At 68.8% G+C, this 42,229-nt stretch carries 35 protein-coding genes; 18 read left to right on the top strand and 17 right to left on the bottom strand.

What is annotated here, in order from left to right; all coding sequences use genetic code 11:
• Positions 1-152: 152 nt before the first annotated feature.
• From ABFX45_RS42180 to ABFX45_RS42170, 3 genes are read right to left on the bottom strand one after another with little or no spacing between them, the layout of a single operon-like run.
• Complete coding sequence (locus ABFX45_RS42180; RefSeq protein WP_109633303.1) at positions 153-482, bottom strand: hypothetical protein; 330 nt, start codon at positions 480-482, stop codon at positions 153-155.
• Positions 483-542: 60 nt separating this feature from the next.
• Entirely contained in the window at positions 543-1,169 is a 627-nt protein-coding gene (locus ABFX45_RS42175; RefSeq protein WP_112230335.1) for a response regulator, read from the bottom strand.
• Positions 1,166-2,239 carry a sensor histidine kinase gene (locus tag ABFX45_RS42170; RefSeq protein WP_346136613.1) on the bottom strand — a complete coding sequence of 358 codons (1,074 nt, stop codon included), beginning with the start codon at positions 2,237-2,239 and terminating at the stop codon, positions 1,166-1,168. Before ABFX45_RS42170 ends, ABFX45_RS42175 begins: the two co-directional genes overlap by 4 nt.
• A 108-nt stretch (positions 2,240-2,347) precedes the next feature.
• On the opposite strand from ABFX45_RS42170, the gene ABFX45_RS42165 reads away from it, so the two are divergent.
• The 5 genes from ABFX45_RS42165 to ABFX45_RS42145 all read left to right on the top strand — a co-directional run bounded on the left by ABFX45_RS42165 (position 2,348) and on the right by ABFX45_RS42145 (position 8,795).
• The gene (locus tag ABFX45_RS42165; RefSeq protein WP_346136611.1) at positions 2,348-3,031 is read left to right on the top strand and encodes an ABC transporter ATP-binding protein; all 684 of its coding nucleotides are present in this window, start codon (positions 2,348-2,350) and stop codon (positions 3,029-3,031) included.
• Entirely contained in the window at positions 3,028-4,803 is a 1,776-nt protein-coding gene (locus tag ABFX45_RS42160; protein ID WP_346136609.1) for an FtsX-like permease family protein, read from the top strand. Before ABFX45_RS42165 ends, ABFX45_RS42160 begins: the two co-directional genes overlap by 4 nt.
• Before the next feature lie 54 nt (positions 4,804-4,857).
• The gene (locus ABFX45_RS42155) at positions 4,858-5,049 is read left to right on the top strand and encodes an antitoxin (protein WP_346136607.1); all 192 of its coding nucleotides are present in this window, start codon (positions 4,858-4,860) and stop codon (positions 5,047-5,049) included.
• Positions 5,050-5,210: 161 nt separating this feature from the next.
• Entirely contained in the window at positions 5,211-6,704 is a 1,494-nt protein-coding gene (locus ABFX45_RS42150; RefSeq protein ID WP_346136605.1) for a galactose-binding domain-containing protein, read from the top strand.
• A gap of 75 nt (positions 6,705-6,779) precedes the next feature.
• Entirely contained in the window at positions 6,780-8,795 is a 2,016-nt protein-coding gene (locus ABFX45_RS42145; RefSeq protein WP_346136603.1) for an NACHT domain-containing protein, read from the top strand.
• Positions 8,796-9,662: 867 nt separating this feature from the next.
• Here ABFX45_RS42145 and recQ read toward each other — a convergent pair.
• Positions 9,663-11,669: a DNA helicase RecQ gene (recQ, locus tag ABFX45_RS42140; RefSeq protein ID WP_346136601.1), complete on the bottom strand. Its 2,007-nt coding sequence runs from the start codon at positions 11,667-11,669 to the stop codon at positions 9,663-9,665.
• 39 nt (positions 11,670-11,708) lie between these two features.
• Positions 11,709-13,559, bottom strand: a complete 1,851-nt coding sequence (locus tag ABFX45_RS42135) for a Xaa-Pro dipeptidyl-peptidase (RefSeq protein WP_112230347.1) — start codon at positions 13,557-13,559, stop codon at positions 11,709-11,711.
• A gap of 101 nt (positions 13,560-13,660) precedes the next feature.
• Between ABFX45_RS42135 and ABFX45_RS42130 the strand changes: the two genes are divergently transcribed.
• The 4 genes from ABFX45_RS42130 to ABFX45_RS42115 all read left to right on the top strand — a co-directional run bounded on the left by ABFX45_RS42130 (position 13,661) and on the right by ABFX45_RS42115 (position 20,644).
• A complete protein-coding gene (locus tag ABFX45_RS42130) occupies positions 13,661-14,599 on the top strand; it encodes a maleylacetate reductase (protein WP_346136599.1) in 939 nt (312 codons plus the stop codon).
• A 90-nt stretch (positions 14,600-14,689) separates the two neighbouring features.
• Positions 14,690-15,985 carry an alpha/beta hydrolase gene (locus ABFX45_RS42125; protein WP_346136597.1) on the top strand — a complete coding sequence of 432 codons (1,296 nt, stop codon included), beginning with the start codon at positions 14,690-14,692 and terminating at the stop codon, positions 15,983-15,985.
• Positions 15,982-18,435: a phosphatidylglycerol lysyltransferase domain-containing protein gene (locus ABFX45_RS42120; protein WP_346136595.1), complete on the top strand. Its 2,454-nt coding sequence runs from the start codon at positions 15,982-15,984 to the stop codon at positions 18,433-18,435. Before ABFX45_RS42125 ends, ABFX45_RS42120 begins: the two co-directional genes overlap by 4 nt.
• A gap of 64 nt (positions 18,436-18,499) precedes the next feature.
• The gene (locus ABFX45_RS42115; protein ID WP_346136593.1) at positions 18,500-20,644 is read left to right on the top strand and encodes an ATP-binding protein; all 2,145 of its coding nucleotides are present in this window, start codon (positions 18,500-18,502) and stop codon (positions 20,642-20,644) included.
• Positions 20,645-20,782: 138 nt separating this feature from the next.
• Here ABFX45_RS42115 and ABFX45_RS42110 read toward each other — a convergent pair whose 3' ends face one another.
• The 3 genes from ABFX45_RS42110 to ABFX45_RS42100 form a co-directional block, all read right to left on the bottom strand.
• Complete coding sequence (locus ABFX45_RS42110) at positions 20,783-21,391, bottom strand: LysE family translocator (RefSeq protein ID WP_109633329.1); 609 nt, start codon at positions 21,389-21,391, stop codon at positions 20,783-20,785.
• 52 nt (positions 21,392-21,443) lie between these two features.
• Positions 21,444-21,845: a GNAT family N-acetyltransferase gene (locus tag ABFX45_RS42105; RefSeq protein WP_346136591.1), complete on the bottom strand. Its 402-nt coding sequence runs from the start codon at positions 21,843-21,845 to the stop codon at positions 21,444-21,446.
• 88 nt (positions 21,846-21,933) lie between these two features.
• Positions 21,934-22,518: a DUF4232 domain-containing protein gene (locus tag ABFX45_RS42100; RefSeq protein ID WP_346136589.1), complete on the bottom strand. Its 585-nt coding sequence runs from the start codon at positions 22,516-22,518 to the stop codon at positions 21,934-21,936.
• A gap of 118 nt (positions 22,519-22,636) precedes the next feature.
• Between ABFX45_RS42100 and ABFX45_RS42095 the strand changes: the two genes are divergently transcribed.
• Positions 22,637-23,239, top strand: coding sequence for a DUF6506 family protein (locus ABFX45_RS42095; protein WP_112230363.1), 603 nt, complete (start codon positions 22,637-22,639; stop codon positions 23,237-23,239).
• A gap of 131 nt (positions 23,240-23,370) precedes the next feature.
• On the opposite strand, the gene ABFX45_RS42090 is transcribed toward ABFX45_RS42095, so the two are convergent.
• Both ABFX45_RS42090 and ABFX45_RS42085 read right to left on the bottom strand, forming a co-directional pair.
• Positions 23,371-24,042 (bottom strand): response regulator, encoded by a 672-nt coding sequence (locus tag ABFX45_RS42090; protein WP_109633338.1) that lies wholly within the window; start codon positions 24,040-24,042, stop codon positions 23,371-23,373.
• Positions 24,039-25,598 carry an ATP-binding protein gene (locus ABFX45_RS42085; RefSeq protein ID WP_346136586.1) on the bottom strand — a complete coding sequence of 520 codons (1,560 nt, stop codon included), beginning with the start codon at positions 25,596-25,598 and terminating at the stop codon, positions 24,039-24,041. Before ABFX45_RS42085 ends, ABFX45_RS42090 begins: the two co-directional genes overlap by 4 nt.
• Before the next feature lie 145 nt (positions 25,599-25,743).
• Between ABFX45_RS42085 and ABFX45_RS42080 the strand changes: the two genes are divergently transcribed.
• Genes ABFX45_RS42080 through ABFX45_RS42065 form a run of 4 tightly spaced genes read left to right on the top strand, consistent with a single transcriptional unit; the run spans position 25,744 to position 31,723 of the window.
• Positions 25,744-26,718, top strand: a complete 975-nt coding sequence (locus tag ABFX45_RS42080; RefSeq protein ID WP_109635056.1) for a Bug family tripartite tricarboxylate transporter substrate binding protein — start codon at positions 25,744-25,746, stop codon at positions 26,716-26,718.
• A complete protein-coding gene (locus ABFX45_RS42075; protein WP_346136583.1) occupies positions 26,715-27,218 on the top strand; it encodes a tripartite tricarboxylate transporter TctB family protein in 504 nt (167 codons plus the stop codon). The genes ABFX45_RS42080 and ABFX45_RS42075 overlap by 4 nt, the downstream gene beginning before the upstream one ends.
• Positions 27,211-28,707, top strand: a complete 1,497-nt coding sequence (locus tag ABFX45_RS42070) for a tripartite tricarboxylate transporter permease (protein WP_346136581.1) — start codon at positions 27,211-27,213, stop codon at positions 28,705-28,707. The genes ABFX45_RS42075 and ABFX45_RS42070 overlap by 8 nt, the downstream gene beginning before the upstream one ends.
• Before the next feature lie 43 nt (positions 28,708-28,750).
• The gene (locus ABFX45_RS42065) at positions 28,751-31,723 is read left to right on the top strand and encodes an AfsR/SARP family transcriptional regulator (RefSeq protein ID WP_346136579.1); all 2,973 of its coding nucleotides are present in this window, start codon (positions 28,751-28,753) and stop codon (positions 31,721-31,723) included.
• Here ABFX45_RS42065 and ABFX45_RS42060 read toward each other — a convergent pair.
• Entirely contained in the window at positions 31,695-32,438 is a 744-nt protein-coding gene (locus tag ABFX45_RS42060) for a hypothetical protein (RefSeq protein ID WP_109633348.1), read from the bottom strand. The two genes, ABFX45_RS42065 and ABFX45_RS42060, sit on opposite strands and share 29 nt — an antisense overlap.
• A 90-nt stretch (positions 32,439-32,528) precedes the next feature.
• Entirely contained in the window at positions 32,529-33,332 is an 804-nt protein-coding gene (locus ABFX45_RS42055; RefSeq protein ID WP_146231431.1) for a calcium-binding protein, read from the bottom strand.
• Between the two features lie 147 nt (positions 33,333-33,479).
• Between ABFX45_RS42055 and ABFX45_RS42050 the strand changes: the two genes are divergently transcribed.
• The gene (locus ABFX45_RS42050) at positions 33,480-33,836 is read left to right on the top strand and encodes a helix-turn-helix domain-containing protein (protein WP_109633352.1); all 357 of its coding nucleotides are present in this window, start codon (positions 33,480-33,482) and stop codon (positions 33,834-33,836) included.
• Here ABFX45_RS42050 and ABFX45_RS42045 read toward each other — a convergent pair.
• From ABFX45_RS42045 to ABFX45_RS42030, 4 genes are all read right to left on the bottom strand, one after another.
• Complete coding sequence (locus ABFX45_RS42045) at positions 33,833-34,420, bottom strand: ClpP family protease (protein ID WP_109633354.1); 588 nt, start codon at positions 34,418-34,420, stop codon at positions 33,833-33,835. The two genes, ABFX45_RS42050 and ABFX45_RS42045, sit on opposite strands and share 4 nt — an antisense overlap.
• Positions 34,417-35,031 carry a ClpP family protease gene (locus ABFX45_RS42040; RefSeq protein WP_109633355.1) on the bottom strand — a complete coding sequence of 205 codons (615 nt, stop codon included), beginning with the start codon at positions 35,029-35,031 and terminating at the stop codon, positions 34,417-34,419. The genes ABFX45_RS42045 and ABFX45_RS42040 overlap by 4 nt, the downstream gene beginning before the upstream one ends.
• 57 nt (positions 35,032-35,088) lie before the next feature.
• The gene (locus ABFX45_RS42035; protein WP_346136575.1) at positions 35,089-35,730 is read right to left on the bottom strand and encodes a hypothetical protein; all 642 of its coding nucleotides are present in this window, start codon (positions 35,728-35,730) and stop codon (positions 35,089-35,091) included.
• 130 nt (positions 35,731-35,860) lie between these two features.
• Positions 35,861-36,802, bottom strand: coding sequence for a cellulose-binding domain-containing protein (locus ABFX45_RS42030; RefSeq protein WP_346136573.1), 942 nt, complete (start codon positions 36,800-36,802; stop codon positions 35,861-35,863).
• A gap of 99 nt (positions 36,803-36,901) precedes the next feature.
• Here ABFX45_RS42030 and ABFX45_RS42025 point away from each other — a divergent pair, with 99 nt between their 5' ends.
• The gene (locus ABFX45_RS42025) at positions 36,902-37,156 is read left to right on the top strand and encodes a hypothetical protein (protein ID WP_346136571.1); all 255 of its coding nucleotides are present in this window, start codon (positions 36,902-36,904) and stop codon (positions 37,154-37,156) included.
• On the opposite strand, the gene ABFX45_RS42020 is transcribed toward ABFX45_RS42025, so the two are convergent.
• On the bottom strand, positions 37,134-38,417 hold the full coding sequence (locus tag ABFX45_RS42020; RefSeq protein WP_346136569.1) for a tetratricopeptide repeat protein: 1,284 nt from the start codon (positions 38,415-38,417) through the stop codon (positions 37,134-37,136). The two genes, ABFX45_RS42025 and ABFX45_RS42020, sit on opposite strands and share 23 nt — an antisense overlap.
• Before the next feature lie 216 nt (positions 38,418-38,633).
• On the opposite strand from ABFX45_RS42020, the gene ABFX45_RS42015 reads away from it, so the two are divergent.
• Together ABFX45_RS42015 and ABFX45_RS42010 are read left to right on the top strand one after the other, a co-directional pair.
• Positions 38,634-39,935: a SigE family RNA polymerase sigma factor gene (locus tag ABFX45_RS42015; protein ID WP_346136567.1), complete on the top strand. Its 1,302-nt coding sequence runs from the start codon at positions 38,634-38,636 to the stop codon at positions 39,933-39,935.
• A gap of 1,007 nt (positions 39,936-40,942) precedes the next feature.
• Positions 40,943-41,674, top strand: coding sequence for a DUF2637 domain-containing protein (locus tag ABFX45_RS42010; protein ID WP_346136565.1), 732 nt, complete (start codon positions 40,943-40,945; stop codon positions 41,672-41,674).
• The last annotated feature ends 555 nt before the right edge of the window (positions 41,675-42,229 follow it).

Below are 42,229 nucleotides of genomic sequence, written 5' to 3'. Positions count from 1 at the left end.
AACGCGGCTTCGCCCTGCTGACCGGGCGTTGGCGCGCCCTGCGGCACTTCACCACCAGCCCACGCAAGATCGGCCACATCGTCAAAGCCGCACTCGTACTCACCCATTTCGAACACGGCCGACTCACGTGAAACTCGTTGAGATCACGTCACTCAGTTGTCGGTGTCCTCGGTGATCTCGTACTCGCAGGTCGTCTCCTTGCCGGCGGTTGAAATTTCTTTTTCCTTCTCGACGCGGAGCCTGCAGGTCACCTGGTTGTCCGACGTCACCCTCAGCGTGATCTTGCCGAGTGCGTTGGCCAGCGTCGCGCGGTTCTTCACCGGCAGGTCAACGGTTTCGGTGTAGGAGTGGCCGCCGGGGACACTGAGCGAGATCTCGGCCTTGCCGGTGCCTTCGACGTCGTAGAACGCCTCGTAGGTGTAGCTCTTCTGGCCACACGCCGTGAGCGCCAGCGCGGGAATCAGCAGGAGGAGTTTCTTCATGGCTCGAATTCTGGTGATCGGCTCGCGCTGACACTTCTGTCCGCGGACGGGTTGTGGGTCCTACTTTTGGCCGACCAGGCGGGATTCCCACGCCCAGGCGGCGATCTCGACGCGGTTGCGGGCGTCCAGTTTGGCCTGAACGCTCGCCAGGTGCGTCTTGACCGTGCCTATCGAGATGAACAGCTCCTGGGCGATCTCGGCGTTCGTCCTGCCCACGGCCGCGAGCTTCACGACGTCGAGCTCGCGCGCGGACAGGTTGTGCTGCTGATGGGGTGTCGGCGAGTTCATGTGCTGCAACAGCCGAACGGTGACTGACGGGCTGATGAGCGCATCGCCCGTGACGGCCGCACGAACCGCTTCGATGAGCAGGTTGGGGCCGGCGTCCTTCAGGAGGAACCCGCACGCACCGTTCTTCAGCGCTGTGTGCACGTACTCGTCGTGGTCGAACGTCGTGCACACCACGACGTGGACCTCGTTCGCGATCTGTTTGAGCGCTTCGAGTCCGTCCATGCGGGGCATGCGGATGTCCATCAGCGCGACGTCCGGCTTGGTGCGGCGTGCCTCGGCGACGGCCTCGACGCCGTCCCGTGCCTCCGCGACGACCTCGATGTCGGGCTCGGCTCCGAGAATCATGCCGAACCCGGTGCGCACCATCGCCTGGTCGTCCGCGACGAGAACCCTGATCACGCGGTCGCCTTTCCGGTCGGGAGTGCGGCGTCGACGACCCAGCCGCCGTCGATGCCGGGCCCCGCCTTGATCCTGCCACCGAGCGCCTGGACGCGTTCGGTGAGTCCGATGAGGCCGAAGCCGTTGCCCTGCCTCGCGGGCTTGCCGTCGTCGGCGATCCTGACGGTGACCCAGTCCGGTGTGGCCTGGATCCGGACGTCCACTCTGGTCGCTTCCCGGGCGTGTTTCCTGATGTTGGTCAACGACTCCATGACCACCCGGTGGACGGAGCTGGCGACCTCGATCGGCAAGCCGCCGGTGTCGCCGTGAACTTCGAGGGTTGCTCGCGGTTCGACCTCGACGAGAGGCTCGATGTCGACGATGCCCGCGACCGGCGCCACGGGGACGTCGTCGCGGAGCATGCCGACCATGCCGCGCATGGCTGTCATCGCCTCACCGCCGGCCTCTTCGATGCGTTCGAGTGCCTGTTTCGCCTGCGCCGGGTTGCGTTCGACGATCCGGCTCGCCCCCTGGGCCAGCACGACCATGCCGGTGATGTGGTGCCCCACGAAGTCGTGCAGGTCCCTGGCGAACTCGGTCTTCTGCTCGGCTTTGACGGCCGCGACCTGTTTCTCCCGCACGTTGTCGAGCAGGCGGACGTAGCCGACGACCGCGAGCACGCCGGTGGCGACCACCAGCAGGCCCATCGCCAGGGTCAGCTCGGTGCTGCCGAGCGGGAACCGCAGGGGCTGGGTGACCAGCGCGACGCCGATCAGGCCGACCAGCGGCGCGTCCCACCACGACCTGGCCCGATGGGTGGTGACGGCCAGGACACCGGTCAGCGCCAGACCCTCGGCCAGACCGAACTCCTTTTCGAGCGGGTTGACCACGGTGAACGTGAGGCACGCGGTCGCGGCGAGAGCGGCCAGCGTCCGGTGGGGACGCAGCCAGGCGAGCGAAGCCAGCACGATGCAGCCGAACGCGGCCCAACCGGTCCACGGATAGAGGCCGGGTGCGTTGAACAGGCCGTAGTAGGCGTCCACGAACGCGGTGACGACCAGTGCGGCGATCGCGCCGGACCTCCAGAGCATGGCCATGACCTTAGGCACGGGGGCACGGTCCGCAGATCGGCCGAAAGGCAGAGGCAGACCCCGCTCGGGACGGAGGTTTCCGGCTGCGTGCCGGACTTTGCTGGTCATGTGAACAACTTCGCTTCCGCCGCGGTCGACCTCGTGAAGGTGTACGGCTCCGGCGACACCGCGGTTCGAGCACTCGACGGGGTGACCGCCGGGTTCCCGCCCGCCGCGTTCAGCGCGATCATGGGGCCGTCCGGGTCAGGGAAGTCGACCCTGATGCACTGCCTGGCCGGGCTCGACACGGCCACGTCCGGTGCGGCGTTGCTGGGTGGGAAGGATCTGACACGGCTTTCGGACAACACGCTGACCAGGGTGCGCCGGGACCGGATCGGGTTCGTCTTCCAGGCGTTCAACCTGCTGCCGACGCTGACGGCCGAGGAGAACATCCTGCTGCCGTTGAACCTGGCCGGTCGGCGCGCCGACCGCGCCTGGTTCCGGCAGCTCGTGCAGGCGCTGGGGCTGTCTCCACGGCTCGCGCATCGCCCGCCGGAGATGTCCGGCGGGCAGCAGCAGCGCGTGGCGTTGGCGCGTGCTCTGGTCACGCGGCCTGAGGTGATCTTCGCGGACGAGCCGACCGGGAACCTGGACTCCACGTCGTCCACGGACGTGCTGAACCTGCTGCGGCAGGCGGTCCGGGAGTTCGGGCAGACGATCGTGATGGTGACGCACGACGACCGTGCCGCCTCGTACGCCGACCACGTCGTGCGGATGGCTGACGGACGGGTAGTGCAGGCGGTCGCGGCATGAGGAGGTTCCTGCCGGTCCTGTCGATCACGATCGCGGCGTTCTTCGCTTACTCGACGGTGCTCGCGAAGGAGATCACCGAACGCGCGCTCGCGGTCAAGGCCGCCCAGTTGGTCGAAGTGTTCGCGTTGCTCGGTGCGTTCGTCACGGTCGCGATGATCGTGGCGGCGCTGGTGTCCACTTCGACGTTCCGGATCGTGTTCGCGCAGCGGATGCGTGAACTGGCTTTGTTGCGGGCGATCGGCGCCACTCGGGCCCGGTTGGCGCGCGGGCTGGTCGTCGAGGGAGCTGTGGTCGGGTTGCTCGCGTCGATCGCGGGGGTCGCGCTGGCGGCCGGAGCCGGGCAGCTCGTGCCACTGGCCGGTCTCCCGGCGCCCGGCTTTCCGCTGATGCCGGCACTGATCGTGGTCGCGGGCTCGTTCGTGCTGACGACATTGGCCGTGCTGGCTCCCGCGTGGTCGGCGGCCAAGGTCTCGCCGTTGGAGGCACTGCGCACCTCGGCCGTTCAGGACACGAAGAGCCGGATCGGCGGGCTGCGCTGGGTGCTCGGGATTCTGATGGCCTCGGGTGCGGGCGTGCTGCTGGTCAGCGTCGTGGCGGACGGCCTCGCCACCAAGAAGCGGCCGGCTGGGATGACCGACGAACTGTTGCTGCGCACCACGTTCAGCGGCGCGTTGGCGTTCGGCGCGTTGATCGCGCTCGGGCCGGCGTTGATCGCGCCGGTGCTGCGGATGATCAGCGTTCCGTTGCGGCGCAGCACGATCGTGTCGCTGGCGGTGCACGGGGTGGGCGGTGCGCCACGCCGGGCCGCATCCGTCACCGCGGTGGTGGCGCTGGGGGTCAGCCTGATCATCGCGACGCTGACGGGCGCGAACACGTTGCAAGGCCTCGGGAAGGCCGAGATGGCGAGCGCGTACCCGGCGGAGCTGGAGATCATCGGACCGGTCGACGCGGCGGCGCTGTGGGCGGCCGGGCTCACCGACGTGTTGCCGTACCGGCGCACCGAGATCACGGTGAACGGGCGGCTCACCATGCGCGGCACCGATCTCGACCTGACCAAGCTCCGTGACCTCGAGGACTTCCGCGTCGACACCGGCGCGCTGGCCGACATGGGCCCGCGCAAGATCGTCCTCTCCACCCACACCGCGAGCAGCCTCGGAGTGGCGGCGGGATCGCACGTCGACGTCAACGGCGTGCAGATGACGGTGGCGGCCACCGTGTTCGGCGGTGTTCCGCTCGGCAGCGCGCTGCTCCACGCGTCCGATGTGGACGGTGATCCGGTAGGCGCACTCGCCAACGGCCCGAAGGAACGCGTGCCGGCGGGTTTCGAGGTCGAGGAGCTGAGCGAACGCCGCCTGGTCCAGGAGAACCGGTTCACCACATTGGTGGCAATCGCGGTCGGTTTGCTGTTCCTGACCATGTTGATCGCGGTCGTGGGAGTAGGCTCGACCACGGCGTTGTCGGTGCTCGAACGGACCCGTGAGTCCGGACTGCTGCGCGCGATCGGCTTGACCCGCAAGGAACTCGGCCGTCTGATCACGACCGAGGCCGGGCTGTACGGGATCGTCGGCGCGCTGATCGGACTCGCCCTCGGGATTCCCTACGCGTGGCTCGCGGTCATCTCGCTCGGCGTCGAATGGCCGTTGCAGGTGCCCGTGGTCGCCGTCGGCGTGGTGGTGCTCGTCCTCACCGCACTCACAGCAGGTGCGGGGCTGCTGCCTGCCCGTCGTGCGGCGCGAGTGAGCCCCGTGGCAGCACTTCACTCGATCCAGTGAGGTGTGCCGGGTACCAGACCGGGTATCCACATTGCATCGGGAGGTGATGCAGTCATGGGCTTCGATGAACTGAAGGACAAGGCGAAGGACCTGATCGGCCAGCACGGGGACAAGGTCGACCAGGGTGTCGAGCATGCCGGGCAGTTCGCCGACGAGAAGACCGGCGGCAAGCACGGCGACCACATCGACAAGGGCGAGGACAAGCTCAAGGAAGGTCTCCGGAATTTCGGCGATCGGCAGCAGTGATCGCACGAAACCGGTACCGCGGAAAGTGATGCCTCCTCACCGTTGACAGGCCTGCCACCATCATCCGTGGGAGCGCTCTCACGCGCTCGTTCGGAGGGTTGGCAATGAGGCTCACTCGACAACGAACATCCATCGCTCTGGCAGCGGCCAGCGTGCTCACCGTGAGTGCGCTGGCCGCTGTCGCTCAGCAGACCAGTGCCGCGCTTCCACCTCCCCCTGCCGGGTGGACGCAGGTGTTCGGCGACGACTTCACCGGACCCGCGAACTCGTTGCCCAACACGGGAAACTGGCGGTTCTCCCTCGGCCACGGCTATCCGGGCGGACCACCGAACTGGGGCACCGGCGAGATCGCCGCACACACGAACAACCCCGCCAACGTGTCGCTCGACGGCGGCGGAAACCTGCGCATCACGCCGCGACGTGACGGAGCGGGCAACTGGACGTCCGCACGCATCGAGACCAACGCGCAGAACTTCAAAGCACCCGCCGGTGGTGTGCTGCGGATGGAAGCGCGGATCCAGATGCCGAACGTCTCCGGTGCCGCGGCGCTGGGGTACTGGCCCGCGTTCTGGGCGCTGGGTTCGCCGTATCGCGGGAACTGGTGGAACTGGCCCGGTGTCGGCGAGTTCGACATCATGGAGAACGTCAACGGCGTCAACCGCGTGTGGGGCGTGCTGCACTGCGGTGTCTCGCCCGGCGGGCCGTGCAACGAGAAGAACGGCATCGCGAACAGCCGTCCGTGTCCCGGCGTCTCGTGTCAGGGCGGCTTCCACGCGTACCGGTTCGAGTGGGACGCCTCCACGTCGCCGCAGCAGCTGCGGTGGTACGTGGACGGCGAGTTGTTCCACCAGGTCAACCAGAACCAGCTGCCCGCGGACACGTGGAACGCGATGACCGGGCACGCCGGGTACTTCATCATCCTGAACGTCGCGATCGGCGGCGAGTTCCCCGACAACTACTCCGGCACGCGGACACCGGGTCCGGGCATCGTGCCGGGTATTCCGATGGTCGTGGACTATGTGGGTGTGTGGACACGGGGTTCCGGCGGCGGACCGACCACGACCACAACTCCTCCGCCAACGTGCGGGCCGTTGCTGTCGCGGAACCGGCCGACATCGGCGTCCAGTGTGGAGAGCGGGAACCAGGCGGCGGCGTTCGCGGTCGACGGGTCGGCGTCGACGCGCTGGTCCTCCGCGCACAGCGAACCGCACTGGTGGCAGGTCGACCTCGGGGCCTCGCGCGCACTGTCCCGCGTGCGGATCAACTGGGAGGTCGCGTACGGACGGGCGTACTCGATTCAGCTGTCCGACAACGGCAGTACGTGGCGCGAGGCCCATTCCACGTTCACCGGCTCAGGTGGAATGGAGGACATCGCGATTTCCGGTACCGCGCGCTACGTCAGGTTCAACGGCACTCAGCGGGCGACCGTGTACGGGTTCTCGTTCTGGGAGTTCGAAGTGTTCGGCGCCTGCGGAACCACCACATCGACGGAACCGCCCGGTGGCGGCGCCTACCCAGCGTGGGCATCTGGGACTGCTTATGCGGTTGGTTCGCGTGTGAGTTACGCCGGATTGGACTATCAGTGCCTGCAGGCACACACGTCGATCCCCAGTTGGGAACCACCGAACGCGGCCTCGCTCTGGCAGCGCCTCTGAGTCACTTCCGCGATCCCGGCGACCCGGTTACCGTCGTTCGCCGGGATCGCGGAGGTGAAGGTGGATCCGAGCGGGGTGACAAGAGCTGCACGACTGACCGCGTTGGTGGCGTTGTGCCTGGTCACCGTCGTTTTACTGCTCCCCGCGGCCATCAGCGTGAGCACCGGCGGGGCCGTGCCGGGGTTGCTCGGCGAGTTCGCCCGGTGGCTGTGGCCCGCCGTCGGGGCAATGGTGCTCGTCGCGATCGGTCTCGCGATCTGGGAACGTGTGCGCGGCCACGAGACGAGCAACCGCGCCGCCGCCCTTGGCCGCGTCGAGGCGCACGTGAAGGCGTTGCTGGCATCCTCCCTGGCCGCCCAGACACAGATCAAACTCGGCGTGCTGCGCCAGCCGCGGCTCTCGGTGCGCGTGGACGGCGAGGCAGTCTCCTCTTCGGACTTGGAAGCCGTCTACGACCGTCTCGGCCACACCATGGTCCTCGTCGGACCGGTCGGCAGCGGGCGGTCGACGTTGTTGCGCGAACTCTGCCTGGTGCTGGTCGAACGAGCGCGCAACGACCCGGAAGCGCCCATTCCAGTTGTCGTGGACTTGGCGACGTGGCGCGCGTACGGCACCCGCAAGCCGACCGAGTTCACCGCGTGGCTGCTGCGCGAGATGAACCGCCGCTACGGCATCAGCCGCTCAGCGGGCACGATCTGGCTGCGCCGCGAGCGGGTGGCCGTGCTCATCGACGGTCTGGACGAGGTGCCGCGCATCGACCGCGCGCATTGCGAGTCCGAGCTCGCGCCGTTCGCCTCGGTGGTGTGCTCGACCGAGCCGATCGAGAACCTGCCGTCGGTCTACGTGGAACCGCTGTCACGCGGGCAGGTGCTGGAGTACATCGCTTCCGTCAGCCCCCGCCTCGACGGCTTGGAATCAGCCCTGACGCCGGCGATCTGGGAGCGGCTGGACTCGCCGCTGGCGCTGAACCTGCTGGCGCTGACCCACCTCGATCGTCAGGTCGACACGATCGGCACCGACTTCGTCGGTTCCTTCGTGGTGGAACGGCTTTCCGCCCAGCGCGCCGCGGGCCCGACCATCCGCGCGCTGAAGTTCCTGGCGCGGTTGGGCAGGCCAGACCTCGGCGCGCCCGTACACATGCCTCACCGCCGTTGGTGGCTTCCACTGCTGCCGACGCGTCCGCTCTGGTTGCTGTTCGTGCGCGCGGTGCCTGCCGCATATGCCGGTGGCGTGTGTGCCGTGGCGTTTCTGACGGGCCTGCAGCTCGGCTTGTGGCCCGCGTTGGTGTTCGTGGTCGCGGCCTCTTCGTTGCTCGTGTTGGTGAACAGGGTTCCGCGCGTCTTCCATCCGCCCGGACGCGCGCACGGCCTCCTGACTGCCGTACTGGGGTTCTTGGCGGGAGTGTTCGCCGGATTGCTGGTCGGGCTTGCCGGTTTGTGGTTGGGCGGCATAGGAACGCCGTGGCCGTACGCAGTGGCGTACGTGTTCGTCGTGGTGGCTGCTTTCTTCCTGGCGCTGGGCTTCGTACCGGGTGACGCGCCCATACCGTGGGCCGTGCTGATCGCTGCCGCGCCGGGTGTGTCGATGATCTGGACCGGCCCGTACGCGGTGCTGGCGGGCATGGGGATGGGCTTCTCGGCAGGTGTGGCGGGCGGTGTCTTCGCGGCCGCGGTGGGACGCGTGTGGCGCACGGTGCGTCCGGGACAACAGCAACGAATGCGGCTGGGGAGGCCGTGGTGGATCCAGCCGGCGGTCCCGATGCTGGGCTTGGTCGGTGCGCTGGGCGGGCTCGGTGCTGTCGGATCCTGGGGCACCGCGCTGGGCGTGGCACTGGGACTTCTGGTGACGCCGACCGCCGCCCGTGACTACGTCTGGCCGTTCGACGCACTCGCCGAGGTCGCCGCCGAGGGCCTCACCCGTCCCCTGTCGCTGGGCGAGTTGTCGTTCCGGCGCAAGGCTTTGCTGCACCTCGCCCAGGACCGGCTGCTGCTCACCCGCGTCGACGGCGAGTACCGGTTCGCGCACGTGGCGCTGCGCGATCATTTGGCATCTTGTGACCCAACCGCGCTGGTTCGCGCCACGCGCCGTTGAACCTTCCCCGTCTGCGGGCCGTACGGCCTGACAGAAGGGTCGGGTGTTGCGCATGCGCTGGTCGAAGGGCTGGATTGCGGCTGCCGGGGTGGTCTCGGTCGTCGCGGCCGTCGGGGGCACGGCCTTCGCCCTTGCTGGATCTGGAACTCCTGCTTCGCAGACCGGGGTCGCGGGGAAGGAGGTGTGCGCCGGGCAGCCCGTCGGGGTTGTCGAGTCCGGTGGACCGGCTGGGGTGTTGTCGGATCAGTTCCCGGTGGGGACTTCTTTGCGGATCACCAACTTGGCCAACGGGCGGGCTGCGACCGTTGCTGTTGCCGAAGGGTCTGTCCGGGCGGTTGCCGGGGTTCCTTCCGGTGTGGCTCCTCGGGTTTCGAACAGTGCGGCCCCTCGGGTTTCGAACGGTGCCGCTGCCGGGGCTTCTGCCGGTTGTGTTGTGGTGAACCGGGCCGCGTTCGAATTGTTGCGGTCGTCGGATTCTGGGCAGGGTGAGAAGGAAAGCGTTCTCCGGCGAGTTCGGGTGGAGATCGTGGGAAATGCTCCTGCGCCGGTTCAGTCTTCTACGCGGTCTTCTGCTGCCAGGGTTCGAGCCTCCGGGGTGGTTGGCTCGGTTGTTTGTGATGGGGCGACTGTCGGGTTGTCGACTGTTGGCGGAGCGCCTGGGGCGTTCTCGTCCTCGTTGCCGGTGGGGACTTCGATTCGGGTCACCAACTTGGACAACGGGCGGCAGGCGACTGTCCGGATTGTTGGGGTTGGCTCTGGGTGTGTGGTGTTGAACAGTGCGGCTTTTGAGTTGGTTGGGGAGGCTGGGAAGAGTTCGATCAAGCGGGCGCAGATCGAGAAGGTGACCTGACGGTTGGGCTGAGTGGCTCACCAGTCCATTGGCTCGTCCGGTTCTTCTGGTTCTGGCCACTCCTCTTCGCCCGTGCCGGAGCCCCAGGCCGCGCCGCCCTTGCTCGTGGTCTTGGGCGTCGGGCGTTTGGCTGAGGGCGGAGTGGTGGAAGCGGGTGCTGTGCCGGTGGGGGCGGCGGCTGGCGCGGCGGCCACCACTTCCAGGATCTGGTCGCCGTACTTGGTCAGTTTGGCCTGGCCCACGCCGCTCACGCCGCCCAGCTCGGTCAGGGAGGCGGGGCGGGAAGCGGCGATGGCTTTCAGCGTGGCGTCGTGGAAGATGACGTAGGCCGGGACGCCCTGTTCGCGGGCCTGTTGGGCGCGCCACTCGCGCAGGGTTTCGAAGAGCGGGGTGGCTTCTGGGCTGAGGTCGACCTTGGGCTTGGCCGAGGCGGCGGCCGAGGTGGCGGTTCTTGTGCTCGAGCGGGCCGGGGTCGGGTCCTTGCGCATCAGGACCTGGCGTTTGCCGCCCAGGACTTCGGCGCTGGTCTGCGTCAGGACCAGGGTCGAGTACTCGCCTTCCACGGCCAGGAGGCCTTGGGCCAGCAGCTGGCGGACCACGCCTCGCCATTCGCTTTCGTTGAGGTCCTCGCCGATGCCGAAGGTGCTCAGCTGGTCGTGGTCGAACTGGATGACCTTGGCGGTTTTGCGGCCCAGGAGGATGTCGATGGCTTGGCCCGCGCCGAACTTCTGGCCCCGCTCGTTGCGCAGGCGCCAGACGGTGGAGAGGACTTTCTGCGCTGCGACCGTGCCGTCCCAGGATTCCGGTGGGGTCAGGCAGGTGTCGCAGTTGTTGCAGGGGATGCCGGACTGACCGAAGTAGTCGAGCAGCATGGTGCGGCGGCACGTGATGGTTTCGCAGAGGGCGAGCATCGCGTCGAGGTGGGCCTCCGAGCGGCGGCGGAAGGCCAGGTCGCCTTCTGAGGACTCGATCATCTTGCGCTGCTGCACCACGTCGTTGAGGCCGTAGGCGAGCCAGGCGGTGGAGGGGAGGCCGTCGCGGCCCGCTCGGCCCGTTTCCTGGTAGTAGCCCTCCACGGACTTCGGGAGGTCGAGGTGGGCCACGAAGCGAACGTCCGGCTTGTCGATGCCCATGCCGAACGCGATGGTGGCGACCATGACCATGCCGTCCTCGCGGAGGAAGCGGGCCTGGTTGCGCTGGCGGGTCTGGGCGTCGAGGCCCGCGTGGTACGGGAGGGCCTGGATGCCGTTGGCCACCAGGAACTCGGCGATCTTCTCGACCGAGGCGCGGGAGAGGCAGTAGACGATGCCGGCGTCGCCCTGGTGCTCACCGCGCAGGAGGTCGAGGAGCTGCTTCTTCGGCTCCTTCTTCCCGACGATGCGGTACTGGATGTTGGGGCGGTCGAAGCTGGAGACGAACTGGCGGCCCTCGCCCAGGTCGAGGCGCGTGAGGATCTCCTTGCGCGTGGCCTCGGTCGCGGTGGCCGTGAGGGCGATGCGCGGCACCTTGGGCCAGCGTTCGTGCAGATGGGCCAGCGAGAGGTAGTCGGGGCGGAAGTCGTGGCCCCACTGGGAGACGCAGTGCGCCTCGTCGATCGCGAACAGGGCTATCTCGCCCTGGTCGAGCAGGCGCAGGGTGGCCTCGGACGTGAGGCGTTCCGGCGCCAGGTAGAGCAGGTCCAGCTCGCCCCGGACGAACTCGGCCTCGACCATGCGGCGCTCGTCGAAGGACAGCGACGAGTTCAGGAAGCCCGCGCGCACGCCGAGGGCGCGCAGAGCGTCGACCTGGTCCTGCATCAGGGCGATGAGAGGGGAGAGCACCACGCCCGTGCCCGGCCGGACCAGGGCTGGGACCTGGTAGCACAACGACTTGCCACCGCCGGTCGGCATGAGCACGAGCGCGTCGCCGCCCGCGATCACGTGCTCGACGATGGCGGCCTGGTCGCCGCGGAACTCGGGGTACCCGAAGACGCGCTGCAGGACCTGCAGCGCGTCTCCGAGAACGACTCCGTCGGTTGAACCCATGCCGCCGATGCTAGCGAGCAGCACCGACAGTCCCGGCCGCTAGCCCAGCGCGCTCGTCGTACCAGCGGAAACGCTGGTTGCGGTCATCGGATCAGCGGATGCCGCCGGCACCGAGCCGCGCATCGGGACGCGCACCGACGTGCCCGCCAGGTCGACGGTCAGCCTCGGCAGCTGGCTCGGGCGCACGATCGCGCTCGAGTCGGTTCCGCCGATCAGCAGGCCCAGCCGGTGGCCCGCCGGGATGACGTGGTCCGTTGTGGACAGTCGGAACGTCATGCTGTACTTCGTTCCCGGCGTGATCGTGCGCGGAGTGGAGAGCGACGCGTAGTTCGCGAGATCCGCCCACCCGCGCGCGATGATCTGCGCGTCGACGTTGCCCGTCGTTGCCTCCGTGTTGCGGTAACAGGCGTCATCGCCCGCACGGCTCTCACCCCAGCACGACTCCGTGGTCAGGGTCCGGATGCCCTCACCGGTCCGCACCCGAGCCGGGCCGTAGTCGACGAGGTACGCCGTCAGGTGCGCGGTCGGCGTCGACGACGACACGGTCACCGTGATCGACGACGTACCCGCGACGCGCAGGTCCGACGTCAGCGGTGCGGTCGAGTAGATCACCCGGCCGGTGTTCGAGCCGGAGAGCCAGCTCGACGGCGTCGCGCTGCCGTTGTCGGTGAACGCGGCCGTACCGGTGCCAGGCGACGTGCCGAGGCCCGAAGAAGAAGGACGCAGCACGGTGCCAACGGTGCCCGCGGGCGGCCACGTCTGGTCGTCCGCCCACTGGTTGGGCGCGCGCTCTGCGGAGACCTGCGGTTCGTTCTCGATGCCGTTCGGCACGTTCAGCAGCCAGCGGTCGAACCACCGGTGCAGCGTCGCAACCCACTCACCGCGCCGGAAGTCGAACGGGTCGACGTGCGCGGTCTGCGAGAACCAGAGCTTCTTCGGCACCGTCGCGGGCACCGCGTCCCAGAACTGGCCGTACTGCAGCGTCTTCACGTTCAGGTCGTTCAGCCCGTGGATCGCGAAGATCGACGCCTTCACACGTGAGGCGTTGCGCACGAAGTCACGTGCCTGCCACATCGCCGTGTAGTCGCCGTTGGCTGGAGAACCGTTCGTCATCTGCGTGCGCACCGCACCACATCGTGAGCTCGCGTTGGCGTTCTCGAACCGCGAACCCAGCCCGGTCGGCGAGCTGTAACCGGGATACGCGACGCCGTCCGAGCGGAACCAGTCGTACCAGGAGCTGATGGCCGCGATCGGCACGATGGTCTTCAGCCCGTCGATGCCGGTCGCCGCCACGCCGTTCGCGATCGAGCCGTCCCACGACTTGCCGATCATGCCGACGGCGCCGGTCGACCAGGAGGCGGTCTTCGTCGCGGTGCCGGTCAGCGTGGTGTAGCCGGTGCGACGGCCGTTCAGCCAGTCGATCACGGCGGTGCCGGACGCGATCTCCGACTGGCCGCCGACGTCGACGCAGCCGCGCGACCGGTTCGTGCCGAGGAAGTCGACCAGCACGACGGCGTAGCCGCGCGGCACGAAGTAGTTGTCGTAGAAGAGCGGGAACTTCACCGGCACGCCGGCGGAGTCGTAGGTCTTGACCTCGCTCTCGTTCCCGCGGCCCGCACTCTGGTAGTACGGGCTGGCGTCCATGATCACGGGGACGCGCCCGGTCGTGGACGGCCTGATGATGTCCGCGGTCACCCGGTCACGGGTGCCGTCGCCGTCCAGGTCGAGGCCTGAGTCGACGTAGACGGTCTCGCGGACCGCGTCGGCCATCGAGTGGATCGGTGCGGACACGCCGCCGGACAGGGTGAACGCCGGTGTCGCCGCTGTGGCAGGGATTGGCGTCAGGGTCAGGGCCCCTGCTAACGCCACTACAACACGAACACGCTTCATGAAGATTCACGCTATGGAGTGACACTGTCACCCGTCAGAGCCGAAAGGATTGATCCTCAGCGGTTGCGGCAACTACTCCCGGTGGCGAATATTCGACCCCTGTGAGCTTCACCTTCGAACCGGCGCGCACCCGCGTCGTCTTCGGCCGCGGCACCGCTGCCTCCGTGCGAGCCGAGGCCGAACGGCTCGGCGCGACGAAGGCCCTGCTGATCGCACGGCACGGCGGCGACAGGGTGGCGGCCGAGCTCGGCCCGCTGCTCGCGGCCCGGTTCACCGGCGCGACGATGCACACGCCGGTCGAAGTCACGGAGCGCGCGCTCACGTTGTTGCGTGAGCACGGCGCGGACTGTGTGGTGTCGGTCGGCGGCGGGTCGAGCACGGGGCTGTCGAAGGCGCTCTCAGTGCGCGCGAACGTGCCGCAGATCATCCTGCCGACGACCTACGCGGGTTCCGAGGTCACGCCGGTGCTCGGGGAGACGGCGTCCGGGCTGAAGAAGACACGGCGCGACGCGGCGGTCCAGCCCGACACGGTGATCTACGACGTCGACCTGACGCTCGACCTGCCGTTGGACATCACGGTGACAAGCGCGCTCAACGCTCTCGCGCACGCCGTCACCGCGCGAGGCAACGAGAACCCGTTGATCGACGCCATCGCCACGAAGGCGATCAAGGGCGTTCTGCACGCTTTGGCCGGAAACCCCTCCACTGTGGATGCCCGGACGGAGCTGCTGCGGTCGGCCTGGCTCGCGGGAACGTGCCTCGCCAGCGTCCCCATGGGACTGCACCACAAGCTCGCGCACGTTTTGGGTGGTTCGTTCGGTTTGCCGCATGCAGCTACACACACGGCGCTGCTCTCTCACACAGCGCCGGCCGACCTGGCCGAAAGGGTGCACAACGCGGCCACTCGGTTCGGTGCGGCGACCTCACTGCGGGAACTGGGGATGGCGGAGTCCGATTTGTCCCGTGCTGCGGAGATCGCCGAGCACCCCGACGCGCTGCGGGTGCTGACGAACGCGTGGCACGACGCACCAGCCGGTTGATGGGTTGTCATTCTTAAGGCTGATGTTCACACCCTTGGAACAAGACCAATCTCCGATGTGAACCTGAAGATCTGCTGATGAACTGAGATCATGCTCAGCCCTCTGGATCTGTCCCTGGTAAATGGGCCGATCCCCATCGCCGCGACCGTCGCCGCCGCTGTTGCGCTGACGTGTCTCGCAATCAGGAAGAACCGGACCTGGTGGACCAGGGTCCTCCCGATCGTGGTGCTGACGTGCGCGGTGGTCGTGACCGGGCTGACGTACGTCGTCGACCACGTGTGGAAACCCTGGCCGGAGCCGCTGCCGGTGATCCTGACGGTCTGGGCCGGCGCCGCATTGGTCGCGCTGGCGCTGGCGGTCGCACGGCTGCGCGCAGGCCGGTGGTACGTCCGGGTGCTGGGCATGGTGCTGGCGCTGGGCGTCACCGCGAGCGCGATGGTCGCCACGAACGCGCACTTCAGTCAGTACCCCACCATGCGTGCGGTGCTGGACGTCTTCAGCAACAAACAAGTTGATCTGAACCAGGCCGCTCCTCCTCCGTCCAGCGTGGTCGAGGAGCCCGCGGGCAAGAAGCTGGCCGACGTCTGGAAGAAGCCGAAAGACCTGCCGGACAAGGGCACGGTCTCGGAGACGGTGATCCCCGGCGGGTTTCCGGCGCGTCCCGCGTGGATCTACCTGCCGCCCGCGTACGCCGCGACGCCTCGTCCGAAGCTGCCGGTCATCGTGCTCATGGCGGGTCAGCCCGGCAACCCTCGCGACTGGTTCGACGGCGGCCGGATCCACGACAACCTGGACACGTTCGCGCGTGAGCACGACGGACTCGCGCCGATCGTCGTGGCGGTCGACCAGCTGGGCACGCCGATGGCGAACCCGCTGTGTTTCGACTCGGTGCTGGGACAGTCCGAGTCGTACCTGGCTCGCGACGTGCCCGCGTGGATCAAGCAACGGCTGACCGTCGACGAGCGCCGCGAGGCGTGGACCATCGCAGGCTTCTCTCAAGGCGGCACGTGCGCGATACAACTCGCCGTGCGCGCGCCGGACGTGTACGGAAACTTCGCCGCCTTCGCTCCTCAGAACGAGCCCTCACTCGGCACGCGACAGGAAACGGTGAAAGCGGCGTTCGGCGGCGACGAGGCGGCGTTCGTCCGGGTGAACCCGATGGACATCCTTGCGCGTCAACGTTTCCCGCAAAGCGCGGGCATCATCTTCGAAGGCCGGGACGACTCGTACCGCAATGCGGTGCACGAGGTGTTCGAGGCTTGCCGCAAGGCCGGAATGGACGTGCTGTGGAAAGAACTTCCCTACGGTCACGACTGGAAGGTCGCGCGGGAGGGCTTCTCCGGGCTGGTGCCGTGGTTCGCGCGGCGGGCGGGACTGGTCAGATGATCGGCAGACTGTTCCGCACCGCACCTCTGACGTGCTCATTTCTGATCGTTTTCTGGTCTGTCGGTGCGTTGACCGGAGGGGTCGCCGGGTCTGAGCACGAGCTGCTCGCGTGGATCGGGTTCGGCACGGACAGTCCGCTGTGGACGGTGTTCAGCTCGGCTCTGTGGTCGATGGACCTGCTGGGTTACATGGCGACCACGGTCCTGTTGCTGGTCTTCGGACCGCTGGCGGAGCGTTCGCTCGGTGGACTGCGCACGGCCGCGATCTTCCTCTCGTCGCACGTGATCGGCTCGCTCCTGGGTGTCGGGGTGGTGCTGATCGGCCGGGACGTGCACTGGTCGTGGCTCGAGTCGCTGGCGGGCGAGGTCGCGGCCGGCCCATCGATCGGCGGGGTGGGGCTGGCGCTCGCACTGACGTTCCGGATGCCGCCGCTGTGGAGGCGCCGCATCCGGCTGTTGATGATCTTGTCGGTGCTGGTGCTTACTCTGTACTCAGGTTGGCTCGAAGATCTGCTCAGGCTGTCCGGTGGCGTGTCCGGGCTCCTGATCGGAGCGTTGTTCCTGAAGAGCGGGGCCGTGCACCGGCCGCGTGCGTTCCAGGAGACGCGGGTGCTGGTGGCGCTGCTGGTCGCGGCGTCGGCACTCGGACCGGTGGTGGCGATGATGTCGCCGTCCCCCAACGGTCCGCTGTCGTGGTTCGCGGACGTCGTGGCGGTCGTGCAGCCGTCGCAGGAGGATGTCGACGCGTGGTGCGGCTCGGACGCGGTCGAGGTCTGCCGGACGATGCTGGTTCAGTTGTCGTACGACAGGTTCCCCGCGCTCGTGATGTCGCTGCTGCCGGCGTTGCTGCTGCTCGTGCTGGCGGAAGGGCTGCGGCGCGGCCGGCGGTTCGCGTGGTGGTCGGCGCTCGTGTTCAACGTGGCGTTCTCCGCGTTCATCGGGTGGTACGTGGTCGATGCCGCGCAGGTACCGGACAGCGGTGCGCTGGAGATCGTGTTCTCCTTCAGCGTCCCGATGCTGGCACCGCTCGCGATCACGGCCGTGTTGTTGTTGACGCGCAAGCACTTCGCTGTGCGTCTGCCTCGGCACGCAGTCAGGAAGTTCTGGCGGTTCACGGCGGGCAGTGTCGCGTTGCTCTCGGCGTTGTACGTCTTCGGCGGGTATCTGGTCCGCGACCAGTTCTCACCGGAGCCGGGTTTCGCCGCGCTGCTCGCGGACCTGCCGGCGCGGTTCCTGCCGCCGGGCTACCTGCTCGGCCTCGTGCCGCTGCAGTTCAAGGCGGACGGGTTCGCCGGCACGCTGCTGTTCGAGTACACGGGCGTGGTGTTCTGGCTGATCGTGCTGGCCGGTCTGCTGATGGCGTCGTGGCGGGCGTGGCCGTCGTCGTGCGAGAAGCAGGCGGCGCACGCCCGTGAGCTGATGCGGCGCTACGGCGGTTCGTCGTTGTCGTACATGACGACGTGGCGCGGCAACCAGTACTGGTTCACGCCCGACGGCGAGACGGCCATCGCGTACCGGGTGGTCGCGACGATCGCGCTGACGGTCGGCGACCCGATCGGTCCGGCACGGCTCGACGCCGTGCGCGGGTTCGCGGAGTTCTGCGCCCGCAACGGCTGGACACCGTGTCTGTACAGCGTGGGAACGGAGACGAGGGAGGCGGTCGAGGAGCTCGGGTGGTCGGCGGTGCAGGTCGCCGAGGACACCGTCATCGAACTGGACGAGCTGAGCTTCACGGGCAAGAAGTGGCAGGACGTCCGCACGGCGTTCAACAAGGCCGCGAAGGCGGGCATCACGGCCGAGTGGTGCACGTACGCCGACGCGCCGTACGCGATCACCGACCAGATCCGGTCGATCTCGGCGGAGTGGGTGGCGGACAAGGGCCTGCCCGAGATGGGCTTCACGCTGGGCGGACTGGAGGAGCTGACCGGCGACGGTGTCCGCTGCCTGCTCGCGGTCGACGGCGACCGCACGGTGCACGGCATCACGAGCTGGCTGCCGGTGTACCAGGACGGCGAGATCGTCGGGTGGACGCTCGACTTCATGCGCCGCCGCACGCACGGCTTCCGCGGCTCCATGGAGTTCCTGATCGCCTCTGCCGCACAACAACTCAAGACCGAGGGCGCCCGGTTCCTGAGCCTGTCCGGCGCGCCACTGGCCCGCCTGGATCGCGGTGAACGACCCAGGGCGCTGCAGCGCGTCCTGGACTTCACCGGGCAGGTGCTGGAGCCGGTGTACGGGTTCCGCTCGCTGTTCGCGTTCAAGGCGAAGTTCCAGCCGTCCTACCGTCCGATGTTCATGGTCTATCCGGACTCGGTGGCGCTGCCTCGCATCGCGAACGCGGTGAGCCGCGCCTACCTCCCGCATCTCAACGCACGCCAGGGACTTCGTCTCGCAACCAAGATGATCATCCGTCCCCGTGCGCGCGTGACCACGCATGGTCGAACCAACTAGTCCGAAAGGGTGGTGAGCCGATCCTCATCATCACGGCAGGGCGCCACTGAGCGAAGATGCGCCGATGACCGTGCGGGGCACCATGCCTGCCCAGACCACGACGTTCATCGGCCGGCGGGCGGTGCTCGCCGAAACCGAGGCACTCCTCGGCAAAGCCCGGCTGGTCACGCTGGTGGGCCCCGGAGGGGTCGGCAAGACGCGCATCGCCGTGGAGACCGGGCGTGCCGCGGCGCGGGCAGCGGTGTTCCAGCACGGTGTCCGGGTGGTACCGCTCGCGGGTCTCAGGGATCCGGCGTTGCTGGCACGCGCGGTGGCGGCCCAGCTGGGGATCGTCGACAACTCGCCGGTCGCGGGGCTCGGGCGGCTCGTGGAGTCGTTGTACGACAAGCACTTGTTGCTCGTCCTCGACAACTGCGAGCACCTGCTGGAGGCCGTGCGGCATCTCGTGCACCATCTGTTGCGGGACTGCGAGGGGCTGACGATCCTCGCGACCTCGCGGGACCAGCTCGGCGTCTATGGCGAGCATCTGGTGCGAGTGCCGCCGATGAGCGCGGACGACGACGCCGCACTGCTGTTGCTGGAGCGAGCAGAGGCTGTGCACGACCTGCCGGACGTCGCGGCACTGGACGGGCTGCCGCTCACGATCGAGCTGGCGGCCGGGCTGTCGCCGGTGGACCAACTCGAGCAGCACGTCACGCTGGAGCAGGTGCTCGAGCGGTCGGCGAGTCGATGCACGGACCAGGAACGGCGGCTGTGGGCGGCGTTGTCGGTGTTCCCGGCGGACTTCGACATGGCCGCGGCCGAGGCCGTGGCGGGCGAGCTGGAGCCGTTACCGGCGTTGGTTCGCAAGTCGATCGTGGTGGCGACCATCAGCCAGGTCACCGGGTTGACCCGCTATCGGTTGCACAGCACCGTGTCGCAGTTCGGCGCGCGTCTGCTCATGGACGCGGACGAGCCGTTGCGGCGGTATGTGCTGCACTACAGCTCGTTCGTGGACGAGGCGACGCGCTCGTGGTTCTCACCGGACGATGCACTGTGGACCGCCAGGCTGCGGGAGGAGTGGCCGAACGTCCGCGCCGCGATCGGGCAGGCGCTGGCGACTCCCGGGTTGGCCGAGGTCGGCACGGTCATGGCGATGAACGTGCAGCGCACCCGTTTCACGTTGTTCGCGGGCATGCTCGGCGAGGCACGTGACCTGCTCGCGGCGGCGCGCGAGGTGATCACCGAGCCGCGGTTGCGCACCTCGCTGCTGGCGCACTGCGCGTACCTCGCGCAGGCACAGGGCGACATGTCTGCGGCGATTCCGTTGATGCACGAGGCTCGTACGTTGCCCCGGCGGCCGGTGACCGACGTGCAGCTGCTGCTCGTCGAGGCGACGCATCTCTTCTTCGTGGAGGGCTCACCGGACTGTGTGCCGTTGTACGCGCACGTCGTCGAGCTGTGCAGGCGATACGCGTCGCCGGGTGACACGTACATCACCGAGCTGATGCACGCGATGGCGACGTGTTTCCTGCTGGACGCCGAGGCGGCGAACAAGGTGACGACCAGCCTCTCCAGGCTGGCGGAGAGCAACGGCGTGGAGTGGTCGCACGCCTGGGGTTTGTGGCATCAGGCCCTGTACGAGCTGTTGCACGGCGACCCGGCGCAGGTGCATCCGCTGGCGGTGGAGTCGTTGCGGATCCAGCTGACGCTCGGCGACACGTGGAGTCCCGCGTACGGCCTGTGGCTGCTCGCCTGCACGTGTGCCGAGCTCGGGGCGTACGACCGTGCGGCGCGGTTGCTCGGTGCGTTGCGTTCGCAGGAGCGGGTCTCGCGGATCTCGTTCGCGAGCATGAGCCCGTTCCACAAACTGCTGGAACGCGCGGACCGGACGGTCCGCCGCGCACTCGGCGACGACTACCCGGTGATCACGACGCTGGGCGCGGACCTGCGGTACGAACAGGTGATGGAGTTCGCGCTCGAACCGGTGCCGGACTCCGAACGCCGGCCGGCCAAGCCCGCGCTGCCGGGCGGGCTGACCAGGCAGGAGTTCACGATCGCCGGCCTGGTCGCGGAAGGACTGACGTCGAGGCAGATCGGGGCGCGCCTGTTCATCTCGCCGCGGACGGCGGACCGGCAGGTGGTCAACATCCGCGCGAAGCTGGGGCTGCCGAACCGGGTGTCGCTCGCGGCCTGGCACCGGTCGGCGACCGACACCGGCGGGCGGTGAGCGGGCCGCCGGTGTGAGTCCGAGCGCGACGAACGGCCTTGGCACTCACACGGCACCTATGGCGCCCCACCACACACACGGCGCCTGCCGGGTTCCCCCAATATCAATATTAGTGGTGGGGTCTGACGGTTTTCGGGGTCAGCGCGCGTCCGCGGCCGTCTTCACGCCGAACGCGATGAGGGCGGTGGCGGAGAGACGGTCGAGCAGGTTTCGCTGGCGCAGCATGAAGGCGCGCGCTCGGCCGGCCGCGGTGATGAGGATCGGGAACCACAGCAGGCCGATACCCAGGTGGATCGCCACGAGGACGGCGCCCCACGCCGGCTGGCCCACCGGGAGGAACTGCGGGAGCAGTGAGATGTAGAAGACGCCTGGCTTGGGGTTGAGCAGGTTGGTGAGGAGTCCTACCCGGACGGCCGCGCGGGTGGACGGGACCGGGGCGGGTTCGTCGAGCTCTGCTGGGCGGCGGGAGTTCCACAACGCCTTGGCACCCAGGTAGATCAGGTAGGCGGCGCCGAGCCAGCGGACGATGTTGTAGGCCAGTTCGGACGCCTGCAGGAGTGCGGTCAGACCGACCAGGCCCGCGGTCGCCCACACCAGGCAGCCCAGGGTGCTGCCGACCACGACGCCCATGGCGGCGCGGCGGCCCACCAGCAGGGCCGTTCGCAGCACCAGCAGGGTTTCCAGGCCCGGCGTGATGACGGTGAGCAGCGCGACGAGCGTGAAGCTCAGGAGTGCGGTCGTCGACATGCGGTCATGAGAACACGGGAAGGCCGCGCCGCAGGAGGAGTTGATCTGGGCGTCACCGGGCGGTGGCGCGGCTCACAGGCTTGGTGTAGCGGTGGGCGGGCACAGGGATCGGGCCGTCCGGGTGGGGTGCCCGGTGGTCGAACAGGCCCTCGTCGGTCCGACCCTGGCGCTCGTAGAACCGCCGCGCCCGCGCGTTGCCCGACACGACCGCCAGCCACGCGACGGGGTGCCCGGCGGCGGCCACGGACTGTTCGGCGGCGGCCAGGAGAGCGGACGCGACGCCGGAGACGCGGTGGGCCGCGGAGACGTAGACCTGCTCGACCTCGGCCCCGATGACCATCACGAATCCGGCGACCTCGCCGTTCACGGTCGCGACGGTGGTGTGCGGGACGTGGTCCAGCGCGCGTGGTTCGAAGGACTCCTCCGGGCGCGCGTCGACGAGCTGCTGCGGCACGTTGCCGAGGTGTGCGTCGCACCAGCCGGGGTACCAGATCCTGGCGACCGCCGGAGCGTCCGCCGGGTTGCGCGCCGCAGCTCCATCATCAGCGGTGCCAGGCCCTGACGCCCAGGCGGCCGGTGCTGCCGAGGTCGATGTGGAGGTTCCTGCCGGGCGTGGCCGGCAGCAGCGACTGGAACGTGGCGCCCGGCGAGGCCGCGATGTCGACGTGGGTGCTCACCTGCCGCGGGTCGACCGTCGTGTGCCTGTTCTTCCACATGAACGCGGTCTTCGCGCGCTCGCCCGGCTGCACCACGATCGGCTGCGGCGGGTTGTCGAAGCCCTCGGCGGCGGAGGAGATGCCGCCGGAGCCGTTGACGATCTCGACGTCCAGCGGCTGCCAGTGCTCGTCGAGCAGTTTCACCTGCGGATATCCGTTGAGCTCCACCGGCTGTGTGCCGCAGTTGACCAACTCGATGGACATCACGCGCAGGCCCATCGCCGCGTCGCCGGCGCCCTCGACGAACTGCAACCCGGTCGCACACGACGGTTCCGCCGACGTCGGTGTGGCCAGGGGAACCGCCTGCGCGCCCGCTGGTGCCGGCAACGGCAGCGCGTCCGGGCGCGATCCGCACCCGGCCAGGCCGGCGAGCGCAGCAAGCACCGCGAGAATCCTGCCCCCAGTTCTCATGCGACCGATCATGCCACAGGCGCGGAAACGCCCTCCGGGAATGAACCGGATCCCCTGTTCCGTTGGACCCGGCAGTAGGACCAAAACCTCGACCATACTTGAGACTGGGGAGCCAATCATGAGCGAGGAAGCCAACTACGACGGAGTGTTCGTGTTCCTGGAGCCGGGTTCGGACCCTGCCGTCGACCGTCAGGTGATCGAGCACAGCGCGGACAGCCGCACGTTGCTGGTGTGGGTGCCGGACGCGGAGAAGGCGGCCGAGGTCGCGGCGAGCGCGGTGGACGACCACGGCGCGCGGCTTGTGGAGCTGTATCGCGGTTTTGACTTGCGCGGAGCGGCACGGGTGATCGAACGCGTGGTGCCACGGGCGCCGGTCGCGGCCGCGGGTTACGAACGCGGCACGGCGAAGACGGAGATTCGGCGCAGCGCATCCATTTACGAGGCTGCAAACGCCGATCCGTCGAAGCGTGTGCTGCAGAAGCACGGTGACGGGTGGACCGTTGTTGTTGGTGCGTCGCTTGAACAGATGCCCGACGTGGCGGAACAGTTGGTCGACGAGGGGGCGGACCTCATCGAGATCTGCGGCGGCACCAACCTGACCGCGGCTGCTGCCGTCAGGGAACGGCTGGGCGACCGCGCTCAGGTGAGCCTGGTCAGCTGGCCCTTCGAGTCGGTTCCGGGCGCGGCGGCGTACCGGGCTGCGTACGAGGCGTCGAACTAGCGGGCTGATGTTGGGTCCACACCCGCAAGGCGCGGGGCGCCGTCGGCGCGCTCTGCTGTCGCATGTGGACTGAGGACGACGCAGATCTCCTGCCGCGCCTCGAAGAGCAGCTGGCCCGTGAACGGAACAGATCAGGTCAACCGGTACCCGTGCGCCGGGCGGTTCGCCATGCCGTACCGCGGCTGCACCTCGGCCTTCCCGATCGTCACGAGGTGCTCCAGATAGCGGCGCGCACTCACGCGGGACAACCCGGCTCGTTCGCCGACCTCCTGCGCCGAGAGGTCGTTCTCGCTGTCCCGCAACGCATCCGTCACGAGCCGCAGCGTCACGGCCGACAGTCCCTTGGGCATCGACAGCGTGCGGGGGCGGTTGTGCATGAGCTGGTCGACCTCGTCCTGGTCGAGCATCTGGCCCAGCCGCTGCACCTCGTTGCGCTGGGCCAGGTACTCGCGCATCCGGTCGATGAAAGCCGTGCGCGTGAACGGCTTCACCAGGTAGTTGTCGACTCCCCTGGACATGGCCTGCCGCACGGTCTCCCGTTCGCGCGCGGCCGTGACCGCGATGACGTCGACCGGCGGGCCGCTGCGAGCGCGCAACCGGGCGAGCACCTCCAGCCCCGACATGTCGGGCAGGTGGATGTCGAGCAGCACCAGGTCCGGGCGCAACGACTCCACCGCCCGCAACGCCTCGCCGCCGCGGTGCGCCTCCCCGACGACCTCGAACTCGGGCATCGCCTCCAGGAAGCCGCGGTGGATCGCGGCCACGGCGAAGTCGTCGTCGACGACGAGGGTCCGCACGCTCATCGGTTCCCCGTTTCCGGCAGCCACACGTCGAACGACGCGCCGCCCAGCTCCGAGTCGGTGATCGCCACGCGGCCGCTGCGCCGGGTGACCACCCTCGACACCAATGCGAGTCCTATTCCCCGGTCGGCGTCCTTGGAGCTGACGCCCAGGTCGAAGATCCGGCCGCGTTGCGACTCCGCCACTCCCGGGCCGTCGTCGTCCACGACCATCCGCACTCCCCGGTCGGACGAACGGACCAGCACGCGCACGATGCCTCCGGTCTCCACGGCGTCCACCGCGTTGTCCACCAGGTTGCCCAGCACGGTCAGCGCGTCGTCGCCCGCGCGGATGTCCACCGAGCTCTCCGGGTCCAGCCGCAGTTCCACGCCGCGTTCGTGTGCGGTGGAGGACTTCGCGAGCAGCAACGCCGCCAGCGCCGGGTCCGCGTTCGCGCCGTCGATGATGTCCGCGGTGATCGAGCCCGCTCCACCGACGCGTTCGATGTAGGCGACGGCGTCGGCCGGCCGGTCCAGTTCGAGCAGCCCGCCGATGACGTGCAGGTGGTTCGAGAACTCGTGGGCCTGCGCCCGCAGCACTTCGGTGACGGTGCGCTGGCCGTCCAGTTCGCGCAACGCGTCGTGCAGCTCGGTGCGGTCGCGCAACGTCAGCACGACGCCGACGGCACGGTCGTGCGTCTTGGCGGTCATCCTGTTCGCGACCAGAACCCGTTCTCCCGCAAGGACGAGCCGGTCCGCCACGTCGTCGTCGCCGCGCGCCAGGTCCAGCAGGCCGTCGTCGAGGACCTCCGCCGCCGGTTGGCCGCCCGGATCGTCGGTGAGGCCGAGCAGGCGCATCGCCTCGTCGTTGACCAGGGCCAGCTTCTCCTGGTCGTCCACGGCGACAACGCCTTCGCGGATGCCGTGCAGCATCGCGTCCCTGGTCTCCAGCAGCTGCGCGATCTCGGCGGGTTCGAGCCGGAACGTGCGGCGCCGCACCAGTTGCGTGATCAGGGCCGCGCCGAGCACTCCGACCAGTGCGGCGGCGGCGAGCCAGCCGATCAGCTCCGGCAGGTCCTCGGCCAGGTCGTCGGACAGCTGGCTCTCCAGGATGCCGACCGACGCCATGCCGATGATCCGTCCATCGGCCGCGCGCACCGGCACCTTCGCCCTCAGGGACGTGCCGAGCGTGCCGGTCTCGGTGCCGACGAACACCTCACCGGACAACGCGGTGCTCGGGTCGGTGGAGACGCGCTCGCCGATGCGCCGCGGGTCGGGGTGGGCGTACCGGGCGCCGTTGCGGTCCGTGACGACCACGTACGTCACCTGTGACGCCTTGCGGATCAGTTCCGCCAACGGCTGGATGGTCGCGGCCGGGTCCGGTGAGTCGAAGGCCTGCACGACCGTGGGCAGCCGGGCCACGCTCTCCGCGACCGACAGCATCCGGTCCTTGTACGCCTCGCGGATACGGTCGCTCTGCAACTTGGCCGCGAGCAGCCCGGCGGCACAGGTCGTCATCAGCACGATGACCACCTGCAACACCAGGAGCGAGACGCCCAGCGAGACGGACCGGCGAAACATGGAGTGCATTCTTGCTCAACCTGTGTGAAACAGGTCACGAACAAAACGACCAATACGTCTTTTACGACCGATGCTCGGCTTCTCACCCCGCGGCTACCTACCGTTCCCGCCCAACGTCGGCAACGAAGCTGAGGAGTTGGGCTCGATGGGTACAGGCTGGAGACGTGCGGCGGCGGTCGCGGCCGTCGGACTGGCGCTCGCGGGGTGCGGGCAGGCGGCGAAGAATTCTGGCGGCGGTGACGCCATCGGCAAGCTGGAGATCATGGCGCCCGCCGACCCCGGCGGTGGCTGGGACCAGACCGCCCGCGCGATGCAGACCGCGGTGTCCGGGGCGAAGCTCGCGGGTTCCGTCCAGGTCAGCAACGTCGGCGGCGCGGGAGGCACGGTCGGGCTGCAGAAGCTGTCCACCGAGCGGTCCGAGTCGTTCCTGATGATCACCGGCCTGGTCATGGTCGGCGCGGTGGAGACCAACTCGGCGAAGACGCGTCTCGAGGACACCACCCCCATCGCCCGGCTGACGGCCGAGGACGAGGTGGTCGTGGTGCCCGCGGACTCGCCGCACAAGACCATCGACGACCTGCTGAGGGCCGTGGACGAGAAGGGCAAGGGCGTGTCGATCACCGGCGGTTCGGCCGGCGGCACCGACCACATCCTCGCCGGGCTGCTGCTCAAGGCCAAGAACATCGATCCCGCCAAGCTCAACTACGTGCCCTACTCCGGCGGCGGCGAGTCGCTGGCGGCGTTGCTGGGCAAGAAGGTCGACGCGGGCATCTCCGGTGTCGGCGAGTACCGGGAGCAGATCAAGGCGGGCAAGCTGCGCGCGCTGGGCACTTCCGGGCCGGCCGCGCACCCGGACCTGAACGCGCCGACGTTCAAGGATCTCGGCGTCGAACTGATCAACTGGCGCGGCGTGGTGGCGCCGGGCGGGATCTCGGCCGCGGCCAAGGATCGGCTGACCAAGCTCGTCACCGACATGCACGCGAGCCAGCAGTGGAAGGAAGAGCTCACCAAGAAGGGCTGGACCGACACGTTCCTCACGGGCAACGAGTTCTCCACGTTCCTGTCCAAGGAGATCGGCCGCGTGAAGCCGGCGCTGCAGGACATCGGGCTCATCAAGTGAACCCGGAAAAGTCCTCTGCGAAAGTCGAGGAGTACGCGTTCGGCGGTCTGGTCGCGGTGGTCGGGGCCTTCACCCTGATCGACGCGACCACGATCGCCGCTCGTGCGGACAACGCGGTCGGACCGCGCGCTTTCCCTTACGCCGTAGGGGCTTTGCTGATCGTTACGGGCGTGGCGGCAATCGTCGCCACGGCCCGCGGCAGGCTCGGCCAGGCCGAAGAGGGTGAGGACGTCGACACCGGCGTCCGCACCGACTGGGTCACCGTGGCCAAGCTGGTCGCCGTGCTGGTGGCGCACCTCGTGCTGATCGCTACGGTCGGCTGGCCGGTCGCGGCGACCGTGCTGTTCTTCGGGGCGGCGTGGACGCTCGGCGCGGTGTGGTGGCGCGCGTTGCCGATCGCCGTCGTGCTGGCGCTCGTCGTCCAGGTGGTGTTCGCGTACGGGCTGGGCCTGTCGCTGCCCGCCGGGATCTTCGAAGGGGTGCCGTTCCTCGATGGGTAGCCTCACCGCACTGCTGGAGGGCTTCGCGACCGCGGCGCAGCCCGAGTACCTGTTGTACGCGTTGCTGGGCGTCACGCTCGGCACGGCCGTCGGCGTGCTGCCGGGCATCGGCCCGGCGATGACGGTGGCACTGCTGCTGCCGCTGACCTACACGCTTGACCCGACCGCGGCACTGATCATCTTCGCGGGCATCTACTACGGCGGCATGTACGGCGGGTCGACGACGTCGATCCTGCTGAACACACCGGGCGAGTCGGCCTCCATCGTGACGGCGCTGGAGGGCAACAGGATGGCCCGCGCCGGACGTGGCGCGGCGGCACTGGCGACGGCGGCGATCGGGTCGTTCGTGGCGGGCACGATCGCCACGGTGCTGCTGACACTGCTGGCACCGACCATCGCGGACATCGCGGTGACGCTCGGGCCGGCGGACTACGTGGCGCTGATGGTGGTGGCGTTCACGACCGTGGCCGCGCTGCTCGGGTCGTCACCGTTGCGCGGACTGGCATCGCTGGGCCTCGGCCTGTTCATCGGCCTGGTCGGCACCGACACGCTGACCGGGCAGCAGCGGTTCACCCTCGGTGTGCCGACGCTGGCCGACGGCATCGACGTGGTCGTGGTGGCGGTCGGGATGTTCGCGGTGGGCGAGGCGCTGTACGTGGCGTCCCGGCTGCGGCACGGACCGATCGAGGTCATCCCGGTCGGCGGGAAGTGGATGAACCGCGAGTTCTGGGCGCGGTCCTGGAAACCGTGGCTGCGCGGCACGTTCATCGGGTTCCCGATCGGCACCGTGCCCGCCGGTGGCGCGGACGTGTCGACGTTCCTGTCCTACGCGGCCGAGAAGAAGCTCTCGAAACGGCCGGAGGAGTTCGGCAAGGGCGCGATCGAGGGCGTGGCCGGTCCGGAGGCGGCCAACAACGCCGCCGCGGCAGGCGTTCTCGTGCCGTTGCTGACGCTGGGCCTGCCGACGACCGCGACGGCGGCGGTGATCGTGGCGGCGTTCCAGAGCTACGGCATCCAGCCGGGACCGTTGCTGTTCACCAACAACTCGGCGATGGTGTGGGCGTTGAGCGCGTCGCTCTACATCGGCAACGTCATGTTGCTCGTGCTGAACCTGCCGCTCGTGAAGATCTGGGTGAAGGTGCTGCAGATCCCGCGGCCGTACCTGTACGCGGGCATCCTGCTGTTCGCGGCGCTGGGCACCTACGCGGTGAACTTCGTGGTGGACGACCTGATCGTGCTGATGGTGATCGGCGTGGCCGGGTTCTTCATGCGGCGCCACGGTTATCCGGTCGCCCCGCTGGTCGTCGGCATGATCCTGGGCCCGATGGCGGAAGAGCAGCTGCGCCGCACGTTGCAGATCAGCGAGGGCTCGTTGGCGGCGTTGGTCACGAGCCCGTTCGCGGCGATCGCGTACAGCGTGCTCGTCGTGCTTCTCGTGGTGGCAACCGTGATGCGCTTGCGGCGCAAGAAGTCCGAGGTGCCTGTGTAACACAAACGGCCCAGCGGCGATCCTGGAGCGTGGGAGGACTACGGTGATCCGGCGGCCCAGGCTCGAGGGGCTGCTCTGCACGACGAGGCTCACGACTCTCGTCGCACCTGCCGGTTACGGCAAAACGACCCTGTTGACCCAGGCGCACACCGACCGTCCGGTGGTGTGGCACACCTGCCAGGAAGGCCATCGGCTGTTGCAGCCGATGGCCTCCGCGCTGTCGGCCGGGTGGACCAGCGTGCCGGCGGTGTCCGGCGAGGACGAGGCCGGGCGGACGCACGCCATCGCAGCGCTGCTGGCCGATGCCTGGCCGGAGGACGTGCTGGTCGTGCTGGACGACATCCATGTGCTGAGACAGGGCGATTCGGCCGCGCAACTGCTGGAGGCGCTCTGTCTCCAGTTGCCACCGACGGCTCGCCTGGTGTTGTCCGGACGTTCGTTGCCGCCGTTCTCGTTGCGCCGCTTGAAGGTCGACGGGGAGCTGAGCGAGATCAACGCGGCCCAGCTGGCGTTCACGGCCGAGGAGACCGCGGTGGTCGCCGGCCACGACGTGCACGACGTCACCGGCGGGTGGCCGATCGCGGTGCGGCTGGTCGCGGAGACGGGCACGGTCGAGGAGCTCGCCGATCTGGTGGGCGAAGTCGTTGGCAGAGAACCGGAACAGACTCGCGCTCTGCTGAGGACGGCGGCCGCGTTCGACCGGTTCACCGCCGACCTGCTCGTCGAGCTCGGGCATTCCGGGGCGCCGGCGATCCTGCCGGACCTCGCGCGGCGCGGGTTGTTCGTCGAGCACGTCCGAGCCGAGCCGGGGTGGTTCGCGCTCGTACCGCTGGCGCGGGAGTTCCTGGAGCCCGCGGCCGGCGTGCACCGGGCGGCGGCGCGCTGGTTCACGTCACGCGGTGAGTACGTCCGCGCGGTGGATTCCCTTGCCGCGCTGGAGGACTGGCCCGGCGTCACGGCTCTGCTCGGCGACGTGCTGCGGACCGGCGGTGCGGACGCCGTGCTCACCGCGACTGGCCTGGTGCCGGAAGATCGGCGCACGGCCGTGGTGTGGCAGCTCGAAGGTGTCGCGCACCAGTTGCGCGGCGAGTGGCGGCAGGCCGCCGACCGGTTCACGAAGGCCACAGAGGACGGGCTGACCGCCGAGCTGGCGTGGCGCATGGCGTGGATCCAGCACCTGCGCGGCGGGCCGCAGGACGCGTTGCAGATCTGCGACGGCTACGTGCCGGACGGCTCCGATCCGACGGCGGAGTCGATGCTGCTGAGCACAGCCGCCAGCGCGCACTGGGCGTTGGGAGACCTGGAGGCGGCGGCGGCCAAGGCGACCGGCGCGTTGCGGACGGCGACCAACGACTGCGCGATCGGCACCGCGCACACCGTTCTCGCGATGGTCGCTGCGGCACAAGGAAAGCGTGACGAGCTGACCGAGCACTACGACATCGCGCTCGACCACGCGCAGAAGGCCGGCGACGTGCTCGGTGTCATCCGCATCCGGTCGAACCGGGCCTCGCACCACGTCGAGGCGGGTGAGCACCGGGCCGCGTTGCGGGAGATCGAGGAGATGCTGCCGCTCGCGGACGTCACCGGGTTCGCGACGTACCGGGCGATCGGGCTGCACAACCGCGGCGAGGCGTTGCTCGGGCTCGGCCGGCTGGACGAGGCTGCGGCGGACTTCCACGCCGCGCAGAAGGTGTTCGACCAGGCCGGGAGCTGGCTCGCGGCGGCACCGCTCGTGTACCTGGGCGAGGTGCATCGGCTTCGAGGCGACCGGGCGCTGGCGGGTTTCGCGCTGCAGGAGGCGTTGCGGCTCGCGTCGGCGAAGAACACCGTGCCGCACCTGGTTCTCGCGCACGTCGGGCTGGCCGAGCTGTTCGCCTGTGACGACCCGGATCTCGCACGGGAACACGCCCGCAAGGCGTTGGAGCTGGGTGAGAGCGTGACGGCGCTGCTCGTGCTGGCGCGGCTCGACGAAGCCAAGGACCTGTGCCAGGAAGCGGCGGAGATCGCGACCCGGCGCGGTGACCGGGCGGGGTTCGCGAGGGCGTTGCAACTGCGGGGAGTTCTGGAACGCGACTCGGTGCTGCTCGACCAGTCGCTGACGTTGTGGCGGGAGATCGGCGATCCGCTCGGCGAGATCAGGGTCCGCACGGCGCAGGCCGCGCTCGTTGGTGGCGCGGCAAGTGAACAGCTCGCCGGTGAGGCACGTCAGCAGGCCGCGGATCTCGGCGCCCGCGTGCTCGCCGAAGCCGCCGCCGCTGTCGCCGAGACGTGCCGGAAGGCGAGCAGGCCGGAGCTGTTCATCCAGACGCTGGGCGGGTTCCGGGTGCTGCGCGACGGTGAACCGCTGCCGCCCGCCGCGTGGCAGTCGCGCAAGGCCAGGGACCTGGTGAAGATCCTCATCGCCCGGCGCGGGCGGCCGATCACCCGTGAGGCGCTGGGCAACCTGCTGTGGCCGGACGAGGAACCGGAGAAGGTCGCGAACCGCCTGGCGGTGGCGTTGTCCACGGCGCGCAGCGTGTTGCGGGCCGGCACGGGAATCGTGGCCGAGGGCGACGCGATCCGGCTCGACCCGGACGTGCTGCCCGTCGACGTGGTCGCGTTCCTCGCCGACGCACGGGCCGGACTCGCCGCGGCACAACGGAACTCGTCCGAGGCCCGGTCACTGCTGGCGGCCGCGGAGTCCGCGTATCACGGCGACTTCCTGGAGGAGGATCCTTACGAGGACTGGGCGGCACAGCTGCGCGAGGAAGCCCGGTTGATCTACCTGCAGGTGGTGACGGTGCTCGCCGCACGGGCCGAGTCCGGAGGGGAGTACGCGCTGGCCAGCAGATACTGCCTGCGCGTACTGGAACGCGACCCGTACGACGAGCCGGCGCACCTGATGCTGGTGCGCGTCCTCGCCGCCGCAGGGAGTCACGGCGAGGCTCGGAGGTGCTATCAGACCTACGTCACGCGGATGCGCGAGATCGAAGTGGATCCGCGCCCTTTTACTGCGAGCACACGACGTAGGGCGTGATGGACCAGCGGATGGCCTGGCCCTGGGCGTCCGCTGCCTCGCCGGTGACGGTTGCGCCGTAACCGGCGGGGACGACGTCGTCGATGATGGCGCCGGCGACCGCACCGCCGGCGCTGACGACCTGCTCGTCACCTTGACACGCAACGGACTTCGAGGCCGTCTTGGTCATCACGACCGTCGAGCTGCCGCCGCGCAGCACGAGCCCCGGCCGAGTCCCGCAGATCGCGTGCGCCGTGACGTCCACGTTGCCGGACGCCTCGACCAGACCGCCCTGGAGGTTGTTCCTGGGCGCCATCTTCGTGAAGTGCCCGCCTTCGGTCTCCCCCGCGACACCGAGCACCTTCTGGGCGCCGGAGCAGGCCGCCTCGGCGTTCTTCGTGCCGCTCTTTGACACCAGCGTGTACTCGCCGGGTGCGCAGTTCGCCCGGACCGTCACCGTCCACGGCTGCACGGTCCCCGCACCGTGCTCGACCGCCGTGACCTCCACCGCGGCGAGATCCGCGCTCGGCCGCACCCGCGTGATCGTGGTCCGCTGACCGGTCACCGAAGCGCCGGTGCCGACGACCTTGGTACCACTGGGGCAGCTGACCGAGACCGTCTTGCCCGCCGACGTCGCCGGGCTGGTGGCCTGCACCGCCACGAGCTCGTCGCTTTCCGCGTTCGGACTGGTCAGACTCAACACGAGCAGGGCCGTGCCCATCACCTTCACGTCCATCCCCCTTCAGGTCCGCGGGCCCTCTCTGCCCGCGGACCCGAAGGATGCCGCGCTCGCTTAAAGCGGTCTTAAGGTCCGTGTTCGCGCAGGTCAGGGACAGCTGACGAGGACGTCGCCAGCTGCGGCGTCGAGGCAGGTGTCCACGCCGAGGCCGCCGTTGAGCGTGTCGTTGCCGGCCAGGCCCCAGATGAGGTCGTTGCCGTTCAGCGCCGAGATGTTGTTGACCGCCGCGCTGCCGACGAGGTGGTCGACGAAGTTGGTGCCGGTCAGGTTCTCCACGTCGCTCGCGACGTTGTCCTTCAGCGCCAGCGAGTCGTAGCCGTCGTCGGTGCCGGAGCCGATGGTGACCGAGACACCCGAGTTCGGGTGCAGCGCGCTGCCGGACAGGTAGTCGACCCGGTCCGTGCCGAGGCCGCCGTAGACGAACACGCCACCGCGCTTCGGCCGCAACGTGTCGGTGCCGTCGCCACCGCTGATGGTGCCCCTCGCGCGGGTCTCGATCACGTCGTTGCCCGCCTCGCCGTACACGTTGGCCGGCATCGCGTCCGCATTGGTGTTGTCGTAGGCGATGTTGATCCGGTCGTTCAGGTCGTTCGCCCTGACCTGGATCGACGTGATCAGCTTCGTGGCGCCGAGCTCGTACAGGCAGTTCACGTTCGTACCGCTCAGCGCACAGCCCGCGCCGACGGCCAGCAGGTCACCGGAGTCGGTGATGGTGAGCCGGTGGTTCACGGTGTCCAGCCCGACGGTGATGTTGTTCGTCTTGCCGGCCTCCGCCTCGACGATCAGCACGTGGTTCTGCACGTACACCGTGGTGTGCGGCGCGGCGTGCGCGACGGCCGGCATGGCGACCGCGGCGAGGGCTGCGGCGCCCAGACCGATGAGCATTCTCATGCTGTTCTCTCCCCTTGGTGGACATTGCCTTGCGGGGAACAGCCTGCTCAGCGCCCTTTCGGCCACCTTCGAGTGTTTTTAGGGCTGTCTTTCTGCTCGTAGCAGAACGGCCCTTTGCTGTGGTCGCGGTGCTGTCACCATGACGACATGGCGGAGATCCTGGACTTCAATCGCACTCCCGAACCGCTGTGGCGCGAGGCCCTGGGCCGGAAGCTGCGCGAGGCCAGGGAGGAACGCGGCGACCGCCTGGTCGACGTCGCCGAACGGGCGGGCATCTCGGTGCAGTACCTGTCCGAGATCGAACGCGGCCGCAAGGAGCCGTCGAGCGAGATGATCGCCGCGGTCACAGGTGCGCTGGGCATCGACCTGGCCGACCTGCTGATCGGGATCGCCGGCCAGGTCCGTCACTTCCACCGCGTCCAGCACTTCCAGACGTCGCGTCCCATCGGACGACCGTCGGGCCCCGTGCTCTCGGCAGGTCCCGTGCTCATGGCCGTCGCCTAACGCTGTTCGAGCACCAGGTCCGCGAGGCCGTACTCGACGGTGCCCGCCGCGTCGAACACGCGGTCCCGGTCGGTGTCGTGGCGCAGCTCGGCCACGCTCCGGCCGGTGTGCCTGGCCAGGATCTCCTCCAGCTGCGTGCGCACCCTGACCACCTCGTCCGCCGCGAGGATCAGGTCGGGGATCGTGCCACGCCCCTGGGCCGCCGGCTGGTGCAGCACGACCCTGCTGTGCGGCAGCACGGCCCGGCGTCCCTCCGCACCCGCGGCCAGCAGCACCGCACCGGCCGCCACCGCCTGCCCCACGCACGTCGTCGCGACCGGGGCCTTGATGTAGCGCATGGTGTCGTAGAGAGCGAGCATCGCCGACGGGTCGCCGCCCTCGCAGTTGATGTAGAGGTTGATCTCCATGTCGGGGTTGTCCGACTCGAGGTGCAGCAGCTGCGCGATCAACGCGTTGGCGACCCCGGAGTCGACGCCGGTACCGAGGTAGACGATCCGCGAGCTCAGCAGGTGCGAGTAGACGTCCATGATCCGCTCGCCACGCGCGTCCCGCGTGATGACGTTGGGAATCGTGTAGGTGCTCATGCGACAGCCCCCGAGTGCAGTCCCAGCTTGTGCGTGCGGACGGGTACGACCTGCGCGAGATCGTTGACGACGTGGTCGATGAACCCGTAGTCGAGCGCCTGCTGAGTGGTGAACCACCGGTCGTGCAGCGAGTCGGTGAAGATCCGGTCGAACGGCTGGCCGGTGTCCTCCGCGATCAGCCCGAGCACGGTGTCCCTGGTGTACCGCAGGTCGTCCGCCTGCACCTCGACCTCGACCGCGGAACCGGCGATGCCGGCGCTCCCCTGGTGCATCAGGATCCGCGCGTGCGGCAACGCGAACCGCTTTCCCTTGGTACCGGCGGAAAGCAGGAACTGCCCCGCGCTGCACGCCAGCCCGAGCGCCAGCGTCGCGACGTCACACGGCACGAGCCGCATCACGTCCCGGATCGCCAGCATCGAGGGCACCGAGCCGCCCGGCGAGTTGATCCACAGCGCGATGTCCTGCCGCGGGTCCTCGCTCGCGAGCGACAGCAGCTGCGTCGCCAGCACCGTCCCGTTGTCGTCGTCGAGCGCGCCGTCGAGGATCAGGACCCGCTGACTGAAGAACCGTTCCCGCAGCCCTGGGCTGAAGAGCCTCTCGTTGTTCGTCATGCCACCGACGATGCCGTTGCGCTGCCGTGGTTCGCCGGTTTCTCTGCTGTGGGCAGATCAGCTCTCAGCAGGCACGAAGGCGGTGAGGGTCAGACGCCATCGCACGACTCCGTTGCCGGGCACGACCGCCACGGCACGAGCGGGGTCGTCGCGGTCGAAAGTGCGGCCGAGCATGGGTTCCACGCCGACGCTGCGGTACGGCTCGTCTGCCGGCCAGCCGCGAAGGTTGCGCCACAACGCGATGGAGACGGGTTGACCGGCGCACTCGACGAGCAGGTCGAGCTGGTGATCTCCATCCACCACGCGGATCTGGCCGTGTTCCAGGACCGCACCGGTCGCCGTGCCGTCGTCAGGCCCCAACGCGGCAAGGCCCGCCGGCCAGTCGCGCAGCACGGGCGCCGGATCGGTGATGAGCACCGGAGTGCCCGCGGGCGCGAGCAGACGCGCGGCGGGGCTGACGTCGAGCAGGGCGTGTGCCGCCCACACGAAGCGGTAGCCCGGCTCGGCGGTCAGTTCGTAGTCCGCGATGACCGCACCGTCGTGGGAGCCGATGTGGCGGCGGAGCGTGAACTCCGTGCAGACCACGCCGGTCTCGTCCCACGGCCTGCTCCACGCGTCGCCGTGGTCAGGTGTGCCGCGGACGGTCGGCACGCACTCCTCCAGGCCGCCCGCGTCGACGAACGGATCGCCCGGCCGCACGCTCGCGCGGGCGGCGTCAGGGCGATGCCACAGCCACTCGCGGCGGGCCGTGCGCAGCGACGTCCAGCGGCCGCCGAGAGCGTTGTCGACCTCGGCGTACAGCGGTGTGACCTGCAGGATTCACCCCTCCTCAGCCCGTTGCGCAGGCCGTTCCGTTGAGCGTGAACGACCTGGGGGCGGTGTTCCGGTCACGGAAGGACCCCAGGAATCCTATGGATACTTCGCCGCCCGGCGCGATCGTCGCCGTGTAGTGGACGTTGGTCGCGCTGACGGCCGCGCCGTGCTGCGACGAGCTCGCGTTCCACATCTGCGTGACGGACTGACCGTCGCTGAACGACCATCTCAGCGTCCAGCCGTTGACCGGGGTGCGGCTGGTGTTCTTGATCGTGACGCCACCTTGGAATCCGCCAGGCCACTGCCCGGTGATCCGGTAGGCGACCGTGCACGGCGGCGCGGGAGGAGGCGCGGGAGCCGGAGCGGGAGTCGGGGCAGGAGGCGGAGACGTCACAACGGGAGGCGCGTTCGTCGCCGTGGTGGACTTCGTCGGCTGAACACGCTTCGGAGGCGTCGTGCTGGAGGCGGTTGCGGTCGTCGTCGTGACGTCCATGCCGTTGCAGGGCAAACCCCACAGACCGCGGTTCTCCCTGGCCGCGGCGGCTTCAGCCTCGGCCAGCACACCGGCAGCACCTTGCGCGCGCAGCGCACCCTCCCACACGGCGAGGAGTGCGTAGTCGGTGCCGTCCTCGAGCCACAGGTTCACTTCGCCGGGGATGAGCGAGGTGACGCGCACCGGCCGGGACAGCAATGTTTTTGCCGCGAAAGCATTTGCGGCGGCGGCCCAGCATTCGGCTGGCGGCGCGAGCAACGAGATGAGAACGCGCTCACCGCCCTCCAGTTCGACGGTGCGGCCGTCGATCACCTGACGCACGAACGTCGGCACGTTCTCCTGCGCGTCGGTGATCAGCGTCGGCGGTTTCGACGGCACGCGGGTGACCGCGGGCGGCGCCGGGCTCTCCGCCGTGCACGCGCACGCGCAGAGAACCATGAGAAGAGACAAGAACTTCCGCACCACCAGGGACTCCCGACGCGGTCGTTGAAACTTTGACGACCGTATCGCTCAACGGGCGTTGCTGAATCCGCCGTTCGGCCTTGATCAACTACGCGAAAGGAGGTGTGGACAGTCCTCACGCGACCGTCTCGGGGGCTGCACCTCGACGACTCCGGCGTAACCGTCCTGCTCGACTGGCGCGGCGCGGGTCAGTGGCCAGCCGCTTGCCTGCTGCTCGCCCATCCGCACCGGATTGCCCCCTGCCGCACCTCACCGGTCGCCTGGCTCGCCACGGCCGGCGCCGCGGCGAGCACGAGCGTCGCCCTGCTGTCCTTTGTGGAGGGCTTTGATCCGGTCAGCCCGCCGCACCTCGGGTGACGTAGAGCTGCATACCGTCGAAGTCGAGAGTCACGTGGTAGGGCTTGTAGAAGCTGTGGGCGATGTTGCCGAGCACGTCGAAGCCGTGCCCGTCGTGCAGGTTCCGCTCGTTCGCGACGCTGTAGGCACCCGTGGCCGTGGCGTTGCCGAGGCGAACCTCCTTCGGATAGCACGGGTGGACGACCACCGCCCTGCCGCCGGCCGAGGACTCCTCCGGACGGTCGTGGTCGACGCGGATGCGCAGATCCTCGGCCACGGCCAACGACATGCCCGCGACGTTGCTGCCGGTCCCGCCGATGTTCAGGCCCACGACCCGCGGCCCGGAGCCGGCGAAGCTGCCCCTGCTGAACACCAGGTGTTCACGGACCAGCCACAACGGCAGCGGCTCCGCACCGGCCCGGTGCGCGGCCGCCCGCACCTGCCTGGCCGCTTCCGGAGTCCTGCGGCGCAGGATCAGCGACCGGCCCGCGTAGTCGATCGTGGTGAGGAAGTGCTGGAAGATCGACGTCCCGAAGATGCCACCCTCCGAGTCCGGCCCCGGCTCCTCGTCCGACCAGTGCACGGGAAGGTTGCGCAGTTCGACGCCGCCCAGCCGGAACGACTCCAGGTAGCCGTAGTAGAACCACATGGTTCTGCCCTCGAACTCGTACTGCTGCTTCGTCACGGCCTGCAGCCCGGCCTCCGCGGCCACCTTCCCCGACAAGCTCAACGGCCCGACGCGGGTGTAGAACGAGAACCGCCTCGGCCGTCCGCCGTTGACCGAAGCCTCCACCTGCGGAATCGGGTCCATCTGCTGCCACGGCAGCCGCGCGATGTCGCCGCTGATCTGATACGGCTCGCCACGGACCGCCTCGTACCACTTGGCATCGGTCTCCAAGCCGGCCGCTCGCCAGTGCGGCGCGGCGACGGACAACTTGCCCTGCCGGTTGTAGCAGTCGGCCAGCAGCCGGTTGTTCCCCTGGTCGCCGGGCGCCAGGGCGACCGCCGTGCCGAGGTACTTCTCGGCGTCGGCGAACTTGTTGCTCAACAGCGCCACATATCCTCGCCGGCTCGCGGCGTGCACGTTCTTGGGGTCGTTCCGCAGGATTTCCTCGTACGCGCGGCCTGCCTGTTCGAACTTCCCCGCCTTGAACAGCGCGTCCGCGTCTCCCCCGGTGCCGGCCTGTGCTTCGCCCATCAGCGGCGTGGCCGCGGCGGCGCCGGCCATGACGGCGGCGGCGCGCAGCACCGAACGCCGGTCCCAGTTCCCCTCAGTAGCCATGGAGCCAGTCAAGGGAGTGCGGTGTTGCCGGGGCGTATCAGGTTTTCGATATGGCGGCGATATGCACTGACCGTCCGAAGTGGACGAAAAGCGGCCGCCCGTCCGTGATCACCCCGAACCGATCCCTGGTCCACCCCGAGCAACCTTCTGGCACGGTGCAACCCCGGATGACCGAAGTGCGTAGCAAGGGCGATGCAGAGCCGAGGAGGACACGCAGTGCGACGGGACAACGAGTTCGCGGAGTTCTTCACGAGCCGTTTCGATGCGGCACGCCGCGCGGCGTACGCGCTGTGCGGCGACTGGGGAGACGCCGAGGAGATCGCCCAGCACGCGTTCGTGCGGATCTACGTGCACTGGTCCAGGGTGCGCAGCGAAACCGCCGACGCCTACCTGAACACTGTCGTGACCAGGTTGTTCCTGGACACCCGCAGGCGCGTCCGCGGCCGGGAGCACCCGGTGGCCGACCCGCCGGAACAGGCGGAGCACGCCGGCTTCGCGCCCGACGAGCGGCAGGCGTTGCTCAGCGCCCTGCGGCAGGTGCCCGCACGGCAGCGGGAGGTGCTGGTGCTGCGTTTCCTGCAGGACATGTCCGTCGAGCGGACCGCTGACACGCTCGGCTGCACGGCCGGCACCGTGAAGAGCCAGACCGCACGGGGCCTGAACACTCTCCGCGACGCGTACCGCGCCGAACTGGGCGAGCCCGCGCCCGCTCCGCAGACGTCGGTCGACGACGTGATGCGCCGAGGACGCCGCCGAGTGTTCGCGCAGCGGGCAACCGGTGTCGTGGGCGTCCTCCTGGTCGTCGCGGGAGTCGGCGTCGGCGCGACCGCGTTGAGCTCCGCACCCACCACGCCGCTGCCACCCGCGGACACCATCACCGTCACGACCACCACACCGACGACTGTTCGCGCCGAGGTCGGCTGGCCGAGGCTCAACGAGCCCACCCGGACTCCCACGCTCACCATGAGCCCGATGTCCGGCGTGCCCCCGATGACGTGCGAGCAGAAGGGAACACCGCAGCTGGCGGGTTGGCCGGGCATCATCGAGGCACCCAGCAACGTGCGTGCCGCGTTGGAGCGGGCGATTTCCGGTCCGGTCCAGCACCACGTGACTCCGCCGAGAAACCCCGGCGAACGCAATTCCCACGCCCTGTGGGCGAACGCGGGCCACGGCAGCATCTGGTTGCGGGCGGGCACGTTCACCGGCAGCCCGCTGGCTCACGCGGACGACCAGAAGTGGGCGATGGGCGACTGCGTGGCACCGAAGAGGCACGTTCTCGCGAACGGCACGGTCATCCAGCTGCACGTGGTCCGAGAGGGAATGCCGGTGCCGACGCTCAACCAGCTGCTGATGATCTACACGCCGGCGGGCCGGACCTACCAGATCTCGTTGTCCAACCACAGCGGCGAGTTCTTCCTGAACGAGGGCTTCGACCAGGAGAAGGGCGGCCATCCGGAGCTCCCGCTGAGCGAGCAACGCCTGGCCGAGATCGGCCAGGCCGTGGCAGAAGCAGCCTAACCCCACCGCCACACCGTGCTGGCCTCTCCAAACGGGGGCCAGCACATCCGCATGCCGTCATTGAGCCGATGCCGCCACCGCAGAATTCCAGCCGACCGCCACCACCCGGAGATTCCACAATGGAATCCCCAGGCCAAGCGAAGCGACACCCACTGAGGGGCCGAACGAACCGACAACCACGGCCGAGAGCCAAGCGAAGCGGAAACCCTGACAGGGCCGAACAAAGCAACGACCCCAGCAAGGCAGGCGAAGCAAGAACCCCGGCAGGGCGGCGCAAAGCAACAACTTCGGCTGGGCCGGGCAGAGCAACGCCCCCGGTAGGAGCCGGCAAAGCGACAACCATGGCTGGGTCGAACGAACGTGACGACCACAGCGGAGTCGAGCGAAGCGACGACCATGGCCGGGTCAAGCAGCGCAACACCCCGGTAGGGCTGGGCGAAGCAACAGCCCTTGGCTGGGTCGAGCGAAGCGAAGACCCGACGATGACCAAGGCCAGGGGTCGAGCGAAGCGAAGACCCAGCGGGGTCCCAGGAACGGGGGTCGAGCGAAGCGAAGACCAGGCGGGGGTCCGGGGGCGCAGCGCCCCGGCTGGGGTCTGGGGGCTGGGGGCTGGGCCCCCAGAAAACACCACGATCGAGGCAAGGTCTGCGCATTCCGCAGTCATAGGACACCCGAAGATCGTGCCCCCGGTGCGCCTCGTACAACATCTACACACTCCCGCACCCGTCGTGAGCTGCAGGTTTCCGCCACCGTGGAAGTGCCACGGGGGCGTCGTCGCTCTGGCGGTGATGCGCGATGAGCCGGAACAAGATCATTTACGGCCTGAACGACCTGCAGGCCGACGGCCTGGCTTGCCCACAGTGTGGAGCGAACTACCTGCAGGTCATGATTGCGTCGGTGCCCGTTGGGCGCTCGGTGACCGGATCCCAGGTTCACGCCTGTGTCGGGCAGCGTGCCGAGTCAGCCAAAGCAGCGATCGAGGCTGGGCACCGAGTAGGTGGTGCGCGATGACCGCCACCGCTGGTCACGATCGTTCGTTGTGGGTGCAGTGCGCGTGCACGGCCCTGGTCGCGCTCGGCGCGGCGTACGCCTCGTACCGGCACGGGCGCGAGTTCGCGCTCCGCTTCGGCGCGGACGAGACAACCGCAGCGATCTGGCCGCTGATCGTGGACGGCTTGTTGACCACGGCGACGGTGGAGCTGTGGAAGACCGGTCGCGGTAGCGGGCGCTGGAAGGCCTGGCTGGCGTTCGCGTTTGGCATCGTGCTCTCGCTTTGCGCCAACGTGGCCGCGGCTCCGGAGTTGAGCGTGTTCGCCGTAGCAGTCGCGGCGTGTCCACCATTGGCACTGCTGCTGGCGGTGGAGCTGCTCAATCACGCGCTGAAGCGTCGTCGCGCCGAGACCACGACCGAGACCGACGAGACGCCCGAAGGCGCTGAGGAGGCCACGCGAGTTGTGCGTCTCTCGACTGCTCTCGAAAGGTCTCGTCCGATCGGTGAGCCGACCGCAGAGCAGCGGATGTGGACTCACTTCATGACGGAGCGGTCGAAAGGCCGCACGCCAACCGGCGCGGAATTGGACCGCATCGCGGGCACGAACGACTACGGCCGTCGTGTGCTACGGCGATGGCGCGCAGCCGCGCACCGCCCATCCGAGCAGGTCCATGATCGCAATGACATTGCCCACTCGGCACCTCAGTCGCCGACCTATGCCATCAGTTCGCCGGGAATCACGACGTGAATCCATCCGGCCGCGCCCTCATCTCGCAGACACTAGCGAGCTGAAGCGCGGGCAGCGGGACCCGAGAGCGGCGAGCGAAGATCCACATTCGCCGGGTGATGACGCCTCGCAACACGTACGGCTTCTCCCGAGAAGACGCTATCCATCCTTAGGGGATGGGGCGGACTACTCACTAACAACATCTCTTAGTCGCACCCATTTCTTGGGTGCCCCATTCTCATCGGGTCGAGACTCCGAGATCCAACGTTCCGGAAAAAGTCGGTCCAGCGCTTCCTTGACCAACTTCATACCCCAGTCCCGACCGTCATCTGTCTGTCGCGCGTGAAGTGGCACCTTTTCTGCAAGTAGGTATCCGATTCGCCCCCACTTGATTCCCTCAGCGGTGGAGATCTTGCCTTGGAATTCCTTTTTGTCTCGCAGGTGTGCAATGACGTGATCTCAACGAGTTTCAGGTGAGCCGTCCGTACTCGAAATGGGTGAGTACGAGTGCGGCTTTGACGATGTGGCCGATCTTGCGTGGGCTGGTGGTGAAGTGCCGCAGGGCGCGCCAGCGCC

Origin of the sequence: Lentzea roselyniae (genome assembly GCF_039537795.1) — a bacterium.
Classification (GTDB): domain Bacteria; phylum Actinomycetota; class Actinomycetes; order Mycobacteriales; family Pseudonocardiaceae; genus Lentzea; species Lentzea atacamensis.
The sequence above is the reverse complement of the archived record's forward strand: the minus strand, read 5'-3'. Positions and strand labels throughout refer to the sequence as shown.

Coding starts and splice junctions, on each gene's coding strand:
- ABFX45_RS42085 (WP_346136586.1), bottom strand. CDS start 25,598: ATGTTTCGCCGGTCCGTCTCGCTGGGCGTCTCGCTCCTGGTGTTGCAG.
- ABFX45_RS42055 (WP_146231431.1), bottom strand. CDS start 33,332: ATGAGAATGCTCATCGGTCTGGGCGCCGCAGCCCTCGCCGCGGTCGCC.
- recQ (WP_346136601.1), bottom strand. CDS start 11,669: ATGGGTTCAACCGACGGAGTCGTTCTCGGAGACGCGCTGCAGGTCCTG.
- ABFX45_RS42010 (WP_346136565.1), top strand. CDS start 40,943: ATGACCGCCACCGCTGGTCACGATCGTTCGTTGTGGGTGCAGTGCGCG.
- ABFX45_RS42080 (WP_109635056.1), top strand. CDS start 25,744: ATGGGTACAGGCTGGAGACGTGCGGCGGCGGTCGCGGCCGTCGGACTG.
- ABFX45_RS42125 (WP_346136597.1), top strand. CDS start 14,690: ATGCTCAGCCCTCTGGATCTGTCCCTGGTAAATGGGCCGATCCCCATC.
- ABFX45_RS42070 (WP_346136581.1), top strand. CDS start 27,211: ATGGGTAGCCTCACCGCACTGCTGGAGGGCTTCGCGACCGCGGCGCAG.
- ABFX45_RS42115 (WP_346136593.1), top strand. CDS start 18,500: ATGACCGTGCGGGGCACCATGCCTGCCCAGACCACGACGTTCATCGGC.
- ABFX45_RS42135 (WP_112230347.1), bottom strand. CDS start 13,559: ATGAAGCGTGTTCGTGTTGTAGTGGCGTTAGCAGGGGCCCTGACCCTG.
- ABFX45_RS42155 (WP_346136607.1), top strand. CDS start 4,858: ATGGGCTTCGATGAACTGAAGGACAAGGCGAAGGACCTGATCGGCCAG.
- ABFX45_RS42045 (WP_109633354.1), bottom strand. CDS start 34,420: ATGAGCACCTACACGATTCCCAACGTCATCACGCGGGACGCGCGTGGC.
- ABFX45_RS42170 (WP_346136613.1), bottom strand. CDS start 2,239: ATGCTCTGGAGGTCCGGCGCGATCGCCGCACTGGTCGTCACCGCGTTC.
- ABFX45_RS42095 (WP_112230363.1), top strand. CDS start 22,637: ATGAGCGAGGAAGCCAACTACGACGGAGTGTTCGTGTTCCTGGAGCCG.
- ABFX45_RS42160 (WP_346136609.1), top strand. CDS start 3,028: ATGAGGAGGTTCCTGCCGGTCCTGTCGATCACGATCGCGGCGTTCTTC.
- ABFX45_RS42120 (WP_346136595.1), top strand. CDS start 15,982: ATGATCGGCAGACTGTTCCGCACCGCACCTCTGACGTGCTCATTTCTG.
- ABFX45_RS42040 (WP_109633355.1), bottom strand. CDS start 35,031: ATGACGAACAACGAGAGGCTCTTCAGCCCAGGGCTGCGGGAACGGTTC.
- ABFX45_RS42180 (WP_109633303.1), bottom strand. CDS start 482: ATGAAGAAACTCCTCCTGCTGATTCCCGCGCTGGCGCTCACGGCGTGT.
- ABFX45_RS42050 (WP_109633352.1), top strand. CDS start 33,480: ATGGCGGAGATCCTGGACTTCAATCGCACTCCCGAACCGCTGTGGCGC.
- ABFX45_RS42100 (WP_346136589.1), bottom strand. CDS start 22,518: ATGAGAACTGGGGGCAGGATTCTCGCGGTGCTTGCTGCGCTCGCCGGC.
- ABFX45_RS42090 (WP_109633338.1), bottom strand. CDS start 24,042: ATGAGCGTGCGGACCCTCGTCGTCGACGACGACTTCGCCGTGGCCGCG.
- ABFX45_RS42020 (WP_346136569.1), bottom strand. CDS start 38,417: ATGGCTACTGAGGGGAACTGGGACCGGCGTTCGGTGCTGCGCGCCGCC.
- ABFX45_RS42060 (WP_109633348.1), bottom strand. CDS start 32,438: ATGGACGTGAAGGTGATGGGCACGGCCCTGCTCGTGTTGAGTCTGACC.
- ABFX45_RS42110 (WP_109633329.1), bottom strand. CDS start 21,391: ATGTCGACGACCGCACTCCTGAGCTTCACGCTCGTCGCGCTGCTCACC.